The sequence below is a fragment of the Martinezella sp. CNPSo 3957 genome, assembly GCF_057784395.1.
Window position 1 is genome coordinate 111,421 of the sequence record NZ_JBXSOU010000009.1, and the last position, 56,353, is coordinate 167,773.

Genomic DNA, 56,353 nt, shown 5'->3' on the forward strand with positions numbered 1-56,353 from the left:
CCCAGGCTTTACTCCGACTGCAGCAACCTCGCGCGATCTTGCCTCCCTGACGGCCTATAGCTTGCTTGCCAACGCTTATGTCGATCTCGGCACCTACGGCATCTTCACTCCCTATGTCGGTGGCGGTCTCGGCGGCACTTACGTCAAGTGGAGCAATCTGAAGAACACGTCCTGCTCCGACGCCAACCCGGATTCCTGCGACGGAACGGTCTCGCATAACGGCCGCGGCAGCTGGCGCTTTACCTATGCGCTGATGGCCGGTACCTCCATCGATCTGACCTGCAACCTCAAGGCGGATGTCGGTTATCGTTATCGCCACGTTCAGGGCGGCGACATGTTCGGTTACAACGAGAATGGCGGTCCCGGTTACGACAAGGGCCTGAACCTGCACGAAGCCCGCATCGGTGCCCGCTATACGTTCGGAGGCTGCCAGACGGCAAGCTACATGCCGCCGGCCGATATCCCGGTCCAGGCGCCGGTCTACAAGTAAGCCATATCCATTCAAGTTATTGAAAAGCCGTCCGGTTTCTCGCCGGGCGGCTTTTGTTTTTCCTCTATTCCGTTAAGCAATTCTTCGTCGCCTTAAAGCTTCATTAACCATGAATTCCTTATGGTTAATGAAATGAGAATGGCAGCTTTCCCGCTCAGACCCAGACATATGAGATATCAAGGGGAGCTAGCCGGTTCGACATTCGGGCGCGAGCCCGAGGATGGAAGGCGAGGGGTAATGATCCGTTTTGACGCTTTGGCGCTGGCCGCAGCGATGGCAGGCGCATCGACGGGTATTGCGTTTGCGGCCGATGCGACACCGCCGGAAATCAAGATGTCTGAGGTGAGCGTCAAGGATGCCAAGGGATGGTATGTGCGCGGCGATGTCGGTTATGCCGTCAATGCCAGCCGCGCCGACACGAAATTTCGCGCCTATGATCCTGCGGGTGGCGATTACAGTTCGAGCAGCTTTGATTCGACGCGATTCGGCGGGGATTTTTCCGGCGGTCTCGGTGTCGGCTATCAGTTCAACGATCTGTTCCGCGCGGATGTGACGGGCGATTTCTTCAGCGGTGATTTCAATGGCCGCATTTCGAGCGATTCGCCTTGTTCCGGCGCGGCTGGCGGCACGGGATGCTCCACGAGAGCTCGTTCTTCCTTCAGGGCCGGCAGCCTGATGGTTAATGGCTATGTCGATCTCGGGACGCTCGCCGGCTTCACGCCCTATGTCGGTGCCGGCCTCGGCGCCACGCGGGCTTCCTGGAGCAGCGTCAACGCCATCGGCTCCTGTGTCGATGGCACGTCGGGCTGCGGCGGCGCTGCCTCAGTCAGCGCACGCTATCCTGGTGACAGTGACTGGCGCCTGACCTACGCCTTGATGGCGGGTGTGGCTTATGAGGTTGCGCCAAATATCAAGGTCGATCTTGGCTACCGCTTCTCCCATATCGCGGGTGGTGACATGTTCGGTTATTCCGCCGCAGATTCGGCTGCAGGCGCCGGCGGCACGGCAGGCCGCGACGGCGCGTTGTCGCGCCATGAGATTCGCGTGGGCTTGCGGATCACTACTTGGTAAAACCCGAGGCTTACGGCGTCGTCAGTACGTAGGCGATACGCCGAAAGAAATCCACGGTTCGGAAGATGTGTGCGGGTATGCGCTGCCAGGCCGGTGCCTTGGCCGCGCGGTAGTCGCGACGCCAGCCGATCATCGTCGTTCGCTGCAGCCGGCTAAAACCGGCAATATTCGCGCGCGTACTGACGATGGAGATATTCATGTCCCAGCCACGCTCCACGGCCACATCCCAGGGCAGCGACATGACGGCCAGCGATTTCACGATCTTTTCGGCGCCTTTGCGCGTGACAAGATAGCAGGCCGTCGAGCCTTGTGGACCAAAGAGGCAGCGTCCGACGATATCTCCCTTGCTGCTCCGGCCCATGGCACGAAAGCCGTTCCAGCGGTGATTGACGAGCTTGATCAGGTCGGCATTCGGCGCAGCATTCTTCGCGGCCACTGTGCGTGCGAGGAAATCGATATCCAGCGCAACATCATCTTCGATGACCACGGCCATTTGGTCGCCGCTCGCCAAAAACTGTTGCAGCGCCAACAGGTGACTCCGGTAGCAGCCATACTCACCGGGCAGGATGGTGCGGCCATGCCGGCGCTGGAAGCGATCGTGATCTACATCGATCCATTCATCGCGCGGGATGAGGGCACCGTCGACGCCATGAATACGCTCGAATCGAAAACCGAACTCATCGCTCTGCCGCTGAATCTCCGCCAGTCGTTCGGCTGCCCGGTCGATATTGATAAGATAGACCGGCATGGTTTGTGACGGCGTAAAAGAAGTTTCGGCGAGCGCAGTTAGGGACATCGAGCACACTTGATAATTTCCATCGGCGCAAAACGGCGAGCGCCTAGCCATATATGATTGTGCATCAGCATAGAAACTAGCTCTTGTGGCACCAAATTTAGCTTATTTCCATTGCGCGTGACTTGCCTGGCATCAAAATCTCGCACGAAATCGTGAGGGAGCGCCATGAGCAATTTTTATTGTTGCGCTAACGGGCTGCTTCCAATATATCCGGCGGCGGGACACTCCTCCCCAACGAGGAGCTTTCTATCTGAGAGGATAGCATCATGACTAAGCTCGCCAAGCCGGACATCCGTCCGAATAATACCCATTTCTCTTCTGGTCCATGCTCGAAGCGCCCCGGTTGGACGCTTAACGCTCTTTCCGATGCGACTCTTGGCCGTTCGCACCGCGCGAAAGTCGGCAAGGCAAAGCTGAAGCAGGCCATTGATCTTACCCGCGAAATTCTGGAAGTGCCGGCGGATTATCGCATTGGCATCGTTCCGGCTTCCGACACCGGTGCCGTCGAAATGGCGCTCTGGTCGCTCCTCGGCGAACGCGGCGTCGACATGCTCGCCTGGGAAAGCTTCGGCGCGGGCTGGGTTACCGACGTCGTCAAGCAGCTGAAGCTCAAGGACGTCCGCAAGCTCGAAGCCGGCTACGGCGAGCTGCCCGATCTTTCCGCTGTCGATTTCGACCGCGACGTGGTCTTCACCTGGAACGGCACCACGTCGGGCGTCCGGGTTCCGAACGCCGATTTCATCCCGGCCGGCCGCAAGGGCTTGACGATCTGCGACGCCACTTCGGCCGCCTTCGCTCAGAACCTCGATTTTGCCAAGCTCGACGTCGTCACCTTCTCCTGGCAGAAGGTTCTGGGCGGCGAGGGCGCCCATGGCGTCATCATTCTGTCGCCGCGCGCCGTCGAACGCTTGACGACCTATCAGCCTGCCTGGCCGCTGCCGAAGATCTTCCGCATGACCAGCGGCGGCAAGCTGATCGAAGGCATCTTCACCGGCGAGACGATCAACACGCCTTCGATGCTCTGTGTCGAAGATTATATCGATGCTCTCCTCTGGGCGAAGGATCTCGGCGGCCTGAAGGCGCTGATCGGCCGTGCCGATGCCAATGCCAAGGTCATCCACGATTTCATTGCCGCCAACGACTGGATCGCCAATCTCGCCGTCAAGGCGGAGACGGCATCCAACACCTCCGTCTGCCTGAAGATCGTCGACAAGGACGTCGTCGCTCTCGATGCTGATGGTCAGGCGAATTTCGCCAAGGGCCTGGTTGCGCTCCTCGAAAAGGAAGGCGTCGCCTATGACGTCGGCCATTACCGCGACGCGCCGTCGGGCTTGCGCATCTGGGCTGGTGCGACGATCGAAGCTTCCGACATGCAGAAGCTGATGCCCTGGCTCGCCTGGGCTTTCGAAACGCAGAAGGCGACGCTCTCCCAGGCTGCTGCCTGAGGTTTGAAGCGTTTATGGCTCCGCCGGTAAGGCGGAGCCCAGCATCTCGAAATTCTCGTTGTTTTCATGCAATTCCATACGGAAAGCCGTTTTTGTACCTTTCCCGGATTGCGCGTCTTAGCTGACCCTTTTCAGGAGGCCTCCATGGCACCTCGCGTTCTCGTATCCGACGAACTGTCGGAAACCGCTGTCCAGATCTTCCGCGATCGCGGCGTCGAAGTCGATTTCCAGCCGCAACTTGGCAAGGACAAGGACAAGCTGTTCGAAATCATCGGCAATTACGATGGTCTTGCCATCCGTTCCGCCACCAAGGTGACGGAAAAGATCATCGAAGCGGCCAAGAACCTCAAGGTCGTCGGCCGCGCCGGTATCGGGGTCGACAATGTCGATATCCCCGCCGCTTCGCGCCGCGGTATCATCGTCATGAACACGCCGTTCGGCAATTCGATCACGACGGCCGAACACGCCATCGCGCTGATGTTTGCCGTTGCCCGTCAGCTTCCGGCGGCCGATGCCTCGACGCAGGCCGGCAAGTGGGAAAAGTCGAAGTTCATGGGTGTCGAAATCACCGGCAAGACGCTCGGCATCATCGGCGCCGGCAATATCGGCTCCATCGTCATTGCCCGCGCCCTCGGCTTGAAGATGCATGTTCTTGCCTATGACCCATTCCTGTCCAAGGAGCGCGCCGAGGAAATGGGCGTCACCAAGGTCGAGCTCGACGAGCTCTTCGCCGGCGCCGACTTCATCACGCTGCATGTGCCGCTGACCGACAAGACCCGCAACATCATCGACGCCTCTGCGATCGCCAAGATGAAGCAGGGCGTGCGTATCATCAACTGCGCCCGCGGCGGCCTCGTCGATGAAGCGGCCCTTGCCGCCGCCATCAAATCAGGCCATGTCGCCGGCGCTGCCTTCGACGTCTTCGAAGTCGAGCCGGCCAAGGAAAGCCCGCTCTTCGGCCTGCCGAATGTCGTCTGCACGCCGCATCTCGGTGCCTCCACGACGGAAGCGCAGGAAAACGTTGCTCTTCAGGTCGCCGAGCAGATGGCTGATTACCTCGTCAAGGGCGCTGTCTCGAACGCCATCAACATGCCTTCGATCACGGCTGAAGAAGCGCCGATCCTGAAGCCGTTCATCAAGCTTGCCGATGTTCTCGGCGCCTTCGTCGGTCAGGTCACGGACGATCCGATCAAAGAAATCGAGATCCTCTATGACGGCGTCACCGCCAACATGAACACCAAGGCGCTGACGAGCGCGTTGCTTGCCGGCCTGATCCGCAATCAGGTTGCCGACGTCAACATGGTTTCGGCGCCGATCATGATCAAGGAAAAGGGTATCGTGCTGGCCGAAGTGAAGCGCGACAAGACCGGCGTCTATGACGGTTACATCAAGCTGACGGTCACGACAGACAGCATGAGCCGCTCCGTCGCCGGTACCGTCTTCTCGGACGGCAAGCCGCGATTCATCCAGATCAAGGGCATCAACCTCGATGCGGATGTCGGCAACCACATGGTCTATATCGCCAATACCGACGTTCCCGGCATGATCGGCTTCATCGGCACGACGCTCGGCTCTGCCGGCGTCAATATCGCCAACTTCCAGCTCGGCCGTGACAAGCAGGGTGGTGATGCCATCGCGCTTCTCTATGTCGACGGTCCGATCAGTGATGAGGTGCTCGGCAAGCTGACGGCGCATCAGGCGATCCGTCAGGCAAAGCCGCTGGTGTTCAACGTCGATTGAGCCTGCCCGCCCTGAAGAAGGGCGGCAGCTATAGAATTCGCTCCTCCCAAGAGCCCATGCGAAAGCCCGGCGCGACATAAGTTGCGCCGGGTTTTCTTCATGGTTGTGAGGGTTGTGGATAAGCCCGCTCCACAGGCTATCGGGGGCGATGAAACGCGCCTATCTCTATGTCATGGAGGCTTTGCGGAAGAACATCCTCGGGGAAGGAATGGGCACGCCGATCGAATGGCTGGCGAAACCCGTTTCCGTGGCGATCGTGCTCTTTGCGCGAGCCATTACCGCCGTTCGGGCGATCTGGCCCGAAAGCGGCATGCAAACCCGCCGCTGCGTCTATTTCGCCAATCACTCCAGCCATGGCGATTTCATCCTGATCTGGACTGTCCTGCCGCCACGATTGCGCCGCCGCGTACGCCCGGTGGCGGGCGCCGATTATTGGCTGAAATCGCCGCTGAACAGCTTCATCGGCCGGGACGTCTTCAACGCCGTGCTGATCGAACGGGATCGTGAAGCACGTAAGGAAGATCCGGTCACGCAGATGACGCAGGCGCTCGATGCCGGCTCCTCGCTGATCCTGTTTCCAGAGGGTACCCGTAATCTCACCGAGCAGCCGTTGCAGCCCTTCAAGAGCGGGCTTTTCCATCTTGCGCAGGCTCGCCCTGATATCGATCTCGTGCCCGTCTGGATCGACAACCTCAACCGCGTCATGCCCAAGGGCGAGTTCGTACCCATTCCGCTGATCTGCACGGTCACCTTCGGCGAGGCGCTGCATATCGGCGAGACCGAAGAGAAGGCGGAGTTTCTGGCGCGGGCCGAAGCGGCGCTGCTGGCGCTGGCGCCCAAGCGGGCGGGAGACTGAGCATGGAAGCGGCAAGCGCCGATCTGATCCACCTCGTTCTTGGCATTTTCGGCGTCCTGATCGTCGCCTCCGTCATCGGCTACGTGCTGGAGCGGCGGCTGTCGCCTGACGGATCGAATGCTGCGATCGAAAATCTGAATGCGCGCATCAAGGCTTGGTGGGTGATGGTGGTGCTGATCGGCATCGCCTTCATTGCCGGGCGCGCCGGCGTCATCCTGCTCTTCGCCTTCTGCTCCTTTGCGGCGCTGCGCGAATTCATGACTCTGATCAACACGAAGCGGGCGGATCACTGGGCACTTGCCGCCGCCTTCTTCGTGGCCTTGCCGGTGCAATATTACCTGCTCTGGGCCGAGCAATATGGCATCTATTCGATCTTCATCCCCGTTTACGCCTTCCTCTTCATGCCGATCATCGCGGTGCTGCGCGGCGACACGGAGCGGTTTCTGGTGCGGATCGCCGAGGTGCAATGGGCGCTGATGATCTGCGTCTTCTGCGCCTCGCATGTGCCGGCGCTGCTGACGCTGCACATTCCGGGTTATGAAGGCCGCAATGTGCTGCTGATCGCTTTTCTGGTGATCGTCGTGCAGCTCAGCGACGTCCTGCAATATGTCTGGGGCAAGTTGTTCGGGAAAACGAAGATCGCGCCGCGTCTGTCGCCATCGAAGACGGTGGAGGGTTTCGTCGGCGGCGTCATCAGCGCTTCGCTGATCGGGGCGGCGCTCTGGTGGGTGACGCCGTTCACACCGCCGCAGGCCGGTCTGCTCGCCTTCGTCATCACCATCATGGGTTTCTTCGGCGGGCTTGTCATGTCGGCGATCAAGCGGGATCGCGGCGTCAAGGATTGGGGCCATCTCATCGAGGGGCATGGCGGGCTGATCGACCGGCTGGATTCGGTCGTCTTCTCCGCGCCGATCTTCTTCCATCTCGTGCGCTACTGGTGGTCGCTGTCATGAACGGAAAGCTGAAAGCGCTTGCCGGCAGCAGCATCGTGCATGTGCTTTTCGCCTTCCTCGCCATGGGCGGCTGGGCTTTCTTCGCCAACCGCATGCACCCGATGCCGAGGCCACTGATCGCGGGCTTTGTGCAGGGCGTGCTTTCGGGTTGTCTGACACTGTTCCTGAAATCCGTGGTCGAAGTTTTGTCGCGGCGGTTCGGCGGCTCTACGCGCCTTTGGGCGCCGCCGCTGATGGCCTGCCTGGGCTCGGCGACCATCCTGATCGTCATCCACGCGCTGAGCGGCACGCCGGAGATCCTGAAAACCATTGCGGTGCCGCTGCTGGTCTCTTCCAGTTATGCGGCGATCTACAATTATTCGATATCGGGCGGAAGGCCGCGAAATCATGAGGGATAAGGGCATATGACCGGCGAGGGAACAGGCGACAGGCGGCCGCTGGCGAGCCGCAACACGCGGTGGGCACAGGCACTGGCGCGGCGCATGACCGCGCTTTCAGTGACGCCGAACCAGATCTCGCAGGCAAGCATGGTCATGGCAGCACTGGCGGGGGCATCATTCTGGCTCTCCGGGGCCACCGGTAGTGCCGGGATGCGAATGGTCTTGCTGATCTTTGGCGCCTTGTTCTGTCAGCTACGTCTGCTCTGCAATCTGCTTGACGGTATGGTGGCGGTCGAGGGCGGGAAAGGCGAGGCCGATGGACCGTTCTGGAACGAATTTCCGGATCGCATTGCTGATATCCTCATCTTTGCCGGTATCGGCTATGGCATTGCGATGCCGGGCCTTGGTTGGGCCGCCGCCGCCTTTGCTGTGTTGACGGCCTATGTCCGCGAGCTTGGCCGTGCCACGGGCAATCCCAGCGATTTCGGCGGTCCGATGGCCAAGCAGCATCGCATGGCGGTCGCGACGGCAGGGGCTTTGCTTTCGATTATAGAGGCGTTATGGAGCGGCGGCAGCTGGGTCTTGACCATCGCGCTTTGGGTCGTTGCCGTCGGATCGGCGGTGACAGTCCTGCGGCGCAGCCGCAATCTGATCCTGCATTTGAAGGCAAAGGGATGATTCGCGATTTCGCCCACCCCTTGCATGGGTTGGCAATCCTTTCTATATCCGTCCACAATTGAGGCCGGCTGCAAAGAGCGGCTAAACGCCCTGTGTAATGAAAATTCGCCGCTTTTGCATGGCATCCGGCGGCAACAAGCATGATCCCGAAAAGTGTGCAGCGGTTTTTGGATCAGATCATGCGAAATGAAATCGTGAGAGCGTGACGACGTTTCGAAGAAACGTCTCCCGCTCGGCAGCATCGAAGATCGTTCAAGACTGGCGGCAACGACCGTGAATACACTGGATTTTGACAAGAGGCCGGAAGATACCCGTGTCGTCGTCGCCATGTCGGGCGGTGTCGACAGCTCCGTCGTCGCCGGCATTTTGAAGCGGCAGGGCTATGATGTGCTCGGGATCACGCTGCAGCTCTATGACCATGGCGCGGCCGTGCATCGCGCCGGCTCCTGCTGCGCCGGCCAGGATATCGACGATGCACGCCGTGTCTGCGAAACGCTCGGCATCCCGCATTATGTGCTCGACTATGAAAAGCGCTTCCGCGAGACGGTGATCAATCCCTTCGCCGAGAGCTATGTCGCCGGCGAAACGCCGATCCCCTGTGTTGCCTGCAACCAGACAGTCAAGTTCGCCGATCTTCTGCTGACTGCCAAAGAACTCGGCGCCGATGCGCTGGCGACCGGCCATTATATCCGCTCGCGCCCGAATCCATCTGTGGAGCACCCAAATCGCCGCGCCCTCTATCGCCCGGCCGATGCCGATCGCGACCAGAGCTATTTCCTCTTTGCCACGACGCAGGAGCAGATCGACTATCTGCGTTTTCCACTCGGCGGCATGCCCAAGGCCGAGACGCGCGCGCTTGCCGAAGAGATGGGCCTCGTCGTCGCCAAGAAGGCCGACAGCCAGGACATTTGTTTCGTGCCGCAGGGCAAATATTCCGACGTGATTGCCAAGCTGAAGCCGAATGCGGCGCTTGCCGGCGAGATCGTGCACCTCGACGGCCGCGTGCTCGGCCAGCACGAGGGTATCCTGCATTACACGATCGGCCAGCGCCGGGGTATCGGTGTTGCCACAGGCGAGCCGCTTTACGTCGTCTATCTCGACGCCCGCTCGCGCCGTGTCATCGTCGGCCCGAAGGAAGCGCTGGAAACGCACCGCGTCTATCTGCGCGACGTGAACTGGCTGGGCGACGAGTCGCTCCTGCAGGCCGCTTCCGGTGAAGGCTTTGCCTGTTTCGCCAAGGTGCGGTCCACCCGCGCACCGTCCCCGGCTGTGCTGCATGCCGATGCCAGCGGCATCTATGTCGACCTCACCGTCGGCGAGGCCGGTGTGGCTCCCGGGCAGGCCTGCGCGCTCTATTCGGCACCCGGTGATGACGCCCGCGTCTACGGCGGCGGCTTCATCGAACGTTCGGAACGTGAGCCGATGGCGGAGGCGTCTTTGAAGGCGCTGCTGGCAGGCCCGGTGGCTGCCTGAGGGCAGGCGGCGTCGGCGTCAAGAGAAAGCACTGATTTTTCCAAATCATCCGCTTGACACCAAGCCGAACCGCACCTTATAAGCCGCTCAACCGACGAGCTAGCGCTTTCGAGCGACAGTTCGTTTGACCTTTGCATTTGATGTTCAACATCAAATGCGGCGTGGCGGAGTAGCTCAGTAGGTCAGAGCAGAGGAATCATAATCCTTGTGTCGGGGGTTCAAATCCCTCCTCCGCTACCAAAACTTCCAAAGTGTTGAAAGTTCTCGTAATCGCAAGCTCTTAGCGACCTGCGTAAGCGTGCTTGTTCCTATGGACGTGCAAGCTGAACCACTTCGGCACTTGAGAGGACCTGATTCAGGAGCCAGCTGCTCCAATCCCTTTGGGGCCGTCGAGCCGGGTTACGTCGTCATCCAAGGTTCGCACCGCTGTTGCCAGGGTCGCCAGTGCCGACATCATGAGGGCATGGTCCTGGCCTTCTTGGGATTGCGATTGGGACAGAGCAAGAGCGCGATCATGCAGCTGTTGGCCGATTGTGTCGAGCCGATCAATGGTTTCCTGGTTCATAGCCATCTCCTTCACAGGCCAATTCGGCAGAGGTGCCATATGCCAATGCATGGTGCGGCTTATTTGTTCCGGGCGAACCTTATCGACGCGCGGTAACTGCGGCTGGTATACCGCCCAGCTTTGACTGGGAGCCATTTCGGATATTCATCCGGACGCCCATAGGTGTTGTGGGCGAGAGTGCCCTCACACAAACTCGACACCTATGCTGTTGATTTTGCGCCAGCGCACTGCGCAAGCCAACAATCTTTCGTCCGAAAGTTGCAGATTGAAGGCGTTGGGTGCGGCGAGAGGATTTTCGATTTGGATCATGGCGCCGGTATCGGACAGGTTTCGGACGAGGCAATCGAAGACCGAGTGGCCGTCGTTAAATATGATCTTGGCGCCGAGAAACGTACGTTTTCGGGTCGCTACCCGGCCTTCGGGTGAGAATGCCGTCATGGGATTGGCTCCTTGACTTTTGTTTTTGCTAAAATGGCATGTTCTAATATCGAAGATATTAATGAGAATCCGCAAATTGAACGGTTTCTACTTATTGGCGGAGAGGCAACCTAAGCATCGGATGAATGCCGGCCGGTCGGAGCTTGACGCAGCCGGAATGCACTGGCACTTCCCCACTCCCGAGAGGCCATCCTCCGGCACGCTTTCCGTTGAAAATATCTCGGCAGAGCCGGATGGACGACGTCGCCAGCGAACAACCCGCCGTCATTTGCGTTGTATTTTCAAATGGCCCATGGAAATCCACGCGACATATCTTGCAAGACGAAACCTGCTCTGGCACCGTGCTGCCGTAGGGGATCGGGATTTTCAATGAGACTGTTTTTGGCGGCGGCCACCATGCTGGTGGGCGCCAGTTCCGCGGTGGCGGCAGACGACGCCGTGAACAATGCGTTCCGGGTCTGCAAGATGATCGACAATACCGGCTTGTTTACAGCGCCGTGCCAGGTGTCCAGCCGCAGGTACGCCGTCATGGCGACAATAGATCTGCCGAGCGCCGATGCCAGAAAGGCCTGCGCGCAGATTACCGGCGTGGCTTCGTCAAAGGGGTTCCATTTCCCTGGAGGAGAATGGACTGTGCAAATCAAGTCACCGACAAGCGGCGACAAATCCATCGCATTTTGCAAGCTGCCGAAATAGAGCAATTTCAGGAAAACTGCGTAGCGGCTTTCCGTCCGGAACTGCAAAAAAGAGATGGAGCGTTCTTGCGATTCAAGGAGAACTCGAGGGCTCTAACGTGGTCAGGCCGAGGCGTTCAGCTCTTCTTCGGCAAAGGTAAGCTGCAGTTCCATCTGCACCGCATGCATGAAGAGGCCTGCTTGCCGCGAGATTTCGCCGTCTTCCATTCCCTGTTCGCGCAAGGCGTTGGCAAAGATTGCCATTTCCGAACGCCAGAAGCGGTTTGCCGCTTCGCCATTGAGCTGCTGAAGGGCTGCGGCACACCGCCTGACATCACTGGTACGCCTGTCGGCCGGGAATGGTAGAAGCGACATATTCTCTCCGTCATTGGCAGGGCGAATCGCCTGCCTCTGTTGGCAAGATCGCCGGCACTCGTTCACAAAAAGTGAATAATGTCAGAGAGATCCCGCATGCCGCGGGAAGGGCGGGATGATTTCACTGCATGACGGATATGCCAGCCTCCCGTGCAGCCTTGATCAAGGCCTCCCTTACGGCTTCGGCGGAGACGGCACCAAGCATCGCTTCGAGGCAGATCCGCACTGCCGCGACATATTCCTCGCCATTTTCCACCGGCCAATACTCCAGCAGCAACTCCGCCGCCTGATGCACTGAATTGACACGGCGGGTTCCGCCGTTCTCTCCCATGACAAGCGTGATAGCCGGAAATGGGCGTAAAGTGTTTCGTTTCAAAACGTATTACCTCCGAAACATTCATGCTTCGGTAAGACTGCAAGAAGCGTTCCGGACCGTAAGTCTTGCCCGATGCCATCGTAGCTGAGGTCGTTTCTTGCCGACAGACGGCCACATTGCGCTCCTGTACTGCGGCCGAGATCGCTTCCGTGTCGCATCTGAATGACGGCGCCATTCTCGTAAAGCAAGACAAGGCCGGGACCGCTTCCCGGATATGCAGCCGCCCCGCTCTCCAATGCCTTCGCCTTTGGGTTGCCATCAAAGCCCCGCGAAAACCGCGAGGATCTGACAGCGGTTTGAGAATGGTTTGAGCCTCGCGAGAGCTCTAATCCAATACGTTCGCTTCCACGCAGGCTGCGATGAACATCTTCCTGGCTTTGTCGCTCAACAGGGGATCGATATCGGCTTGGAGGCAGAGGCTTCGGGCGGAATCATATTTTTCGCCTCTGATGGTAGGCCAACGGAAAAGAAGGTGATTATGGGCTTCCCTGGGGCTTCGGACGGCCTCCGGCATTCCATAGCCGATGCGCAAATAGACTGGCTCGTGCCAGCGGCCATCGCCGGCACTAAAAATACTGGTCATTTCGATGATGCTCCGACATTGCCTCCCCAAACTCCTGCAAGAGCAAAAAGTTTCGCAATATCCGGAAAATTGATCTTCAGATTGTAAGCGGGAAAGCGGCCCCAGCATGCGGCGATCGTGGGAAAAAACGAGCATCCGGGACAGTCCCTCGATTGCTCACATCCAGTCCCGCCGGCTGACTTGGTGAACTATTCCACGACGAGATATGCAGCGTGTCCGCGCACGAAGAATGAGAACGGCACTATGCTTTTATTGAACGACCGGCATTTCCAGAGGGACGCCAGCCTCGGATGCCGCGGCGACAAAGCTGTTGCGGGCCTCCACTGGTTGTCCCTGACCTCTTTCGACGTCGGCACAGACTTGCAATGCCATCATGAACGCCTTGCCCTCCGCGACGGGCCATGCGTTCAGCAGCATATCCAGTGCTTCTTTCGTGTTCGCGACCGTATAGACTTTTCCGGTACGCTTGCAGATGACCATGATGGGATTATTCCAGTCTTTATTATTCATGGCACGGGGCTCCGATCCGACGCGGCCGCAATTAACGCTACGGTGCGTGAAATCTCAAGTTAATTTCAAGACCATATCTGGAGCAGTCCGGAATTGTTTCAATCGTCGGGAAATCAATTCGAGTGCCGACGTGATCAACTTTCGAACCGCAACTTTCGATAGGGTGTTTTTCACAGAAAATCATCGTACGGAGATTACATGCACGGGGCAATGCGGTCATAAAAGACTTGTCGCGCGGCATGACCGGGAGAGGATGATGGGAAGCTTTGCGGAGATCAGGGAGCGCGCCGAGAAGCGCAAGGGCGGCGCCGATGGACTGAGGGCGCTGATGCCCAGAATGCCGAACCATGACGTGCTGCGGACGCAGCCCGACGATCGGATATTGTCGGAAATGACGCGCTACATCTTCTATGCGGGTTTCGTGCGCAACGTCATCGATTCGAAATGGACGGGCTTCGAAGCCGCTTTCTCCGGCTTTGATCCCGCCTTCCTCAATCTCGCACCGGACGACTACTGGCATGATCTGACCTCCGATGTCCGGGTCATCCGCAATGGCGCCAAAATCATGTCGGTCAGGGCCAATGCGCAGTTCGTCCGCCGGCTTGCCGACGAGCATGGCAGCGCCGGCCGCTTCTTTGCCGATTGGCCGCTGGAGGATCAGATCGGCCTGCTGGCTCTTCTGGACAAGCAGGGCAACCGGCTCGGCGGTATGACCGGACAATATCTGCTGCGCGCAATCGGTCGCGACAGCTTCGTCATGAGCCATGACGTTCTCGTCTGTCTGCGGCTTGCGGGCGTGCCCATTTCGGAAAGCAAGCCCACCAAGAAGGATTTGCGGCTGATCCAGGATCAGTTCAATGCCTGGCACGTGGAGACGGGGCTACCGCTCACCTATCTCTCGCGCATTTGCGCCTTCTCTGTCGGTATGCCAGGGGAGGAGGACGAGGCCTGATTGATCTCATCCATCGAATGATATTGGATCGCCTCGGGATACAGGAGGAGCAGAATGACGACCGACAGCAGACCCTTGGCCATCAGCGCGCCGGAGCCGCGCTCGCTCGAGCTCATCTTCACCAAGGATGCCCTGACGCTCCTTCATTCGAAATATCGCATCGTAGAAGCGGATCCTGACGATGTCGCGGGATTAGGGGATGATGTGCTCGGCGAGGCGCGCTATATCATTGGCCAGCCGCCCTTGTCGAAGGAGACGCTCGACCGCATGCCGCAGCTGCGCTGCATTCTGAATGTCGAGAGCAACCTCATCAACAATATGCCCTATGAGGTGCTCTTTGAACGCGGCATCCACGTCGTCACCACAGGTCTCGTCTTCGCCGAACCGGTTGCCGAAATCGGTCTTGGGTTTGCGCTAAGCCTGGCGCGCGGCATCGCCGATGCCGATCTTGATTTCCGGGAGGGCAGGGAGCTTTGGGGCGGCGATGGCAATGCCAGCGCCCGGCTGCTTTCGGGCAGCGATATCGGTATTGTCGGCTTCGGCGATCTCGGCAAGGCGCTGAACCGGGTTCTGTCCGGCTTCCGTGCCAATATCAGGGTGTTCGATCCATGGATGCCGCCATCGATCCTGAGAGAGCATGGCGTGCAGCCCACCGGGCTGGACGAGGTGCTGTCCGCCAGCGATTTCGTCTTCGTTGTTGCCTCCGTCACAAGCGAGAACAAGGGCTTTCTCGGCGCTGAGGCTTTTGCGAGGATGCGCAAGGGTGCAGCCTTCATTCTGCTTAGCCGGGCCGATGTCGTCGATTTCGATGCGCTCATGGCGGCGGTAGCCTCCGGCCATATCGTGGCGGCGAGCGACGTCTATCCTGAGGAGCCGCTCGGCCTTGATCACCCCGTGCGCAAGCTCAAGGGCTTTCTGCGCTCGGCCCATCGTGCCGGCGCGCTCGACGGCGCCTTCAAGAAAATGGGCGACATGGTGCTGGAGGATATGGATCTGATGGATCGCGGCCTGCCGCCGATGCGCTGCAAGCGTGCTGAGCGGGAGACGGTGTCGCGCATGCGTTCGAAGCCGGTGACGCGCAACTGACGGTGGTCGCACGAGGCACGAAACCGCAGGTGCATTTCCGAGTCGACTCATCTATCTCTCCCTCATAGCGTGCAGATGGGGATATCGATGGCAAACCGGGAAATTGACATAGCATCCGTGGCGAACAAGGGTCGCGTTACGGCATTCATCGGCATCATCGCCGTGATAGCCGTGCTGATGCTCGTCTTCAGTTCGTGGTACACGATTGATCAGGGCGAGCGCGGCGTCATCCTGCGCACGGGCGCAATGGTCGGCACGGCGGAACCGGGCTTGCATTTCAAGTTGCCCTGGATCGAGACCGTCGTCAAAATCCCCGTGACTCAGCAGGTCACCTATTGGACCTGCCAGAACGGCTCGAACTGTCAGGCCAACGAGCATCAACAGATGCAGGCCTATTCGCAGGATCAGCAGCCAGCAGACATGCGCGTCACCATCTCCTGGCATGTGCCGGCAGATGCCGTGGAACATGTCTATTCGGAGTTCGGTTCGCTCGGCAATCTGGAATCGCGCCTGATCGCACGGCGAGCTCCCCAGGATGTCAAGACCGTATTCGGCAAATTCACCGCCGCCTCCGTCATCCAGAACCGGGCGCAATTCAACACCGACGTCCAGGCGGCGATCGAGGCGGGCATTCAGGGTCCGGTGCAGATCGACAGCGTGCAGGTCGAGAATATCGATTTTTCGGATGCATATGAAAACAGCATCGAGCAGCGCATGCTGGCGGAAGTCGAGGTGCAGAAGCTGCGGCAGAATGCGGAGCGCGAGAAGGTGCAAGCGCAGATCACGGTTACGCAGGCCCAGGCCGCAGCGGACGCCCGTCGCGCCGATGCGCAGGCGCAGGCCGATGCCGTGAAGCTGCAGGCAGAAGCCGAGGCCGAAGCGATCCAGCTCCGCGGAGACGCCGAAGCGAAGGCAATCAAAGCCCGGGGCGATGCATTGCGCGACAATCCGAACCTGATTTTCCTCACCCAGGCGGAAAAGTGGAATGGTCAATTGCCAACTACCATGCTGCCGAACGCTTCGGTGCCGATGCTTAATCTCGATCAGCGCCAGAGCCCCGCCACGTCGGCGGAGCATGAATAGCATCGATTGCGCGGGATCAGGGAGCCGAGCTAGAGCAGTTCCAGCAAAAGTGCGAAGCGGTTTTGCGTCCGGAACTGCGTAAAAACAAGAAGATAGAGCGTTTTCGCGATTCGAAGAAAAGCGGAAATGCTCTAGCGGCGGTCGAGCCGGTTGGCTAGGCGATCGCCCAGCCATTGCATGCCGCAGACCAGAACGATCAGTACGATGACCACGGCGATCATGACGCCGGTTTCGAAGCGCTGGTAGCCGTAGCGGATCGCAAGGTCGCCGAGGCCGCCGCCGCCGATAGTGCCCGCCATCGCGGAAGCCCCGATCAGAGTCACCAGCGTCACCGTGAAGCCGGCGACGATACCGGGCATGGCTTCTGGCACCAGCACTTCGCGGATGATCGTCCAGCGATTGCCGCCCATGGCGCGCACCGCATCGATCAAGCCGCGATCGACTTCACGCAGCGAGACCTCGGCGATACGGGCATAATAAGGGATCGCGGCGATGGTCAGCGGCACGATCGCCGCCGTCGTGCCGAGCGCCGTGCCGACGATCAGCCGGGTCAGCGGGATGAGGGCAATCAGCAGGATGACGAAAGGCACGGCGCGGAAGCCATTGACGAGCGCGGCAAGGACGTTGTTGATCGCAGGCTGCTCGGCAATGCCGCCGCGACCGGTGACGACGAGGGCGAGGCCGAGCGGCAGGCCGATGACCAGGGAGAGGAGGCCGGACGCAGCCGTCATCCAAATCGTCTCCCAGAAGGAGCGCCAAAGCAGGCCGAGGATCACATCAGTTGTCATAGCCTAAAACCTCCACCCGGGCGGAGCGGGCTTTCAGAAAATCGCTGACCTGCGCCGGCAGATCCGGATTGCGCGTCGGGACGGCGACGAAGAAACGGGCAACGGGTTGGTTCTGGATGTGGTCGATGCCACCGTGAACCAGGCGAAAAGAGCGCGGCAGGGCAGCCGAGAGTTCTGCAAACAGTGCCCCTTGCGCGGCCGGACCGGCAAGATCGACGCTGAGGATCGCTTCGACGCCTGACGTCGGCGACAGGCGGGCGGCGATGTGCTCGGGAAGCTGCGGGCGGATGCCGCCGAGCAGGCTTGCCGTGATCTCCGTTTCGGGGTTGGCGAAGACTGTCCACACGGAGCCTTCCTCGACGATCCGTCCGGCATCGATGACCGCGACGCGGTCTGCGATCGAGCGCACCACTTCCATCTCGTGGGTGATGAGCAGGATCGTCAGGCCGAGCTTGCGATTGATATCCTTCAGCAGTGCGAGGATCGACCGCGTCGTTTCCGGATCGAGCGCCGATGTTGCTTCGTCCGAAAGCAGCAGCGCCGGGCGGGCAGCTAGTGCGCGGGCAATACCGACGCGCTGTTTCTGGCCGCCGGAGAGGGCGGCGGGATAGGCTTTTGCCTTATCGGCAAGGCCGACAAGATCAAGCAGCTCGCGCGCCCGCTGCAGCCGTTCGGCCTTGGCCACCCCCTCGATCTTCAGCGGCAGAGCGATATTCTCTTCGACGGTCTTTGCGGACAACAGATTAAAATGTTGGAAGACCATGCCGATGCGGCGGCGCAGCGGCTGCAGTTCCTTTTCCGAGAGGCGTGCGATGTCGCGGCCTTCGATATGGATCTCGCCGCTATCGGCGCGCTCCAGCCCGTTCAGGCAACGGATCAGCGTCGATTTGCCGGCGCCGCTGCGGCCGATGATGCCGACGATCTCGCCACGGCGCGCGGTCAGCGAAATTCCATCAAGCGCAGGCGTCGTGCCGAACCGGCGGCGGACATCGACCAGGCGGACGATTTCGTCGCCCACCGCTCGTTCGAGCGGCGCCTGTCCGTCGATTGATGTGGCTGGGATGAAGGAATTCATGTCTGCTTCCCAATCTTCTTTTTGCGTTCGGCGCGGGTTGAGCGTGGCTTTAAACATCAAAGGCGGCCCGGGCAAGATACCCCGGCCGCCTCGCCGCTCAGCGCGGTCCTGACATCAATAGGCGCTGATGCCCGTTCCCTTGTAAACCTTGTCGAACTCTGCCTTGACGGCGTCATTCTGGTAGGCGGCCACCAGGGTCTTCACCCAGGCCTCGTTCTCGCTGCCCTGCTTGACGGCGATGAAGTTGCGATAAGGATTGCCGTCGATCGGCTCCTGTGCAATGCGTTGCTTCGGCGTCAGGCCGCTTTTCAATGCCCAATCGGTGTTGACGACTGCGGCATCGAGGTCGTCGATCGAGCGGCCGACGATGCCGGCGTCCAGTTCCTTGATCTCGACGTTCTTGGGGTTTTCAACGATGTCGGCGGTCGTGGCGAGAATGCCGGTGCCATCCTTGAGCTTGATCACGCCTTCGTTCTGCAGCACGCGCAGTGCACGGCCCTCGTTGGACGGATCGTTCGGTACGCCGATGACCGCACCCTTCGGAAGCTCTGCCACGGTCTTGTATTTCTTGGTGTAGAGGCCGATCGGCCAGACGCCGGTATAGCCGACGCTGACGATGTGGTAGCCGTGCTGCTTGATCTGGTTGTCGAGGTAAGGCTTGTGCTGGAAAGCGTTGGCATCGATTTCGCCGCGCTCGAGGGCCTCGTTCGGCTGGGTGTAGTCGTTGAAGACGACCGTCTCGACCTTCAATCCTTTCTTGGCGGCTTCAGCAGTCACGACACGCCAGACATCTTCGTCTTCACCGCTGATGATGCCGACCTTGACCGTCTTGTCTGCCGCGAAAGATGGCGTGGAAGTCGCCGTCCAGCCGAAAACGGCGACAGCGGAGGCGAGGATGGCAGCAAGGCCGGCGCGGCGGGAAAGGCGCAGCGCGTCGAAACCTCTAGAAAGCTTTTCAGTCATGGGAAATCCTGTTCCTGATGATCGAGATCAATATCTCGTTGACGGCTTAATCATCTCAGGCGCGTGTTCGCATCGCCAAGCAGGATCATGCGTTGTGCGCCGCACTTCTGAAAAACTCTTTTCAGTGCGGCGCAAAGCGCAAACTAATTTTCTATAAATATTGTAGATTATTTATGCGGCAAATGAGATTTTGCCTGAAAAATATGCAGATTAACGATGGATCGGGTCCTTCCAGAGGACTTCTTCCGGTTTTTCCACCGGTTCGATATCCAGATTGACGACGACCGGTTCCTGCCCGGAGCGAACGAGAACACATTCCAGCGTTTCATCGCGGCTGGCATTGATTTCCTGATGCGGCACGTAAGGCGGCACAAAGATGAAGTCTCCGGGGCCGGCTTCGGCGACGAATTCGAGGTTGTCACCCCAGCGCATCCGGGCCTTGCCCTTGACGACGTAGATGATGCTTTCGAGATCGCCGTGATGGTGAGCGCCGGTCTTGGCATTGGCATGGATCGTCACGGTTCCTGCCCAGATCTTTTCAGCGCCGGCGCGCGCATGATTGATCGCGGTCGCGCGGTTCATGCCGGGCGTTTGTGCGGTATTCGGATCCAGCGCATTGCCGGGAATGATCTTGATGCCGTGTTCGCGCCAATCGATGGGCTGAGGGTCGTGATCGTGCCCGTCGCGATGCTGATGTTCATGATCGCCGCACATGGGGTCCCCTTTGCTCTTGGGAGAGAGATTCGCGCGCCTTTCGTCGGCGCGCAGCAATTTCATACTACGCGAAGTCATTCAAAAATAAAGAGAATTGCAGAAAATTCTTAAAGAGGCTTTTCAAGTCGAGATTAATCTATAGACTTGATCAAGTTAAATGACCGGTGGGAACATTTCGTGTGTCCCGCGTTGCGCCGGTCACGAGATGGTTTGCCGCGCCACGCCCCGTTCTTCCGGCGCGCCAAGCCGACGAAGCAGCGCTTGGGTCTCGGAGGAGAGACCATCCATTTTCATACATGCGCCGGACTTCCAATTGAAAGGAGACAGACATGTCGAATGCCTTGCCGCCCCTTCATGAGGGTCATGCACCCATCACCCTGCAGCAGCTCTTTCGCGAAGCGCTCTATGCCTTCGAGGAATGGGACAGCGAAGTAACCGAACCGATCGTGACGTTCGAAGGACGCATCCATCCCATCAGCGTCGTGTTCGAAGCCATGCGCGAGTGCACAGATATCGTGCCCAACAATATCGTTTCGGCTGTGACCGAGCGGCTGACCAAGCCCTGGGAGGGCGAAGGTCCGCTTGACACGATGACCTTTTCAACGGCTGCCCGCGTGATGGGCGTTCTGGTTCGTAAAAGGCTGCTCGCCGTGAACAACGGCCTCAACGTTGCCGCCCTCGCTGCAGACGCTCAGACGACGGAAAAATCTGACCGCTGAAAAGCGAAAGACCGTTTAAGGAAGGCCCGCCGGCACGCCCGCGGGCCTTCTGCATTTTCAGCGGCCGCCGACATCGAATTCCGGATCGACAGGGATCTGCATCGCCGTGACCAGATGGTTCGTTTGTCCGGCAAGGCCGATGACCGCCAGTAGTTCGGCGTGCTGGGCATCGGTCATCCCTTTCGCCTTCGCGGCGGCGGTGTGGGAATGGATGCAATAGCTGCAGCCATTGGCGGTGGAGACGGCAATGTAGATCATCTCGCGCACCAGCGGATCGAGCGTGCCCTCCGTCATCATCACCGCTTTCAGCCCTTCCCAGGTGCGCTTCAGCAGTGCCGGGTCGTTCGCCAGACCGCGCCAGAAATTATTGACGAAATCGGATTTTCTCACCGCGCGAATATCGTCGAACACCGCCTTCACGGCCGGGATCGCCTCTGCCTCCGCATCATCGAGCAATTTAACCGTTGCCATTCCCTACATCTCCTTCAGCAAATCCATTTGGATCAGACAATAGCGCATTTTGTGGCGCTGGCGGGAGCATGGAGCGCGAATTCATGCTGTCTTTTCGATTGCAAAAATCATGCATATGTGAAAAAACTATTCACATAAGAAAAGTAAGGCTCTCTGCAGAAACGACGACAGGTTTAGGAGGAGAGGCGCTTTGAGGACGCATCCGCCTATCCGCATCGGCAGGCGATTGCTGAAAATCGAATGTGCAGCTCGCATATTGGCGAGCATAATGCGGCGCTCTGGGAGGAGTTCGACCTTGGCTGAAGGGGTCGAGAGGTCGCGATGGATTTAGAAGGAGTTTTCCAATGACGCGCATCACCAATCTTCGCGTTTTCGATTTGCGCTTCCCGACGTCGCAGAGCCTCGATGGTTCGGATGCGATGAATCCGGATCCGGATTATTCGGCAGCCTATGTCATCCTCGACACCGATAAGCCGGGCCTTGCCGGCCACGGCCTGACCTTCACCATCGGCCGTGGCAATGACATCTGCTGCATGGCGATCGAGGCGATGCGGCATTTGGTGGTCGGCACGGAGCTTGCGACGGTTCTGGAAAACCCCGGCAAATACTGGCGTCATCTGACCAGCGACAGCCAGCTGCGCTGGATCGGCCCGGAGAAGGGCGCGATGCATCTGGCAACCGGCGCTGTCGTCAACGCCGTCTGGGATCTGCTCGCGAAGGAAGCCGGCAAGCCGGTTTGGCGGCTGGTGGCTGAGATGGATGCCGAGCAGATCGCCGATATCGTCGACTATCGTTACCTGACCGATGTGCTGACCCGCGATGAGGCCGTCGCCATCCTGAAGAAGGCGGAGGCCGGCAAGGTCGCCCGCATCGCCACGCTCGAGCGCGAGGGCTATGCCTGCTACACGACATCGGCCGGCTGGCTCGGCTATGACGACGCCAAGCTGCGCCGCCTGTGCCAGGAGGCGATCGACGCCGGCTTCAACCATGTGAAGATGAAGGTCGGCCGCGATCTCGAGGACGATATCCGCCGCCTGACCATTGCCCGCGAGGTGATCGGCCCCGATCGTTACCTCATGATCGACGCCAATCAGGTCTGGGAGGTCAATCAGGCGATCGACTGGGTGAAAAAGCTCGCCTTCGCCAAGCCCTTCTTCATCGAAGAACCCACAAGCCCTGACGATGTTGCCGGACACCGCAAGATCCGCCAGGCCATCGGCCCGGTGAAGGTCGCCACCGGCGAGATGTGCCAGAACCGCATCATGTTCAAGCAGTTCATCGCCGAGGGCGCGATCGACATCGTGCAGATCGATTCCTGCCGCATGGGTGGCCTCAACGAAGTGCTGGCGGTTTTGCTGATCGCCGCCAAATATGGGTTGCCGGTCTGGCCGCATGCCGGCGGTGTCGGCCTTTGCGAATATGTGCAGCATCTGTCGATGATCGACTATATCGCCGTATCCGGCACCAAGGATGGTCGCGTGATCGAGTATGTCGATCACCTGCACGAGCATTTCATCGACCCCTGCATCATTCGCGATGCCGCCTATATGCCGCCGAGCCTGCCGGGCTTCTCGATCGAGATGAAGCCGGAATCGATCGCGGAATATACGTTCAAGGGTTGATCACCTGCCACAATTTCCTTCTCCCCGAGGGGAGAAGGGGGATGTGTCGGGTCCTACCCGTCCCGCTTAAGCCACTCTTCAATGACCGGTGCATCGGCATCGTCAAACTCGTGGCCGCCCGGCACTGTTGCCAGTTCGACCTTTGCGCCGCCTTCGCGCAAGCGGTCCGTCAGCGGTTGGGCATATGGCCCGTAAAGATCCTTCTCGCCGGCGACCACCAGCACATCGGCATCCGACATATCAGCCGCCGGAGGATTTTCGAGTACGGCCATGGAGCGCAGCAGCACAGCCCGGCGGATGAGATGCGGGTGCAGCGACAGCATGGCGTTCAGCAAGTTGGCGCCGTTCGAATAGCCGATATAGACGATGCGATCGGGATCCAGCCCGTAGGCATGGATCGCGCCATCGATGAAGGCGGCGAAGGCTTCTGCCTCGCTGGCGATATCCGCCTGATCGAAGCTCATCGGCCCATTGCGGCGGAACCAGCGCGGCGCACCTTCTTCCAGCGCACGGCCACGCACGCTGAGCAAGGTCGCATTGGGATCGATCTCGTGACCAAGCGGCAGCATTGTCGTTTCGTTGGCGCCGGAACCGTGCAGCAGAATGAAGACATTGCCGTTCGGCTCATCGGGCGTGAAGAAGCGATGGATGAAGGGCAGGTCGCGATAGATGACGCGCGGTTCGCCGGGCATGGAGAACTGCGGCAGGATCACGTTCAGCTCGGCCAAAAGCTTCGGACTGTCGCCGGGAGCGAAGAGGCGCGTGCCAAGTGTTGCTTCATCCTCGTCGATCAACATGCCAGGCGCATCCGTAGCGAGTTCGAACAGGATCTGGCCAGGTTCGCGGACATAGAGCGAGCGGAAATATTTGCGGTCATGCATCGTCGTCGGCCCGGAATCGATCGCCTGCAGGGCGGTGTGGACCGACTGCAATTCCGCATCGTCGGCGGCGCGAAAGGCGACATGATCGACCGTACCCGTACCCGGGGCGCTCGCCCAGAAGCCGCGGGCATCGCGGATGTCGAGGATATCGCCAGGCTCAGAGACGAGTCGGCTGATCGCCCCGCTGGTAGTAAGCGGGCGGTAGTCGAAATGGTCGACCAAAATGGCCTGCGTCTCCTCGGGCGTTTCGCTGAATAGCGTCGCGCCGCGGATACGGCGGATCGCGTGCTCCTGCGGAATGGCATCGCTCACCCACGGCGCCGTTGCCTGGAGGGCATTGGTCCCGACAAGCTTGACGATGACGCCATCCGGATCCTTCAGCCGAAGCACAGGCTCACCGAATTCGTCGGAGGGGCCTTCGGGCTTGAGGCCGGCACTCAATGCGCGCGTCAGCCAGAAACCAATGCTTGCCGGATCGATGGCGAGAGAGATTTCGCCGATCTGGCCGACGCCGGCGCGGCCGGGCGAACCGCCTTCCCAGACAAGGAAAGTAATCAGCGAGCCGGGCGAGCCCTTAGCGTCGCCATAGAGGAGATGAAGCTGGGTAACGTCTTCAAATCCGCCGGTGCGCTTGACGAGGCGCAGGCCGAGGAAGCCGACGTAGAAATCGACATTCGCCTGGACCTTGCGGGTGATCAGCGTGATGTGATGGATGCCGGCGACCATGGGATGCTCCAGACTGTTACTTCGTTCTGGTCGCTATTTAGGTCGAGGTCATTGTTCAATGCAATGCGCCGCCCGTGAAGGCACTGTTCACAAAAGTCGCTATTGCCGGAGTGGGCGGGAGGCAAGCATCAGTGCTCGCCGAGGCTGTCTTCCGGCGATCTGCGGCGGTGGCCGCTGATCTCGGAGCCGGCAGTGCGCGAGAAGCTGGCGTTCCAGATGACCGCGAGAAGCGCAATGGCCGTCACAACGATGAAGGCGACGGAAAAGTCGACCATCTCGGGCTTGCCATGGCCGAGGAACTGCGTCGAGCCATGTAGGGCAAGGGCTGCGACGCAGATGCCGAGGGACAGCATCAGCTGTTGGAAGGTCGAGTAAAAGCTGGTCGCAATACTCATGCGGTCGCGCTCGATCTCGTCATAGGCAATCGTGTTGTAGGCCGTGAACTGGAACGACATGAAGAAGCCGCAGAAGAACAGGATCACGAAGATGACGGGCAGCGGCCAATCCGGCTTGAAAAGCGCGCACATGCCATAGCCGAGCGTGCCGATCAGGCCGAAGATGATGAGGGCGGTGCGGAAGCCGAGTGTCCGGAGAATGCGGACCTGCAGCGGCTTCATGGCCATCGAGCCGAGTGCCGTCGCAATGGCGATCTGGCCGGCGGCAGCGGCCGAAAGACCAAAACCGAGCTGCAGCATCAGCGGGATCAGGAAGGGATGGGCGCCCTGGCTGATGCGCGTCAGCGAACCGGCGATGACCGAAGTGCGGAACGTCGGCACCCTCATCAAAGAGAAATCCATGATCGGCGAGGGGTGCTGGCGCGCATGGCGCAGATAGGCGATGCCGAAGAGCAGACCGACGGAGATGAGGAAAACCGCGAGATAGCCTTCGCCCTCGCGGCTCGACATTTCGAAGCCGAAGAGCAGCGATCCCAACGAAATGCCCGAGAGGATAAAGCCTGAGAGATCGAAACGGCCGGTGCGCGGGCCTTTCACTTCCTCGATGAACATGGTCACCAGGATGAAGCCGATGATGCCGATCGGCACGTTGATGTAGAAGATCCAGCGCCAGTCGAGGTAGGTCACGAACAAGCCGCCGACCGGTGGGCCGAGAATGGGGCCGACCAGCGCCGGGATCAACAGCCAGGACATGGCATTGACCATGTCCTTGCGGGCGACGCTGCGCATCAGCACGAGGCGACCAACGGGCAGCATCATAGCGCCGCCGAGACCCTGAAGGAGACGCGCGATCACGAGGAAGAACAGGTTCGGCGCCTGCGCGCAGAGAAGCGAGCCGACAACGAAGACCGCGATGGCGGATCGGAAGACGGTGCGCGACCCGAAGCGATCGGCGATGGCGCCGCTGGCGGGAATGAAGATTGCGAGGCTGAGAAGGTATGAAGTCAGCGAGATACTCATGGCCGGTGCGCTGACGCCGAAGTCTCTCGCCATGGTCGGAAGGGCTGTTGCGAGCACGGTCGCGTCGAGCTGTTCCATGAACATCGCGCTTGCTACGATAAGCGCTACTACACGAAAATTCGGTGCGGCCCGCCGGGTCGGGGCGGCCTGGAATATCTGATCCGACATTGTCGGGGATCGCTCTCGATGGTGCGGTGGGGTCGTAAGACAGAACCGCAAGTCTGGTCATGGCGCGAAGGCCTATTTGAACGGCGGTTTGTATACTCCTGCTTGCACGCGATTGCTATATCAGAAATCGCAAATCCCATTCATGGGATGAAAAAAATGACGCACATGCAGGGGCAAACGGCATCAAATAAACGTGAGGTGAATGAATGGGCGCGATATCGCGCCGAAATGCTCACGCTTGGTTTTTTCGCGTAAGATAATGTGCTCGTTTGAGCCGGATGCCAAAGGCGAAAAGACCGGTGCCAATTGGGGGTGGCACCGGTCCGAGTCGTCGTTTTCAGCAGGCACCGAGGCGATCAGTAGCCTTCGGCAAGCCCTGAGCCGGCACGGCTGTCCACGGCGCCGTTATAGCGGGCGCCACCGCCCTTGGCGATGTCGCTGAGGCTCTTGCCCCCGACAAGGATGCCGGCCGCCTGGCCCCAGATCGGCCAGCTGTTGTCCACCTGAACCGTGTAGCCCATGCCGGTCAGAAGCTTGATCGTATCGGGCGAGAGCGCGCGCGGCTCCATGTAGACCTTATCCGGCAGCCATTGGTGATGGATGCGCGGCGCGTCGATCGCCTCCTGAATGTTCATGCCGAAATCGATGACGTTGATGATCGCTTCCAGCGTGATGGTGATGATGCGCGAGCCGCCGGGGCTGCCGATTACCATGAAGGGCTTGCCATCCTTGGTGACGATCGTCGGGCTCATGGAGGAGAGCGGCGTCTTCTTCGGCTGGATGGCGTTGGCCTCGCCCTGCACCAGGCCGTAAAGGTTGGGCACGCCGGGCTTAGAGGTGAAATCATCCATCTCGTTGTTCAAGAGGATGCCAGTGCCAGGCGCAACGACGCCGGCACCGAAGGAGCCGTTCAGCGTATAGGTGACGGCGACGGCATTGCCGTCATTGTCGATGATCGAATAATGCGTCGTCTCGTGGCTTTCGCCGAGGCCCTTCGGCATCAGCTCCTTGGAAACGCCAGCCTTGTAGGGCGAGATGCCATCGCGGATCTTCTGGGCATAGGCCTTGTCCAGTAGCTTGCTGACGGGGTTGTCGACAAAGTCCGGGTCGCCGAGCGCCGAATTGCGGTCGACATAGGCGTAGCGCATGGCTTCGACCATGTAGTGGACGGTGTCGGCCGAGGCGTAGCGGGTATAGGAGAGCGGATAGCCTTCCAGCACATTGAGGATTTCGCAGATGATGGCGCCGCCGGAGGAGGGCGGCGGCGAGGAGATGATCTCATAGCCGCGATAATTGCACTTCACGGGCTCGAGCTCGCGGACTTTGTATTGTTCGAAATCCTGGTTTGCGAGAATGCCGCCCTTGTCCTGGCTTGCCTTGACGATAGCGTTGGCGACCGGCCCCTTGTAGAAGCCATCTGGCCCCTGATCGGAAATGCCGGATAGGGCGTTGGCGAGATCCGGCTGCACCAGCTTGTCGCCCGTGGCAAAGGGCTTGCCGTCTGACTTGGTGAAGATTGCGGCGGTGGCCGGATCGCGAGAAAGCCACTTCTTGCCCTCGTTCAGTTCGGCGGCATCGGCCTGGTTCAGCGTGAAGCCTTCCTTGGCGTAGCGTATGGCCGGCGCGATTAGATCTTGGCGGGATTTCGTGCCGTATTTCTCGCGGGCCGTCTCGAAGCCCATGACTGAGCCCGGAACGCCGACGGCGAGATAGCCGTCCGTGCTGGCGCCTTTGACGATATTGCCCTTGTCGTCGAGATACATGCCTTTGGTCGCCGCCAGGGGCGCGCGCTCGCGGAAGTCGAGGAAGGTCGTCTTGCCGTCGCGCATGCGGATGGTCATGAAGCCGCCGCCGCCGATATTGCCGGCGGTCGGGTAGACCACGGCCAGCGCATAGCCGACTGCAACGGCGGCATCGACGGCATTGCCGCCATTCTTCAGCACTTCGACGCCGACATCGGTGGCGAGATGTTGAGCGGTGACCACCATGCCATGTTCCGCCTCGACCGGTGGCGGCGCGGCAGCTCTGGCGGTGACGGAAAAGAGAGCAAATGTGACCAGGGTTACCGACGAAATCGCCCGCTGGCGGAAGTGGCGCATGATGAATATGCCTCCCATTGTTATCTTGATGGAAAATCGCCAACGAATGACATGGCGTCGTGCGCGAAAATGGCGATATCCGCCGTCACAATTTTTTAATGGAGCGATCCCGCCGCGGCCGAAAGCCGGCGCACTATGTCTTCCATGCACTACTACGGATAATTTCGGTCCGCTTGCCGCGCGGAAAATCGCTTCGCACTTGCAATATTTCTTTTATTAGTTGAATCTATTTTAGATTGTTGCTTGTCGAGGCGAGTATTGCGTGGAGGGTGATCATGGCCGTGACGAAGCTCGAGCAATGGAAGAGCGAGCGCAGGATCAAGACCAGGCCATTCATCGTTGGCGAAAGGACGCATGTCGTGGAAATCGAATGCGACCATTGCAGCCGACGTTTTCTTCGATGGGCATCGACGGCAGCCGCCTATTGGCGCTGTGACGATTGCACCGCAATTATTTAAGCTACCCGTTCCGGGGGTTACGCGATCAGGATAGCGCGGAAGTCGTTGACGTTCGTTCCCGTGGGGCCGGGGACGAAGAGATCTCCGATCGCGTTGAAGGCCGTCCACGCATCGTTGTTTGCCAGCATCTCAGCCGGAACCATTCCAGCCTTGCGCAGCCGTGCCACGGTGCTCGCATCTGCAAAGGCGCCGGCATTGTCCTCGCTGCCGTCGATGCCATCGGTATCAGCGGCCATAGCGTGAATGCCGGCATGGCCGTCGATATCGATGGCCAGCGATAGCAGGAACTCCGAGTTTCGCCCGCCCTTGCCCTTGCCTTTCAAGGTCACCGTGGTTTCGCCGCCTGACAGTAGTACGATCGGCTTGATGAAGGGCCGGTTGCGATGAAGCACCTCGCGGGCAATCGCGGCGTGGACATGCGCAGCTTCGCGGGCCTCGCCCTCGATGGCATCGGAGAGGATGGCCGCTTCGATGCCGGTGGAACGCGCTACCTCGGCGGCAGCTTCCAGGGAGACACCGGCAGAGGCGATGACATGCACTTCATTGCCGGCAAAACGAGGATCGTCCGGGCGGGGCGCATCCGCCTCAAATTTCTCGATATGGGCGAGAACGGCCGGTGGTAGTTCGATGCGATAGAGGCGGATGAGATCGAGCGCTTCGGCGCGCGTCCCGAGGCCGGGTACGGTCGGGCCGGAGGCCACAAGTGCAGGGTCGTCGCCGGGAATGTCCGAGACGACGAGCGAGACGACCTTGGCCGGATGGGCTGCAGCAGCCAGCCGGCCACCCTTGATGGTCGACAAATACTTGCGAATGACATTCATCGCCGAGATCGGCGCGCCGGAGGCGAGCAGCGCTTTGTTGACCGCGATTTCGTCCGCAAGGCTCAGGCCATCCGCTGGCGAGGGAAGCAGCGCCGAGCCGCCGCCTGATATCAGTGCGATCACCAGATCGTCCTCCGTCAGGCCCTCGACAAGTTTCAGAAGCCGACGGGAAGCGACGAGGCCTGCTTCGTCCGGCACGGGATGGGCGGCTTCGATGATCTCGATCCGGCGGCAGGGGGCGGAAAATCCGTATCGCGTCACGACAAGGCCTTCCAGTGGGCCATCCCAGCATTGCTCCAGCGCGGCCGCCATCTGGGCAGATCCTTTGCCGGCGCCGACGACGATCGTGCGACCCTTCGGTTTGGCAGGCAGATGCGCGCGAATGCCGGTTAACGGATCGGCTGCGCGAACCGCGGCATCGAACAGCGAGGTCAGGAAGGCGCGGGGATCGGTAACGGTCATATCGAATTGCCTGTCTGCTAGAGCGTTTGTACGCAATTCCGGACGGAAAACCGCCACGCACTTTTCCTGAAATTGCTTCTCAGAGCCTGTAACCATTTGGTGGCTTAACTGGCTGGAAGACGCAAGGGCCACGAACTGCAATTGTGTCCTGCGCGATGAATCCCTATGTAGAAGGAAAGGGTTTCCCGCTTTTATTTCAAGGATTTTCGACATGGCCGAACTGAAAGTGAAGACGAGGCAGACGGGCGCGACCGCTACGGTCGGCCGCACCGGCTTTCCGCATGTGACGTCGGTGACCGGCGGTGAGATCGACATCGTCACTTCGCCGTCGCAGGCGGGTTTCAATCCGCTTGATCTGCTCTATTCGTCGCTCTCGGCCTGCCTGGTCTTGAGCGCCCGCATGGCGGCCAGCAGCCTCGGCGTGCTCGACAAGCTCACGGAAGTGACTGCTGTCGTGACAGGGGAAAAGGCAACCGAAGGCCTTTCGCGCGTGGAGAAATTCAACATCGCTTTCACCATCAAGGGCAATTTCGGCGACGAGATCCGGAATGCCATCGCGCATGCCGCCGAGGATGAGATCTGCACCGTGAGCAACACGATCCGCGGCAATCCGCAGTTCGAGACGACGATTTCGGGGTGAGATTTGGTCTATCCCGCCCCTTGCGGGCGGGAACGCAAAATCAGCATTTAGCCGCAAGGTTAAGTGCTAGATTTTGCAAGGGCGGGGGTAGGCAGGGACGCACCGGCTTTCCCAATGCTATAGCGGCAAGTAACGGACCCCCGCTCTTGCAATTTCAATGGCTTAGAAATTGCGCTACAATTCTGAATATGTATGATCTTCGGTGTCGCAATTCCTAAACCAATGAAATTGCTTTCTCGCCCGCCAAGGGCGAGATGGCCCGGTATCTGCTATTGCTCCTCATTTCAGCGGAAACTCAAATCCCTCAAGATAAGGCCCAAGCTCCGGATCGATATCAACCTTCACGGCATTGCTGTAGATCGCCGTTGCGATCATGATGCCGGCGAAAGCGACGAGGTTAGCAAGCGTCGGCTCATCGTAGCGGGCCTTCAATCGATCCCAAATCCCCTCCGGAATGGCGTTGGAATCCCTGACGATCGCCTTGCCGAATTCGATCAAGAGAGCCTCGTCTTCAGTCGGCACAATCGTTTCCGGCGTCAGGCCGGCATTGATCAGCGCACGCCGGAAGAAGCCGACCGGGATGATCGAGCGGCATTCGATTGCGATAGCTTGGCAAAGCAGCCAGACGGCGCGATCGTCAAGCGCCGGGCGCAGTTCTTCGCGCAGGGGAAACCATTCCGCATAGATGCGATGCGCCACCGGCGAGTGCAGCAATGTCCGCTTCATATTCGTCATGCGGCCGCGCAATTGTATTTCGCGATCGTGTTCGGCTCGCACGGCCTCGGAAGCAGTCTCGTAATCGATCGGCGTGATATGGCTCATGTCATCTCTCTTACTGCGCTGCCGCAGCCGGCTTCGTGAAGAAGCGGTTTTCCGGGCGCGGCAGGCCGAGGTGTTTGCGCAATGTCGTGCCTTCGTAATCGCGGCGGAAGATGCCGCGGCGCTGGAGTTCGGGAACGACGCGGGTGGTCACGTCAAGCAGGCCTTGCGGCAGGAAGGGGAAGACGACGTTGAAACCGTCGGAGCCTTCCTCATGCAGCCATTGCTCCATCTCGTCAGCGATGCTCTCAGGCGTGCCGACAAAGGCGAGGCCGGCATAGCCGCCGAGGCGCTGGGCAAGCTGGCGCACGGTCAGCTTCTCCGATTCGGCAAGCGCGATGACGCGTTCGCGGCCGCTCTTGCTGGCATTGGTCTCCGGAATCTCCGGCAGCGGGCCATCGGGATCAAACTTGGAAGCGTCATGCCCTAACGCGATCGAGAGCGATGCAATAGCGCTGTCATAATGAACGAGGCTATCGAGCTTTGCCCGCTTGGCCTTTGCTTCCTCAATCGTGTCGCCGACGACGATGAAGGCGGCGGGCAGGATCTTCAGATGATCCGGATTGCGACCGATCGCCTTCATCCGCCCCTTGATATCGGCAAAGATCGACTTGCCGTCTGCGAGGTTGCGCGGAGCTGCGAAGACGGCCTCGGCCGTTTCTGCGGCAAGCTGGCGGCCGGCATCCGATTGCCCGGCTTGGACGATGACGGGCCAGCCTTGCGGCGGTCGCGCGATGTTAAGGGGTCCGCGGACGCTCAGTTCCTCGCCCTTGTGCCCGAGAACATGCATCCGCTCGGGATCGAAGAAGATGCCGCTTTCGGGATCGCGGAGAAAGGCATCGTCGGCGAAGCTGTCCCAGAGGCCAGTGACGACATCATAGAATTCGCGGGCGCGATGATAGCGCTCGCCATGTTCCATATGTTCTTCGAGGCCGAAATTAAGCGCGGCATCGGGATTGGACGTAGTGACGATGTTCCAGCCGGCACGACCGCCGCTGATGTGATCGAGGGAGGCGAAGCGGCGGACGATGTGATAGGGCAGATCAAAGGTGGTGGAGGCAGTGGCGACGAGGCCGATCCTGTCAGTCACGGCGGCGAGCGCCGAAAGTAGGGTGAAGGGCTCGAAGGAGGTCACAGTGTGGCTGCGCTTCAAAGCTTCGATCGGCATGTTGAGAACCGCCAGGTGATCGGCCATGAAGAAGGCGTCGAACTTCGCCTTTTCCAGTTCCTGCGCGAAGCTCTTGATATGCTGGAAATTGAAGTTGGCGTCCGGATAGGCGCCGGGATAACGCCAGGCGCCGGTATGCAGGCTGACGGGACGCATGAAGGCCCCGAGCTTCAATTGCTTCTGTTCGGTCATGGGCTCTCTCTCGAAAATCGCCAGGCTGTCGTGAAGTAGCAACGGCATTGCCCGTAAGGTAATGCACTACGACGTAGGCGTGCCGGTCGCGCATTCAAAGAGCCGATTTCATTTATTTGATCGCTTTCGCGGAATATTCATCCGGCCGGGCTTTCAGCCACGTTCTATCCGGCAAAAACCTTCACAAGCCAATCTATGAAGACGCGGACCCGCGGCGAAAGCTGGCGGCTGCGCGGATAGAGCATCGAGACGGGTGTTCGGGTCGGTGGATAATCCTCAAGGACATGCAGCAGCTCGCCCGATCGTAAGGCTTCCTCTGCGTGGTAGCGCGGGACCTGGATCAGGCCGAGGCCGAGTTTGGCCGCCGCGAAGTAACTCTCAGCCGCATTGACCGAGATGGTGGCCGGCAGGGTAATTTCGCGCACGGCGCCATCGATCTGGAATTCCAGCGGCAGCAATCCGCCCGTTGCGGAAGAGCGGAAGCCGATCATCCGATGCCCGTCGAGCTTCTCCGGATGGGCGGGCATGCCGAACCGTTCGACATAGGCGGGCGCCGCAAGCGTCACCTCTTCCAGCATCGCGACGCGGCGGCCAATCATGTCGCTATCCTGCAGCGTGCCGACGCGCAGCACGCAGTCGATCCCTTCTCGGATCAGATCGACGAACCGGTCGCCCTCGGTGATCTGCAGTTCGATATCGGGATAGGTTTCGAGGAAGGAAGGAAGATTCGGCAGGACGAAGTGCCGCGCAAGCGTGCCGTGCACATCAACTCGTAGCACGCCCTTTGGCTTTGCCCCGGCAAAGGCGCCTTCGGCATCCTCAATATCGGAGAGGATGCGCAGGCAGCGCTGGTAATAGGCTTCGCCGTCGAGTGTCGGGCTCACATGCCGCGTCGTGCGCTGCAGCAGGCGCACGCCAAGGCGGGTCTCGAGCTGCTTAATTGCGTCCGTCACCGTCGAGCGGGGCAGGCCGGTGTCTTCGGACGCGAGCGTGAAGCTGCGCCGTTCCACGACCCGACAAAACACCCGCATGGCATCGAATCTGTCCATATTATTTGTTCGCTGATTTCGGATAGTGATGCCAATTAATGGTCGATTATCCGCCTCATGAAAAGAGGCATCTTCTCCTCATCGAAAGGCGCTACGGCGCAAAGCAACGAAGGATGAGGAAAATGAGCAGCAATTCCAACAAAGTAGCAATCGTTACCGGCGCATCCCGCGGCATCGGCGCCGCGATCGCCGAGCGTCTGGCCGAAGACGGCCTCACTGTTGTCATCAACTATTCCGGTAGCGAAGCAGCCGCCGAGGAACTCGCTCGCAAGATCGAGGAAAAGGGCGGCAAGGCGCTGACCGCGAAAGCCGATGTCTCTGATGTGGATGCCGTGCGCCGCATGTTCGATGCGGCAGAAACTGCCTTCGGCGGTGTCGATGTCCTCGTCAACAATGCCGGCATCATGCAGCTGGCGAAGATTGCCGATGCCGACGACGCGCATTTCGACCGCCATATCGCCATCAACCTCAAGGGCACGTTCAATACGCTGCGCGAAGCCGGCAGGCGCCTGCGTGATGGCGGGCGTATCGTCAATTTCTCGACCAGCATTGTCGGTCTGAAGCTCGAAACCTACGGCGTCTATGCCGCAACGAAGGCGGCGGTCGAGCTTCTGACGGGCATCATGGCGAAGGAGCTGCGCGGCCGCTCGATAACGGTCAATGCCGTCGCACCCGGCCCGACGGCCACCGATCTCTTTTTGAACGGCAAGAGCGACGAACTCATCGATCGTATGGCCAAGATGAACCCGCTGGAGCGCCTGGGCACGCCACAGGATATCGCCGCCGCCGTCTCCTTCCTCGTCGGCCCGGACGGCGGCTGGATCAACGGCCAAACGCTGCGCGCCAATGGCGGCATGATCTGAGCAACTTGGCGGCAGGGCAATTCCTGCCGCTCTCCAATTCATCGTCAATAACAGCCAATCCTCTGAAGGAGCAAGATCATGAGCAAGCAAGTCATCGTAATCACTGGCGCATCGAGCGGCTTCGGGGCTCTGACGGCACGCGCGCTCGCCAAGGCAGGCCATACGGTCTATGCCGGCATCCGCGAAACCAATGGGCGTAATGCGGCGCAGGTCGAGGCAGCGGCGGCTTTCGCCAAGGAGAACGGCGTCGATCTCAGAACCGTCGAACTTGATGTCGCCTCGGATGCTTCCATCGAAGCCGGCATTGCCGCCGTCATCGCCGAGCAGGGCCGCATCGACACCATCATCCACAATGCCGGCCACATGTCCTTCGGCCCGGCAGAAGCCTTCACGCCCGAACAGTTCGCCGAACTCTACGACATCAACGTGCTCAGCACCCAGCGCGTCAATCGAGCCGTGCTGCCTCACATGCGCAAAGAAGGGAAGGGGCTGGTGGTCTGGGTTTCCTCGTCCAGCACACGTGGCGGCACGCCGCCCTATCTCTCGCCTTACTTCGCTGCCAAGGCGGCCATGGACTCGCTTGCCGTGTCCTATGCGTCTGAATTGACACGCTGGGGCATCGAGACCGCCATCATCGTTCCCGGCGCCTTTACGAAAGGCACCAACCATTTTGCCCATTCCGGCTCGCCGGCCGACAAGGCTCGTGCCGCCGAATACGACGATGGTCCTTATGCAGGTGTTCCCGATCAGGCACTGAAGGGGCTCGCCTCGCTGGAGCCGGCCGACGCAGATGCAGCCTCGGTTGCGACCGCGATCGTCGATGTGATCGACATGCCGTTTGGCACACGCCCGTTCCGCACCCATATAGACCCCTCGGAAGATGGTGCGGAAATCGTCAATGGCGTTGCCGATCGGGTGAGGGCAGAACTCTTCCGGCGCATCGGCTTGGAGGATTTGCTGAGACCTGTCGTCAAAGGCTGAGACCGCATTGCCATCTTCCAGCGTCAAATCGCCGCTTCTGTGCCACAGGAGCGGCGATGACTGACGTGCATCGAAACTATTTTGTGCAGGACGGCATTCCAAGCCTTAGAGTTTCGTACTAAAGCGAATCCTTCAGAGGGTCGGGAGATATCCATGGACGCGAAGGACATTGGCGAAATTGCCAGCTGGCTCATGCAGGCCGGCCTTAAGGGAATGACGGAAGTCGATATCCTCTCGGGTTTCTGCGAGCAGTGCCGTCAGCATGGTCTCAACATCGATCGGGCCATGGCGCTGATGGATACGCTGCACCCGGTCTATGAAGGACGCGCCTTCCGTTGGGACGGCAATCAGATCATCGAGCGCGAGTTCGAATATGGCCCGACGCAACAGGGGATCGCCTCTGAAAACTGGCAGCGTTCCGCCTTCTATCACATGCTGACAACGGGCGGAGACGAGGTACGCCGGCGCATCGGCTTCGGCGACCCGACCGATTTCTACGGGCTCGATACGCTGCTGGCCGACGGTCACACGGACTACATCGCCATGATCCACCGTTTCGAAGAGGGCGGCACGATCGGCGAGATGGATTGCTTCTATTCCAATTTTGCCACCGCGCATGAGGTCGGTTTTCCGGAGGAAGATCTGCGCGTGCTGCGCAAGCTGACGCCCGCGCTGGCTTTGGCGATCAAATGTACCGGCATGAGCCGCATCGCCCGCACCATTGCCGAGGTCTATCTCGGCGAGGATGCCGCCCGGCATGTGCTCGAGGGCAAGATTACCCGCGGCAAGACCGAGCGGATTTCGGCCGCACTCTGGTTTTCCGATCTCGCAAATTACACGCGCATTTCCGATACGGCCGAGCCGGATGAAATCATTCCTATGCTGAATGCCTATGCCGACGCGGTCATCTCCTCGATCCATGAGGCGGGCGGCAATGTGCTGAAGCTGATCGGCGATGGCACGCTGGCGATTTTCAAGGCTCGTAATTCCGCCGACGCCTGCGCTGCCGCCCTGATGGCGGAATCGCTGCTGCGCCAGCGGCTGCGCGACCTCAACTCGCAGCGGCAGATCGAAGGCCGGCCGGTCACCGACGTTTATCTCGGCCTGCATATCGGCGATGTCTTCTATGGCAATATCGGCAGTATGGACCGGCTGGATTTCACGGTGATCGGCCCGGCCGTCAATGAGGTCAGCCGCATCGCTTCGATGTGCCGGTCGGCCGACCGCAACGTCCTGATGTCGTCGAATTTCGTCGAGGCGCTGTCAGGCCAGCAGAGCAACGATCTCGTTTCCGTCGGCCGTTATGCGCTGCGTGGCGTCAACCGGCCGCAGGAATTGTTCACGCTGCTCTCTTCGGCGGCCTGACCCGTCTGCGGTGACTGCTTTCAGCGACGGCCGGCCGCAAACATCGGGCCGCCCTTGCTGGCCGGAAAGCCATAGCCATTGATCATGACGAGATCGATATCGCTGGCGCGCGCGGCAATGCCTTCCGAAAGCAGCGCCTCGCCGTCGTCAACCATGGCTTTCAGCAGGCGGCTGACGATCTCTTCTGGGGTGAAGCTCTTCGGCACAATGGCTCTTTCGGCGCGCGCGGCTTCGATCATGGCCGTGACCTCGGGATCAACAGTCCGTTTGCCGTCGGGATAGGCATACCAGCCGCGGCCCGTCTTCTGGCCAAAACGGCCGGCTTCGCAGAGCCGGTCGGCGATGACGACGTAGCGCTCCGAGGGATCGCGTGTCGCGGCCTGCCGCTTGCGGCGCGCCCAGGCGATTTCCAAACCCGCCATGTCGAACACGGCAAAAGGCCCCATCGGAAAGCCGTAGGCCTCCAGTGCTGCGTCGATTTCCTGTGGCGAAGCGCCATCCTCGACCATGTATTCCGCTTCGCGGCGATAGGCGGAAAAGATGCGGTTGCCGATGAAGCCTTCGGTGACGCCGGAGACGATGGGCAGCTTGCCTAGCCGTTTTGCCAGGGCAATGGCTGTCGCCAGCACATCCGGCGCCGTCTGCTTGCAATTCACCACCTCCAGGAGCCGCATGATATTGGCGGGCGAGAAGAAGTGCAGCCCGACGACACGCTCTGGCCGTTGTGTTGCGGCGGCGATCACGTCGGGGTCGAGATAGCTCGTATTGGTGGCAAGAATCGCGTCGGCGCGAATGATCGTATCGAGGCGCTGGAACAGCTCGGTCTTGACTGTGAGATCGTCGAAAACGGCTTCGATGACGAGATCGGCCTGCACCAGCTGCTGCATGTCGGCGGTGACGGTCAGCCGGCCCAAGCGATCTTCTCGCCCCGCCGCATCGAGGCGGCCGGACTGCACGGCCTTGTCGAGGAGGCCGATGATGCGCTCGCGTCCCTTTTCCGCGACCTCGGCACTCTGCTCGACGCCGATGACCCGGTAGCCGCCATTGAGGGCGGAGACGGCAATGCCCGATCCCATCAGGCCGGTGCCGACGATGCCGATGGTTTCGATCTTGCGCGGAGCGACGGTCTCCAATCCCTCGACCTTGCCCGCGGCGCGCTCGGCGAAGAAGACATGACGCAGGGCTGCGGCTTCTTCGCTGTCGCGGAGGGCAATAAATGTGCGGCGTTCCTCGGCCAGTCCCTCTGATAAAGAGAGGGTCGCCGCCAGGCGCACGAGGCGGATGGCTTCGGCCGGTGCACGTTGGCCGCGTGCCTTGCGCAATGCGTCCGATACCGCCTTGTCGATCGCATCTGTTGCTTCCGGAGGAACCGTCAGCGATCCCGTGCGGCGCAACGATGCGGCGTTGGTCGTCTTGGCGTCGGCGATAGCTTCGGCGATTAGCTCGCCCTTGGCCACGCCATCGACGATGCCGAGCTTCAACGCTTCGGCGGTGGATACGATGCGGCCATTGGCGATCATATCGATGGCGGCGGCGATGCCTGTCACACGCGGCAGGCGCTGCGTGCCGCCGGCACCCGGCACGATGCCGAGCTTGACTTCAGGAAGGCCGAGCTTCGCTGCGGGTGTGGCAAGGCGGCGATGGCAGGCGAGCGCCACTTCCAGCCCGCCGCCGAGCGCCACGCCATTGATCGCGGCGACAACGGGTTTCGTAGAGGATTCGATGCGGGAGATGACATCAGGTAGATGCGGCTCGATCGGCGGCTTGCCGAATTCCTTGATGTCGGCGCCGCCGATGAAGCTATTTCCCGCACCGGTCAGTACGATGCCGGCGACATCCACACTCCTTTCGGCATGATCGAACGCAGCCATCAGGCCGGCCCTGACATCGGCGGAGAGTGCATTGACAGGCGCGTTGTCTATGGTGACGACAAGGATCCCTTCGGTCAGCGCCGCCGAGATGGTGTCCGAAAAGCACAATGCCGACATGATGTTCCCTGCCTGTCTGGTGTTATTCCGGGATGACTGCGGTCGCCTGGATCTCGATCTTGGCGCGATCCTCGACGAGCGCGACGACCTGCACGGCGGCCATGGCCGGGAAGTGCCGGCCGATGATCTCGCGATAGGCCTGACCGATTCCTTTCAGATTACTGAGATATTCCTGCTTATCGGTGAAATACCAGGTCATCGATGTGATGTGCTTCGGCTCGGCGCCACCCTCGGCAAGAATGGCGACGACATTCTTCAATGTCTGGCGCACCTGCTCGACGAAATCGTCGCTTTCGAATTCGCATGCGGCATTCCAGCCGACCTGGCCGCCGACGAACACCATACGGCCCGTCGCCGCCATGCCATTGGCATAGCCGATCGGCTTGGCCCAGCCCTCAGGTTGCAGGATGGTGTGCATCGGTCGTCTCCAAATGAGAGGTCAGTGCGGCGCGGAGGTCATCCGGCCATTCAATGGATCTATGCGTATCGAGCGAGGTGGCGACGACGCGGTGTTTGGCCGTCCACAGCACATAGCCGTTTGCCGAAACCTGATGTTCGAGATCGAGCGAGGAGCGGCCGACACCATGGACGGCAAGGGCGAATTCGAGATCGTCACCTTGCAGGCCCGGCTTCATGAAGGTCAGGTCGAGCCGCACCGTGGGGACACCGATGCGGCGGTCGTCGATCAATTTTCGCCAGGAAAAGCCGATCGAGGCGAAATAGTCTTCCAGCACTCCGACGAGTATGTTCAGGTACGAGGGGAAATAGGCGATCCCGGAGGGATCGCAATCTCCGAAGCGCAGGGGTCTGGTGGTTCTAAACGCCACGGCCGCCTCAGTTCGAAAAGGCGGCGATGCCGGTAATGGCGCGGCCGAGGATGAGGGCGTGGATGTCGTGCGTGCCCTCATAGGTATTGACCACCTCAAGGTTGACGAGATGACGCGCGATGCCAAACTCATCCGAGATGCCGTTACCACCAAGCATGTCGCGGGCAGCGCGGGCGATATCCAGCGCCTTGCCGCAGCTGTTGCGCTTGAGGATGGAGGTGAGCTCGACCGGCGGATGGCCTTCTTCCTTCATGCGGCCGAGGCGCAGGCAACCCTGCAGGCCGAGCGTGATCTCGGTCACCATGTCGGCAAGCTTCTTCTGGATCAGCTGGTTGGCGGCAAGGGGACGGCCGAACTGCTTGCGGTCGAGCACATACTGGCGTGCCCTGGCATAGCAATCCTCCGCCGCGCCGAGCGCACCCCAGGCGATGCCGAAGCGTGCGGAGTTGAGGCAGGTGAAGGGGCCCTTGAGGCCGGATACGTTCGGCATCAGGTTTTCTTCCGGCACGAAGACATTCTCCATCACGACTTCGCCGGTGATAGATGCGCGCAGGCCCACCTTGCCGTGGATGGCGGGTGCGGAAAGGCCCTTCCAGCCCTTCTCAAGAATGAAGCCGCGGATGAGGCCGTCCTCGGTCTTTGCCCAGACGACGAAAACATCGGCGATCGGCGCGTTCGAGATCCAGGTCTTGGCGCCGGTCAGGCTGTAGCCGCCATCGACTTTCTTTGCGCGGGTCACCATCGAGCCGGGATCGGAGCCGTGGTTCGGCTCGGTGAGGCCGAAGCAGCCGATCCATTCGCCGGCAGCGAGTTTCGGCAGGTACTTCTGCTTCTGCGCTTCCGAGCCAAAGGTTTCAATCGGCACCATGACGAGCGAGGACTGCACGCTCATCATCGAGCGATAACCGCTGTCGACGCGTTCGACTTCGCGGGCAATCAGGCCGTAGGCGACGTAGCTCAGGCCAGCACCGCCATATTCCGGCGAGATCGTCGGGCCGAGCAGGCCGAGTTCACCCATTTCGCGGAAGATCGCCGGATCGGTTTTTTCGTGGCGGAAGGCTTCGAGGACGCGGGGCGCGAGCTTTTCCTGCGCATAGGAATGGGCGGTATCCAGCACCATTCGTTCGTCGTCGCTCAGCTGTTCCGTCAGCCGGAACGGGTCGGCCCAGTCGAAAATCTCGCGGCTCATGCTGGTATCTCCCATTAGAGCGTTTCAGTGTTTCCAGTTAGCACTGAACCGCTCAAGTTTTTTGTTCACGCAATTCCGGGCGGAAAACCGCTTCGCACTTTTCCTGGAATTGCTCTAGGTCTTCAAAAGTTCGCGCGCGACGATGAGTTTCTGAACTTCCGTCGCACCTTCATAGATGCGAAGCGCGCGGATCTCCCGATAGAGTTTTTCCGTTATCTCGCCCGATTTCACGCCGCGCCCGCCAAAGAGCTGGACGGCGCGGTCGATGACACTCTGCGCGGTTTCCGTCGCCGTCATCTTCGCCATGGCCGCCTCGCGCGTCGTCGGCAATCGCTGCACGTCGCGACGCCAGGCTGCCCGGTAGGTGAGCAATGCCGCCGCGTCGATGCCGGTCGCCATATCGCCGAGGGCGGCCTGCGTCAACTGAAGGTCGGCCAGCGCCGCGCCGAACATCGGACGTGACCGCGCATGGGCAAGCGATTCATCAAGCGCGCGGCGGGCGAAACCCAGGCCGGCAGCGGCGACCGAGGCGCGGAAGATATCGAGCGTGCGCATGGCGATCTTGAAGCCTTCGCCGGGCGCGCCGAGGCGGCGGGAAGCGGGAATGCGGCAGTTCTCAAAACAGATCGTTGCCAGTGGATGCGGTGCGATCACCTCGATGCGCTCAGCAATCGAAAAACCGGGATCATCGGCAAAGACGATGAAGGCAGAGATGCCGCGCGTGCCCGGCGCTTCGCCGGTGCGCGCGAAGACGGTGTAGACGTCGGCAATACCGCCATTGGAAATCCATGTCTTCTCACCGTCGAGAACATAGTGATCGTCGTCGAGGCGTGCAGCACAGCTCATGGCCGCCACATCGGAGCCGGCGTCCTTTTCCGATAGCGCGAAGGCGGCGAGCCAGTCACCCGAGCGCACCCTGGGCAGAACGGCCGAGCGCAATTCGGGCGAGCCGGAAAGGCCGATGGCGCCCGTGCCGAGCCCTTGCATGGCAAAGGCAAAATCGGCAAGGCCGTCATGCCAGGCGAGCGTTTCGCGGGCAAGGCAGACCATGCGGGAATCGATCAGCGGTTCGCTGTCGGAAGACCCAGTGGCGGCGGTCAACAGCCCGGCTTCGCCCAGCGCCTTGACCAGCTTCCGGCACGCACCATCGACATCGGCGTGATCGATCGAAGCCATGACGCCGGACTTTGCGAAAGCATCCACTTCCGCAGCGTAGCGATGATGACGCTCCTCGAAGAAAGGCCAATCCAGATGATCGCGGGTCGGGCCGGCGAGGCCGCTTGCCGTAGACATCATCTCAATCCCCCTGGAATTCCGGCCGGCGCTTGGCCGCGAAGGCTTCAAAGGCGCGGCGGAAATCCTGCGTTGCCATGCAGATCGCCTGCGCCTGCGCTTCGGATTCGATCATTTCGTCAATGCCCATCGCCCATTCCTGGTTCAGCATGGTCTTGGTCATGCCATGGGCGAACCATGGGCCGTCGGCCAGCGAGCGGGCGAGCTTGACCGCTTCCTGCTCCAGATCGGCGCTGGCGTGAAGACCGTTATAGAAGCCCCAGGCCTGTCCTTCCGCTGCCGTCATCGATCGGCCGGTGAAGAGGAGTTCGGCGGCGCGGCCCTGGCCGATGATGCGGGGAAGGATGCCGCAGGCGCCCATATCGGCACCGGCAAGGCCGACACGGGTGAAGAGGAAGGCAGTCTTGGCTTCCGGCGTTGCCAGCCGCAGATCGGAGGCCATCGCGAGGATAGCGCCGGCGCCGGCGCAGATGCCGTCGACTGCCGCAATGATCGGCTGCGGACATTTGCGCATCGCCTTGACGAGATCGCCGGTCATGCGGGTGAAGGCCAAAAGCTCGGGCATTGCCATGCGGGTCAGCGGCTCGATGATCTCGAAGACATCGCCACCGGAAGAGAAATTGCCGCCGGCGCCGGTCAGCACGATGGCGCGGATATCGGATGCATAGACGAGATCGCGGAAGAGATCGCGCAGTTCGGCATAGCTATCGAAGGTCAGCGGATTCTTACGTTCGGGACGGTTGAGGCGGATGGTGGCGACACGGCCGTCTTCGCTGACGTCCCAAAGGAAGTGCTCCGGCTTGTAGTCCTTGAAGGGCTTCAGATGCCCCTTCATCGTCATATCCCGATCGCTCATCCCTCAAATCTCCCCACCGGCAACCGCAATTGCCTGTCCATTGATCGATGCTGCGGCCGGCGAGGCCAGCCATAGCACGGTATCGGCGATCTCTTGCGGCTTGACGAGCCGTCCCTGCGGATTGGACTTCGTCAACTCGGCAAGCGCCTGTTCGGCCGTCCGACCGGTCTTGGCGACGATCGTCTCGATCGAGCGCTGGATGATCGGCGTATCGGTGAAGCCGGGGCAGACGGCGTTGACGGTGATACCGGTTTTCGCCAGTTCCAGCGCCAGCGAGCGGGTGAGGCCGACGACGCCATGCTTGGCGGCGACGTAAGCCGAAACGTAAGCGTAGCCCTTCAGGCCGGCCGTCGAGGCGATGTTGATGATGTGTGCGCCGTGGCCACGAGCCTTTAGGTCGGGAAGGACTGCCTGCGTCACAACGAAGACACCTGTGAGGTCGACGGAGAGGACGTGGTTCCAAGCCTCCAAGGTCGTCTTCTCGAAGGGCGCGCTCGGCGCCTCACCGGCATTGTTGATGAGGATATCGACAGGACCGAATTTTTCGCGTGCCTTGCCAAGGCCTTGGGTCACGGCGTCGGGGCTGGTGACATCGAAGCCATCGACGACAAAAGCGTGCACGCCGATTTCGGCGGCAACCGATTCCAGCGGCTCGCGGCGGCGACCGGCGAGACTGACGCGCGCGCCCTCCACGGCAAGCGCCTTGGCGATCGCCGCACCTATGCCGCTGCCGGCCCCGGTGACGAGGGCGTGACGGCCGGCGAGTTTGCCCGAAGTCGTCATATCATCCTCATTTCGCCGGTACGGTGGTGGTCGCACGGGCGAGGTTGGTTTCATATTGCGTCTTGCCGGAAAGATATTGCTTCGGCCAGGGAATGGAAGTCAGGCCGATCTTGGCGGCTTCATGCAGTGACCAGGCCGGATCGGCCAGATGCGGGCGGGCGATGGCACAGAGATCAGCACGGCCGGCGGCGATGATCGAATTGGCGTGATCGGCCTCGGAAATCGCGCCAACGGCAATTGTGGGGATGCCAATCTCGTTGCGGATCTTGTCGGAGAAGGGCGTCTGGAACAGGCGGCCGTAAACCGGCTTTTCCTGTTTCGAGACCTGGCCGGAGGAGCAGTCGATCAGATCGGCGCCGGCTTCCTTGAACATGCGCGCGAAGATCGCCGCATCTTCCGGTGTGTTACCGCCGTCAGTCCAGTCATGGCAGGAGAGGCGGATCGAGATCGGCTTGTCCGCCGGCCAGATGGCGCGGATTGCCTGGAAGATTTCAAGGGGGTAGCGGGCGCGGTTTTCATGGCTGCCGCCATACTCGTCATCGCGCAGATTGGTCAGCGGCGACAGGAAGCTCGACAGCAGATAGCCATGGGCGCAATGCAGTTCCAGCCAGTCGGCACCGGTCTCGATCGCAAGCTCGGTCGAGCGGATGAAGTCGGCCCTGACGCGGTCCATATCGACGCGATCCATGGCCTTCGGCACCTGACTGTTCTTGAGATAGGGAACAGCCGAAGCGGAGATCAACGGCCAGTCGCCTCCGGGGAGTGGCTGGTCGATGCCTTCCCAGGCAAGTTTCGTCGCGCCCTTGCGGCCGGCATGGCCGAGCTGGATGCCGACCTTCGCGGCGCTATTCGTGTGAACGAAATCGACAAGGCGTTTCCATTGCGTCGCCTGCTCCTCATTCCAGAGGCCGAGGCAGCCGGGCGTGATGCGGGCATCGGGCGTGACGCAGGTCATTTCCGCGAAGATCAGCCCTGCGCCACCAAGGGCGCGCGAACCGAGATGGACGATATGGAAATCGTTCATCACGCCATTTTCAGCCGAGTACATCGCCATCGGAGACATAACGATGCGGTTGATAAGTTGGACATCCCGGAGGCGATAGGGCGTGAACATCGGCGGCAGGCAGCGGTCGTTACCGACGGCGAGGCCGGATTTTTCGGCGAACCAGCGCTCATAGCCTTCAAGCCAGGTCTTGTCGCGCAGCCGCAGATTTTCGTGGCTGATGCGCTGAGAGCGGGTCAGCATCGAATACATGAATTGCGGCGGTTCGAGCGTGTCGGCATAGCGACGGCCGACGACTTCGAACCATTCCATCGCATTGCGGGCAGCATTCTGGATGCGGGCGACGTCGACGCGGCGGATTTCTTCGTAGGTCTCGAGGACTGCCGGGATTTTGTCCTTCTCGTGCCCGTGGATCTGGAACTGGTGGGTGAGCTCGATGGCGTCGTCGATGGCAAGCTTCGTGCCGGAGCCGATGGCGAAATGCGCGGTGTGGGCGGCGTCACCCATCAGCACGACATGCGAATTGCCGTTGAAATGGCTCCACTTGCCGCAGATCAGGCGGTTGAAGTTCAACCATGCCGAGCCGCGGATGTGGCGGGCATTGGTCATCAGCGAAGCGCCTTCGAGCACTTCGGAAAACAGGTTTTCGCAGAAGGCGATGGAGCCGTCCTGATCCATCCTGTCGAGGCCATGGGCAAGATAGGCCTCTTCCGTCGTCTCGACGATGAAGGTCGAGGTCTTGTCGTCGAACTTGTAGATATGCGCCTGGAACCAGCCGTGATCGGTGCGGCGGAAATCGAAGGTGAAGGCGTCGAAAAGCTTGTTGGTGCCGAGCCAGATATAGCGGTTCGGCCGTGTGATCATATCCGGCTGGAAGACCTCCGGATAATGGTTGCGAATGCGCGAATTGAGGCCGTCCGAGCCGATGACCAGATCGGCATCGGGATAGTCGAGATCGGAATTGACGTCCGTTTCGAAGATAAGCTCCACGCCGAGCGCCTCGCAGCGGCGCTGCAGGATGTTCAAAAGCTTCTTGCGGCCGATACCGACGAAACCGTGGCCCGAGGTGCGCTGGCGCGTGCCCTTGAAGAGGACTTCGATATCGTCCCAATGGTTGAAGGCGTCCTCGATTTCGGCGGCACTTTCCGGGTCCCATTCCCGCATCGAAACCATGGTCGCATCGGAGAAGACGACGCCCCAGCCGAAGGTATCATAGGGGCGATTGCGCTCGACGACGCGGATGGAGTGCTCCGGATGGAGCTTCTTCATCAGAAGCGCGAAGTAAAGCCCTGCGGGGCCGCCGCCGATACAGACGATGCGCATCGCTTTCCCTCCTCGTCCAGCCGGAGCCGATCTCAAAATCATTTAAACTTAAAATATCTTGTCGATGCCGTTCGTCAAGGCTTTTCCTGCCTGAATCTGCGGAGGGCTGATGGTCACGACACCGTGAAAATTGAGAATTTTCCTTCTAAATCAATGGGAATTCAAAAATAGTTTATGCTTAAACTTTCTTGCTTGAACATTGCAGGCTTCAGTGCGATCTTTTTTAGCAACGCCACATGCGTCGCGAGGAAACGGCTGTCGTGGCGATTGATCGATAAGATGCGGGAGCAAGGCGATGCTGGGACCGACTGGTCATACCGATACATTCACGCGAGACAATCTGCCGCCTTTCGACGAATGGCCCGAGCTGCGGATGGCGGGTTTCGACTATCCGGAATGGCTGAATGCTGGCTTCGAGCTGAGTGACCGAATGGTGGAGAAGGGTTTCGCCGATCATGTGGCCCTCATCGGCAACGGCCGCCGCCGCACCTACAAGGAGCTGGCGGACTGGACCAACCGCATCGCACACGCGCTCATCGAGAATTTCGGCGTCAAGCCGGGCAATCGTGTCCTCATCCGTTCCGGCAACAACCCCGCCATGATCGCCTGCTGGCTGGCGGTGACGAAGGTCGGCGCCGTTGCCGTCAATACCATGCCGATGCTGCGGGCCGGCGAGCTTTCGAAGATTATCGACAAGGCGGAAATCTCGTTTGCGCTTTGCGATACGAGACTGCTCGAAGAACTCGTCACTGCAGCCAAGGATAGCCGCTTCCTGAAGCAGGTGGTGGGCTTCGACGGCACCGCCAACCATGATGCCGAGCTTGACCGCATCGCGCTCAACAAGCCGGTGCGCTTTGAAGCGGTCAAAACCGGGCGGGATGACGTGGCGCTGCTCGGCTTCACCTCGGGTTCGACGGGTGTGCCGAAGGCGACGATGCATTTCCATCGCGATATTCTGATCATCGCCGACGGCTATGCCAAGGAAGTCCTGCAGGTGACGCCGGATGACGTCTTTATCGGCTCGCCGCCGATCGCCTTCACCTTCGGGCTCGGCGGTTTGGTCGTCTTCCCCTTGCGCTTCGGCGCGTCGACGGCGCTGCTGGAAAACGCTTCGCCGAAGAACATGGTCGAGATTATCCAGGAGTACGGCGCGACCATCAGCTTCACCGCACCGACGGCCTATCGCGCCATGCTGGCGGCGATGGAGGAGGGGGCGGATCTTTCCTCGCTTCGCATCGCGGTTTCTGCCGGCGAGACGTTGCCGGGGCCGATCTTCGAAGAGTGGACATGTAAGACCGGCAAGCCGATCCTCGACGGCATCGGCTCGACCGAGATGCTGCATATCTTCATCTCCAATCATCTCTCCGATGCCAGGCCGAACTGCACGGGCAGGCCGCTGAAGGGCTATGAGGCCCGTGTCGTCGATGAAGAAATGAACGAGGTTCCGCGCGGCACCATCGGCAAGCTCGTCGTTCGCGGGCCGATCGGCTGCCGTTATCTCGCCGATTGCAGGCAAGCCGATTATGTACGAGATGGCTGGAATGTAACCGGCGACAGCTTCATTCAGGACGAGGAGGGCTATTTCCACTTCGCCGCTCGCTCTGACGACATCATTCTTTCCGCCGGCTACAATATTGCCGGGCCGGAAGTCGAAGCTGCGCTTCTTTCGCATGCCGATGTGCTTGAATGCGCTGTGATCGGCAAGCCGGACGAGGAACGGGGCCATATCGTGCAGGCCCATGTGGTGCTGGCGCCCGGTATTACCGGCTCGGATCTGCTGGTCAAGGCGCTGCAGGATCATGTGAAGGCCGTCATCGCGCCTTATAAATATCCGCGTTCCATCGTCTTCGTCGAAGCCTTGCCGAAGACGGAATCCGGCAAGATTCAGCGCTTCCGGCTGCGTAACTGAGGATACCGTCAGGCGACATCTCGCTTCACTTACCCGGATCTTTCGGGCTCCACAGCACGGTTTCGGCGTCCTTTTCGTAAGCCATGCCCTTGGGATAGCTGATAGCCTCGAACTGCAGGCCCCAGGGTGCCTGGAAATAGAGGATCGACTGGCCTGCCGCCGGACCGTCTGTAATTGGCAGCGGTCCTAACCGCGTCGCGACGTTCCTGCTGTCCAAATAAGCCTTTGCTGCGTCGATGTCGTCCACATAGAGCGAGATGTGAAACGCACCGATATCGCTATTCTTCTGCTTGAGGTCCCGCTGGTCGGGCGCTGAATATTCGAACAGTTCGATGTTCGATCCGAAACCACATCGCACCTGGGTTATCTGTTTTATTTTAGCCTTGGGATCGACGCCGAGCAGATCGGTCATGAAAGTGCCCTTGTCGTCCGCGAATGGGCCGAACGACATGATGACCTCGCAGCCGAGTACGTTTTCGAAGAAATCGACCGCCTGCTTCATATCCGGCACCGTCAGTCCCGTATGGTCGTGACCGCGAAGACCGGGCAAGCCCGTGGTCTTTGTTGCTGCTGAAACAGGATCCTTCATGGGGTCTTCCCTTTCCATATGCCGATGTTGTCGCGGTCTCGCTGGCACCTGCGGCTCAAGCGCAAACTTTGCGCCCTGATCGGGCGACCTTCATGCATCGGACGCTTCCATCAGGTTTTCGCGACCGAGCCAATGCGGGTCGACTTCCGGCAGGGGAATGGCGTCGAGCAGCATGCGGGTGTAGGCGGAGGCGGGTGCGGTGAAGACGCGCTCGCAATCGCCTTCCTCCTCGACGCGGCCGTGGCGCATGACATAGACCCGGTCGCAGATGGCGCGGATGACCGAGAGGTCGTGGCTGATGAAGGCCATGGAGAGGCCGAGATCGCGCGAAAGCTCCTTCAGCAGATTCAAAACCTGCGCCTGCGTCGACACGTCAAGGCCGGAGACGATCTCGTCGGCGAGCACGAAATCCGGCTTCAGCAAAGCCGCACGCGCGATGCCGATGCGCTGGCGCTGGCCGCCCGAGAGTTCATGCGGATTGCGCTCGAGGCATGCCTGAGGGAGCGTCACCCGTTCAAGGATTTCGGCAACCTGCCGCTCGGCCTCTTTTCTGTCCGAAGCAAGTTTGTGCAGAAGCAGCGGTTCGACGAGGATGCGGCGGATCGTGTGGCGCGGGTTGAGTGAGGCCATCGGGTCCTGAAAGATCATCTGCATGCGCCGACGCAGCGGCCGCATGTCTGTAGCCGGCAGACGCGTGATATCTCTGCCATCGAAATGGATGCTGCCTGCCGTCACATCGACCAGCCGCAGCAGGGCGCGGCCGAGGGTCGTCTTGCCCGAGCCGCTTTCGCCGACAATGCCGACGGTTTCGCCGCGGCGGATATCGATATCGACGCCGTGCAGCACCTTGATGCCGTGGCCCGGCGGCCCGAAAAGATGCGGCTTGGCGCCGTAGGTCACCTCGATGCCCTTAGCGGATAGGAGATTATCGGAAACGCTCATCGGCCGCCCTCCGAAATGCCGATTTCGCGGCGTAACTGCTCGAAGACTGCTTGCGGGACCGGCGTCAGCCCGGCATCCGGCCGGTCGTAGCGCGGCCCGGCTGCTATCAAAGATCTCGTGTAGATATGCTGGGGATGCGCAAGCACGTCGCTTGTACGTCCCTCCTCGATAACCTTGCCTGCGTACAGCAGCGTGACGCTGTCGCAGATCTGGGCGACGACGCCGAGATCGTGGGTGACGAAGATGACGGCGGTGCCATGCGCTTCCTGCAGGCCGCGGATCAGCCGCAGGATCTGCTTCTGCACGGTGACGTCGAGCGCGGTAGTGGGCTCGTCTGCGACGACCAATTTCGGCTCCAGCGCGAAGGCGGCGGCAATCAGGATGCGCTGGCGCATGCCGCCGGACAGTTCATGGGGATAGGCGCGCAGCACGCGCTCGGGATCGCGGATATGCACTTCTTCCAGCAGCTTCAGCGCGCGCCGCCGTGCATCGCCCGATGACATGCCCCGCTTCAACCGCAGGCCATCGGTCAGCTGCGCCTCGATGCGGCGGCCGGGATTGAGTGCGGTTTGCGGGTCCTGCGGGATCAGCGAGATTTCGCTGCCCATGATGTCTCGCAATTCCCTGGCAGGGAGGGTGAGGAGGTTGCGGTTGTCGAACAGGATCGATCCATTCGTGATGCGGACGCTGCGTGGCAGGATGCCGAGCAGAGCCTTGGCGATGGTCGATTTTCCGGCGCCACTTTCGCCGACCAGCCCGCGCACTTCGCCGCGTTCCAATGTCAGGGAAACATCGCGCAGGATCGGTGTGCCGCCGTCGCGGTCGGATACGGCGTTGAGGCCGGTAATGGAGAGGAGTGGAGATGTCATCGGCGCATGACCGGATCGAGGGCGCGGCGCAGGCCATCGCCGAGTTGATTGAAGGCAAGCACCGTTGCGAACAGCGCAATCAGCGGTACGACCAGCACCCACCAGCCCTGATAGATCATCTGCCGTCCCTCCGCGATCATGCCGCCCCAGGTCGGCGTGTCGGAGGCGACCGACAGGCCGACGAAGGACAGGATGGCCTCGACGATGACGGCAATACCCATTTCCAGGCTGACAAGGGCGATCAGCACCGGCGTCACGTTGGGCAGGATTTCGCTGAAAAGGATTCGCACCCGCGAAAAGCCGATCGTGTGGGCGGCGGTCACATAATCCATCCGCGCCTGCGCCTGTGTTTCCGAGCGCACGACGCGGCAGAAGCGTGTCCAGTCGATGATGACGATGGCCGCGATGACCGAATGCACGCCGGAGCCGAAGACTGCAACCAATAGGATCGACAAAAGCACTGGCGGGAAGGCCATCCAGATATCGACAAGGCGGGAGATCACCTTGTCGATCCAGCCGCCATACCAGCCGGCGAGAAGGCCGAGCAGCGTGCCGATCAAGGCTGCGAGGCCGGCTGCGACGAAGGCAACCGTCAGCGCGATGCGCGTACCGAAGATGGCGCGGGAGAGCACGTCGCGGCCGAGATCGTCCGTGCCGAGCAGGAAGCCGGGATCGGAGCCTTCGATCCATGCCGGCGGCAAAGTACCGGACATCAGATCCTGCTCCAGCGGGTCCTTCGGCGCGATATAGGGCGCGAAGATTGCAAGGATGAGGAGGATGAGAATGAAGCCGCCGCCGAAGATCACCTTCGGCTCGGCGAGCAATGCGCGCAGGCGTTTCGCCATTCTGGAGGGCGAGCGTCGCATGGCGGGCGAGGTGACGTCAGCCATGGGCGAGCCTCGGATTGAAGGCCGCGACCAGAAGGTCGACTGCCAGATTGACGAGAATGAAGATGGCGCCGAAGACCAGGACAAGCCCCTGGATCAGCGGCAGGTCGCGGTTGATCACGGCATCGATCGCCATGTTGCCGATGCCGGGATAGGCGAAGATGCGCTCGACGATGACTGTGCCGCCGATCAGGAAGGTGAATTGCACGCCGGTCAGCGCGATCGTCGGGCCGACGGCATTGCGTAGCGCCTCCTGCAATACCAGTCGCAGCTCGGACATTCCTTTCAATTTGGCGAGCAGGATATAGTCCTGCACCATGGCCTCGGAGAGTGCGGCCTTGAGCACGCGGGCGATGATGGCGGCGAGCGGCAGGCCGAGCGCCAGGACCGGCATGACCATATGCGCGCAGATATCGGCGAAGATCGCAAAGCGAAGCGTCAGCAGGCTTTCGAGGAGATAGAAGGGGGTCGCGAATTGTGCGTCGATGCTCGGATCGATACGGCCGGAGAGCGGAAAAAGCGGAAAGAGGACGCCGAGCACGAGGACCAGCGCAAGTGCCCAGACGAAATCCGGAACGGCAAGAAAAAGGCCATTGAAGCTGTCGATCAAAGGCTCGAAAACCGTGCGGCGGGCGAGCGTGCCGACGATCGCGACCGCGCCGCCGAGAAGAACCGCTAGGACTAGCGCGGCGAAAGCGAGTTCTAGCGTTGCGGGGAGGCGCTCCACAAGCAGGGACAATACATCGCGCTTCAGGGAAATCGATGTGCCGAAGTCGCCTATCAGAACCGATTTCAGCCAGAGCCAGAATTGCGTGGTCAGGCTCGCATCGAGCCCGTAATGGGCGCGCAGTGCTGCGATATCGGCAGGGCTTGCACCCGGCGAGATCATCATCGCGATCGGATCGCCCGGCACGACGCGCAGCAGGACGAAGACGATCACCGCCACTCCGAAGAGGGTGATCGCGGCCATGATGAGGCGGTTCAATATGGAGACTGCTATCATGCGTTATGAGTTCCGATCGCACGGCTATGGCGATGGGGGCTCTAAGCCCCTCATCTGCCCTGTCGGGCACCTTCTCCCCGTTTTGACGGGGAGAAGGGGAAAGAGGCACCTGCAGCCTACCCCTAACGACTTATTTCGGCGAGGATACAAAGGTCGTTCCCTCTCCCCGCTTGCGGGGAGAGGGTTAGGGTGAGGGGGCAACGCCACAACAGCGATATCAACCCTTCGACACCAGCGTCGGCTGCAGGGCGCCGGAGACGTTTGGCGTGATCTTGAGGCTCGATTTGTAGACGATCGGCTGGGCATATTGCAGCAGCGGGATCACATAGCCCTGTTCGGCGATGTATTTGATCGCCGCCTTCCAGCCGGCAATGCGCTTTGCCTCGTCCTTTTCGCCCCAGAGCGGCCCCAGCATGTCGTCGACATCCTTGGTCTTCCAGGCGGAGTGCGGCGAGGGGCCGAACATGGCAAAGCCGGTCGAGGTCGTCGGATCGCCGATGGCGTTGCCCCAGTTGTAGAAGGCGGCCGGCCCGAGCTGATGGGCGGCGCGCAGCTCGTAGTGCTTGGCAATTTCGTAGACTTCGATTTCAGCCTCGATGCCGACCTTGCGCCACATGCCGACGATCGCCTGGATCATCTCGTAATCCTTCGGCTTGAAACCGCGGGTCGTCTTGATGGTGAATTTCACCGGCTTTTCCGGCGAATAGCCACTGGCCGCCAGGAGCTTCTTGGCCTGTTCCGGATCGTAAGGGGTTTTGACTGACGCGTCGTAGGCCTCATATTCCGGCGCTTCCAGCGTCGACAGGGCGTTGCCGTAGCCGCGCAGGAGCCGCTTGATGATCGCTTCCTTGTCGATCGCCATGTTGGCGGCGAGACGGACATTCTTGTCGAGCATCGGATCAACATTGCTGATGAAGATCATGCCGATGTCGGAGATCGGGGTGGCGACGCCAGCAAGACCGGACTTCTTCTTCAGCCGGTCGAAATCCTCATAGGGTATTTCCAGCGTCACGTCGGACGAGCCGGACTCGATTTCGGCCACGCGGCTCGTCGTATCCGGCACGAACTTGAAGATGACAGTGTCGAAGGCGGGCTTGCCGCCGAAATAGTTCGGGTTTGCCTTCAGGCGCAGATAGGAATTGCCCTCATAGGCATCGACCATATAGGGGCCGGTGCCGATCGGCTTCTTTTCGAAGCCCTGTGCGCCTACCTTGGTGTAATAATCCCTCGGCAGGACGTAGCCGGTGAGGAATGCCATCCATTTGAAGAAAGTCGGCTCGAAGCGGACGACATCGCCGGTGATGCGGTTGCCTTCCACTTGGTAATTATTGGCGGTCGACCAGATGAACTGGATCGGGTTGCCCGTGTCCTGCTTGGCGGCGCGCTCCAGCGACCAGACGACATCGTCCGGAGTGAACTTGGAGCCGTCGTGCCAGGTGACGCCTTCGCGAACGTCCATCCAGACCTTGGTCTTGTCGTCGTTCCAACCCCAGGCCGTCAGCAGGCCCGGCTGGAATTTCAGGTCCGGTCCCTGGCCGATGAACTGGTCGAAGACGGAGCGATAGATTGCCTGGATCGTCGGGTTGACGGCGGATGGGCCGGTCGTCGGATCGAAAGAGGGCAAATTGACGTTGAAGGCGATGGTCAGTGTGCCGGCTTCGGCTGCTTCCACCGGCGTTTTGCCGGCTAGAATCCCAGTCATGAATGCTGCTGCGCCGAGGCTCAGGGCCTCGCGCCGAGTAAGCGTTGTCATGGTCACTCCGTTCCCCTGTTAAGCGACAGAAAAGCATGACGCCCAACTGCCGCTGGCGATTTATTGTCGGAATGTTTTAATCTTAAAATACATATTTTGGAGCGGCAAGAGCTTTCTCTGGTGCTTGTAAAGAATCCGATGCTTTTTTGGCATCCATATTAAATGCGTACGCATATATCTGCGCTGCAACCCAGGGAGCGAAGGTTCCGATGTGGAAGAAGGAAGGCAATGGCTTACCGCTTCGAACTTACTCCATCCAGCTGGATTTCATATTTGTTCGTTGACAGCTTAAGGAAGTTCAAAATATGATTTTGCAAATGATTTAAAACAAGCCCACAAGGGCAAAGGGGTAACGTCATGGCCGAGCGATCGTTTACGCGCGAGGTCGAGGATCTGAAGCTCGGGGAAGGCGACATCTTCCGCGGCGAGGGTATTCTCGCGATCACCAAGGCACTTCTGCAATCCGGCGTCTCCTACGTCGGCGGCTATCAGGGTTCGCCGATTTCCCATCTCATGGATGTATTGGCCGACGCCAAGGATGTGATGCAGGATCTGGGTGTCCACTTCGAAACATCGGCTTCGGAGGCGGCGGCCGCCGCCATGCTGTCTGCCTCCGTCATGTATCCGGTGCGCGGCGCCGTCACCTGGAAATCGACGGCTGGTACCAATGTAGCCTCCGATGCGCTTTCCAACCTGTCTTCCGGCGGTGTCACCGGCGGCGCACTCATCATCATCGGTGAGGATTACGGCGAGGGCTCTTCCATCATGCAGGAGCGCAGCCATGCCTATGCGATGAAATCGCAGATGTGGCTGCTCAACCCGCGCCCGAACCTGCCGTCGATCGTGCAGGCGGTGGAAGAGGGGTTCGAGCTTTCGGAAGTATCGAACACGCCCGTCATGCTGCAGGTCGGCATCCGTAGCTGTCATGTGCATGGTCAGTTCGTCGCCAAGGACAACAAGCGGCCGGCCTATACGCTGAAGCAGGCGCTTGAAAATCCGGTCCGCGACGTCAATCGCATCGTGCTGCCGCCGGCATCCTTCCTGCACGAGAAGGAGAAGCTGGAGAAGCGATGGCCCGCCGCCGTCGATTTCATCAGGAAGCGCCAGCTCAACGAGTATTTCGGACCCTCCGAGGGCGATGTCGGCATCATCCTGCTCGGCGGCATGTATAATGGCGTGCTGCGTGCGCTGCAGCAGCTCGGACTTGCCGATGTCTACGGCAATTCCGCCGTGCCGCTTTACGTCCTCAACGTCGCCTATCCGCTTGTGGATGACCAGATCGCCGAATTCTGCGCCGGCAAGAAGGCCGTGCTGATGGTGGAGGAGGGGGCGCCTGAGTATATCGAGCAGTCCCTCAATACCATCCTGCGCCGCCGCGATATCCAGACCAAGGTCGCGGGCAAAGACGTGCTGCCGATGGGCGGCGAATATACAGCACCCGTATTGATGAAGGGCATCAAGAATTTTCTGGAGATCCATCAGCGCGTGCTGCTCGGCAACCAGCCACCGCTGCCGGATCCGACGCCTGTTCTCAACGATCCCAAGATCAAGGCGTTGGCCGAAGTCGTGCCACCGCGCCCGCCCGGCTTCTGCATCGGCTGTCCCGAGCGGCCGATCTTCGCCGCCATGAAGATGGTGGAGAGCGAACTCGGCCAGCATCACATATCAGGCGATATTGGCTGTCACCTCTTCTCCATCCTACCGCCCTTCAATATCGGCAGCACGACCATGGGCTACGGGCTCGGGCCGGCAGCGGCCTCGGCCTTCAATGTCGCGGCTGACAAGCGCGTGATTTCGGTCATGGGCGATGGCGGCTTCTGGCACAATGGCCTTGCGACCTCTGTCGGTAATGCCGTCTTCAACAAGCAGGATGGCGTCATCCTCGTCGTCGACAACTATTATTCGGCGGCGACCGGCGGGCAGGACATACCGTCGTCGCGTGCCCTCAACCCACGCCGCAAGACCAACAATTCGATCGTCAATGCCGTCAAGGGCATAGGCGCGACCTGGGTGCGCCAGATCGACCGGACTTATGACGTCGCCAAGATGCGCGACACGCTGCGCGAGGCTCTAACCTCGAAGGAGGCGGGGCCGAAGATCATCGTCGCTTCCTCGGAATGCATGCTCAACAAGCAGCGTCGCGTGAAGCCGCAATT

At 60.4% G+C, this 56,353-nt stretch carries 55 protein-coding genes and 1 tRNA gene (2 of these 56 running past the window's edge); 22 read left to right on the top strand and 34 right to left on the bottom strand.

Going from position 1 to position 56,353, the window contains the following annotated elements:
- Window positions 1–490 carry the 3' portion of an outer membrane protein gene (locus tag AC13QE_RS20955; protein ID WP_488485092.1) on the top strand. The gene continues 362 nt to the left of window position 1, outside the view, so 490 of the gene's 852 nt are visible here — the last part of the coding sequence; the start codon falls outside the window, past its left edge; the stop codon is at window positions 488–490.
- A 237-nt stretch (window positions 491–727) separates the two neighbouring features.
- Window positions 728–1,561, top strand: a complete 834-nt coding sequence (locus AC13QE_RS20960; RefSeq protein WP_488485093.1) for an outer membrane protein — start codon at window positions 728–730, stop codon at window positions 1,559–1,561.
- 10 nt (window positions 1,562–1,571) lie between these two features.
- Here the strand turns inward: AC13QE_RS20960 and AC13QE_RS20965 are convergent, their stop codons facing one another.
- Window positions 1,572–2,408 (bottom strand): glycosyltransferase family 25 protein, encoded by an 837-nt coding sequence (locus tag AC13QE_RS20965; RefSeq protein ID WP_488485094.1) that lies wholly within the window; start codon window positions 2,406–2,408, stop codon window positions 1,572–1,574.
- A gap of 215 nt (window positions 2,409–2,623) precedes the next feature.
- On the opposite strand from AC13QE_RS20965, the gene AC13QE_RS20970 reads away from it, so the two are divergent.
- The 8 genes from AC13QE_RS20970 to AC13QE_RS21005 all read left to right on the top strand — a co-directional run bounded on the left by AC13QE_RS20970 (window position 2,624) and on the right by AC13QE_RS21005 (window position 10,122).
- Window positions 2,624–3,802: a phosphoserine transaminase gene (locus AC13QE_RS20970; protein WP_488485095.1), complete on the top strand. Its 1,179-nt coding sequence runs from the start codon at window positions 2,624–2,626 to the stop codon at window positions 3,800–3,802.
- A gap of 144 nt (window positions 3,803–3,946) precedes the next feature.
- Entirely contained in the window at window positions 3,947–5,542 is a 1,596-nt protein-coding gene (gene serA, locus AC13QE_RS20975) for a phosphoglycerate dehydrogenase (RefSeq protein ID WP_132717448.1), read from the top strand.
- A 208-nt stretch (window positions 5,543–5,750) separates the two neighbouring features.
- Window positions 5,751–6,398: a lysophospholipid acyltransferase family protein gene (locus tag AC13QE_RS20980; RefSeq protein WP_112335291.1), complete on the top strand. Its 648-nt coding sequence runs from the start codon at window positions 5,751–5,753 to the stop codon at window positions 6,396–6,398.
- Window positions 6,399–6,400: 2 nt separating this feature from the next.
- A complete protein-coding gene (locus AC13QE_RS20985; RefSeq protein ID WP_132717447.1) occupies window positions 6,401–7,351 on the top strand; it encodes a phosphatidate cytidylyltransferase in 951 nt (316 codons plus the stop codon).
- Entirely contained in the window at window positions 7,348–7,749 is a 402-nt protein-coding gene (locus AC13QE_RS20990) for a hypothetical protein (RefSeq protein ID WP_488485096.1), read from the top strand. Before AC13QE_RS20985 ends, AC13QE_RS20990 begins: the two co-directional genes overlap by 4 nt.
- Window positions 7,750–7,755: 6 nt before the next feature.
- Window positions 7,756–8,409, top strand: a complete 654-nt coding sequence (locus tag AC13QE_RS20995) for a CDP-alcohol phosphatidyltransferase family protein (RefSeq protein ID WP_488485097.1) — start codon at window positions 7,756–7,758, stop codon at window positions 8,407–8,409.
- Between the two features lie 273 nt (window positions 8,410–8,682).
- A complete protein-coding gene (gene mnmA / locus AC13QE_RS21000) occupies window positions 8,683–9,882 on the top strand; it encodes a tRNA 2-thiouridine(34) synthase MnmA (protein ID WP_132717444.1) in 1,200 nt (399 codons plus the stop codon).
- Window positions 9,883–10,045: 163 nt separating this feature from the next.
- Window positions 10,046–10,122 (top strand) — tRNA-Met (locus AC13QE_RS21005).
- Window positions 10,123–10,237: 115 nt separating this feature from the next.
- On the opposite strand, the gene AC13QE_RS21010 is transcribed toward AC13QE_RS21005, so the two are convergent.
- The 7 genes from AC13QE_RS21010 to AC13QE_RS21040 all read right to left on the bottom strand — a co-directional run bounded on the left by AC13QE_RS21010 (window position 10,238) and on the right by AC13QE_RS21040 (window position 13,403).
- Window positions 10,238–10,447, bottom strand: a complete 210-nt coding sequence (locus AC13QE_RS21010; RefSeq protein ID WP_488485098.1) for a hypothetical protein — start codon at window positions 10,445–10,447, stop codon at window positions 10,238–10,240.
- 183 nt (window positions 10,448–10,630) lie between these two features.
- Entirely contained in the window at window positions 10,631–10,885 is a 255-nt protein-coding gene (locus tag AC13QE_RS21015; protein WP_488485099.1) for a PilZ domain-containing protein, read from the bottom strand.
- A 281-nt stretch (window positions 10,886–11,166) separates the two neighbouring features.
- Window positions 11,167–11,628 (bottom strand): hypothetical protein, encoded by a 462-nt coding sequence (locus AC13QE_RS21020; RefSeq protein ID WP_488485100.1) that lies wholly within the window; start codon window positions 11,626–11,628, stop codon window positions 11,167–11,169.
- 54 nt (window positions 11,629–11,682) lie between these two features.
- Complete coding sequence (locus tag AC13QE_RS21025) at window positions 11,683–11,934, bottom strand: DUF6074 family protein (RefSeq protein ID WP_488485101.1); 252 nt, start codon at window positions 11,932–11,934, stop codon at window positions 11,683–11,685.
- A gap of 121 nt (window positions 11,935–12,055) precedes the next feature.
- Window positions 12,056–12,310 carry a DUF982 domain-containing protein gene (locus AC13QE_RS21030; RefSeq protein WP_488485102.1) on the bottom strand — a complete coding sequence of 85 codons (255 nt, stop codon included), beginning with the start codon at window positions 12,308–12,310 and terminating at the stop codon, window positions 12,056–12,058.
- A 325-nt stretch (window positions 12,311–12,635) separates the two neighbouring features.
- Window positions 12,636–13,028 carry a DUF982 domain-containing protein gene (locus AC13QE_RS21035; protein ID WP_488485103.1) on the bottom strand — a complete coding sequence of 131 codons (393 nt, stop codon included), beginning with the start codon at window positions 13,026–13,028 and terminating at the stop codon, window positions 12,636–12,638.
- 114 nt (window positions 13,029–13,142) lie between these two features.
- Window positions 13,143–13,403, bottom strand: coding sequence for a DUF982 domain-containing protein (locus AC13QE_RS21040; protein WP_132717437.1), 261 nt, complete (start codon window positions 13,401–13,403; stop codon window positions 13,143–13,145).
- A gap of 256 nt (window positions 13,404–13,659) precedes the next feature.
- On the opposite strand from AC13QE_RS21040, the gene AC13QE_RS21045 reads away from it, so the two are divergent.
- From AC13QE_RS21045 to AC13QE_RS21055, 3 genes are all read left to right on the top strand, one after another.
- Complete coding sequence (locus AC13QE_RS21045) at window positions 13,660–14,355, top strand: DNA-3-methyladenine glycosylase I (RefSeq protein ID WP_488485104.1); 696 nt, start codon at window positions 13,660–13,662, stop codon at window positions 14,353–14,355.
- Window positions 14,356–14,409: 54 nt separating this feature from the next.
- Window positions 14,410–15,441 carry a hydroxyacid dehydrogenase gene (locus tag AC13QE_RS21050; protein WP_488485105.1) on the top strand — a complete coding sequence of 344 codons (1,032 nt, stop codon included), beginning with the start codon at window positions 14,410–14,412 and terminating at the stop codon, window positions 15,439–15,441.
- 87 nt (window positions 15,442–15,528) lie between these two features.
- A complete protein-coding gene (locus AC13QE_RS21055) occupies window positions 15,529–16,524 on the top strand; it encodes a prohibitin family protein (protein WP_112335007.1) in 996 nt (331 codons plus the stop codon).
- A gap of 131 nt (window positions 16,525–16,655) precedes the next feature.
- Here the strand turns inward: AC13QE_RS21055 and AC13QE_RS21060 are convergent, their stop codons facing one another.
- The 4 genes from AC13QE_RS21060 to AC13QE_RS21075 form a co-directional block, all read right to left on the bottom strand.
- On the bottom strand, window positions 16,656–17,312 hold the full coding sequence (locus tag AC13QE_RS21060; RefSeq protein ID WP_488485106.1) for a methionine ABC transporter permease: 657 nt from the start codon (window positions 17,310–17,312) through the stop codon (window positions 16,656–16,658).
- The gene (locus AC13QE_RS21065) at window positions 17,302–18,387 is read right to left on the bottom strand and encodes a methionine ABC transporter ATP-binding protein (protein ID WP_488485107.1); all 1,086 of its coding nucleotides are present in this window, start codon (window positions 18,385–18,387) and stop codon (window positions 17,302–17,304) included. The genes AC13QE_RS21060 and AC13QE_RS21065 overlap by 11 nt, the downstream gene beginning before the upstream one ends.
- A gap of 114 nt (window positions 18,388–18,501) precedes the next feature.
- Entirely contained in the window at window positions 18,502–19,350 is an 849-nt protein-coding gene (locus tag AC13QE_RS21070) for a MetQ/NlpA family ABC transporter substrate-binding protein (RefSeq protein ID WP_488485108.1), read from the bottom strand.
- A 210-nt stretch (window positions 19,351–19,560) separates the two neighbouring features.
- Complete coding sequence (locus tag AC13QE_RS21075; protein WP_488485109.1) at window positions 19,561–20,064, bottom strand: cupin domain-containing protein; 504 nt, start codon at window positions 20,062–20,064, stop codon at window positions 19,561–19,563.
- Between the two features lie 329 nt (window positions 20,065–20,393).
- Here AC13QE_RS21075 and AC13QE_RS21080 point away from each other — a divergent pair, with 329 nt between their 5' ends.
- Window positions 20,394–20,783: a BRA0787 family protein gene (locus AC13QE_RS21080; RefSeq protein WP_112335002.1), complete on the top strand. Its 390-nt coding sequence runs from the start codon at window positions 20,394–20,396 to the stop codon at window positions 20,781–20,783.
- A 57-nt stretch (window positions 20,784–20,840) separates the two neighbouring features.
- Here the strand turns inward: AC13QE_RS21080 and AC13QE_RS21085 are convergent, their stop codons facing one another.
- A complete protein-coding gene (locus AC13QE_RS21085; RefSeq protein ID WP_488485110.1) occupies window positions 20,841–21,254 on the bottom strand; it encodes a carboxymuconolactone decarboxylase family protein in 414 nt (137 codons plus the stop codon).
- Window positions 21,255–21,598: 344 nt separating this feature from the next.
- On the opposite strand from AC13QE_RS21085, the gene AC13QE_RS21090 reads away from it, so the two are divergent.
- Window positions 21,599–22,876, top strand: coding sequence for an L-fuconate dehydratase (locus tag AC13QE_RS21090; RefSeq protein WP_488485111.1), 1,278 nt, complete (start codon window positions 21,599–21,601; stop codon window positions 22,874–22,876).
- 53 nt (window positions 22,877–22,929) lie between these two features.
- Here the strand turns inward: AC13QE_RS21090 and AC13QE_RS21095 are convergent, their stop codons facing one another.
- The 3 genes from AC13QE_RS21095 to ggt form a co-directional block, all read right to left on the bottom strand.
- A complete protein-coding gene (locus AC13QE_RS21095) occupies window positions 22,930–24,483 on the bottom strand; it encodes a VOC family protein (RefSeq protein ID WP_488485112.1) in 1,554 nt (517 codons plus the stop codon).
- A 128-nt stretch (window positions 24,484–24,611) separates the two neighbouring features.
- A complete protein-coding gene (locus AC13QE_RS21100; RefSeq protein ID WP_488485113.1) occupies window positions 24,612–26,066 on the bottom strand; it encodes an MFS transporter in 1,455 nt (484 codons plus the stop codon).
- A 356-nt stretch (window positions 26,067–26,422) separates the two neighbouring features.
- On the bottom strand, window positions 26,423–28,165 hold the full coding sequence (gene ggt / locus AC13QE_RS21105; RefSeq protein ID WP_488485114.1) for a gamma-glutamyltransferase: 1,743 nt from the start codon (window positions 28,163–28,165) through the stop codon (window positions 26,423–26,425).
- A gap of 275 nt (window positions 28,166–28,440) precedes the next feature.
- Here ggt and AC13QE_RS21110 point away from each other — a divergent pair, with 275 nt between their 5' ends.
- Window positions 28,441–28,623 (top strand): hypothetical protein, encoded by a 183-nt coding sequence (locus AC13QE_RS21110; protein WP_112334997.1) that lies wholly within the window; start codon window positions 28,441–28,443, stop codon window positions 28,621–28,623.
- Between the two features lie 17 nt (window positions 28,624–28,640).
- On the opposite strand, the gene AC13QE_RS21115 is transcribed toward AC13QE_RS21110, so the two are convergent.
- Window positions 28,641–29,906, bottom strand: a complete 1,266-nt coding sequence (locus AC13QE_RS21115) for a glycerate kinase type-2 family protein (protein WP_488485115.1) — start codon at window positions 29,904–29,906, stop codon at window positions 28,641–28,643.
- A gap of 211 nt (window positions 29,907–30,117) precedes the next feature.
- Between AC13QE_RS21115 and AC13QE_RS21120 the strand changes: the two genes are divergently transcribed.
- Window positions 30,118–30,546 carry an OsmC family protein gene (locus tag AC13QE_RS21120; protein WP_488485116.1) on the top strand — a complete coding sequence of 143 codons (429 nt, stop codon included), beginning with the start codon at window positions 30,118–30,120 and terminating at the stop codon, window positions 30,544–30,546.
- A 279-nt stretch (window positions 30,547–30,825) separates the two neighbouring features.
- Here AC13QE_RS21120 and AC13QE_RS21125 read toward each other — a convergent pair whose 3' ends face one another.
- The 3 genes from AC13QE_RS21125 to AC13QE_RS21135 form a co-directional block, all read right to left on the bottom strand.
- Window positions 30,826–31,368 carry a carboxymuconolactone decarboxylase family protein gene (locus AC13QE_RS21125; RefSeq protein WP_488485117.1) on the bottom strand — a complete coding sequence of 181 codons (543 nt, stop codon included), beginning with the start codon at window positions 31,366–31,368 and terminating at the stop codon, window positions 30,826–30,828.
- Window positions 31,369–31,378: 10 nt separating this feature from the next.
- On the bottom strand, window positions 31,379–32,725 hold the full coding sequence (locus AC13QE_RS21130) for an LLM class flavin-dependent oxidoreductase (protein ID WP_488485118.1): 1,347 nt from the start codon (window positions 32,723–32,725) through the stop codon (window positions 31,379–31,381).
- 164 nt (window positions 32,726–32,889) lie between these two features.
- The gene (locus AC13QE_RS21135; protein ID WP_488485119.1) at window positions 32,890–33,774 is read right to left on the bottom strand and encodes a LysR family transcriptional regulator; all 885 of its coding nucleotides are present in this window, start codon (window positions 33,772–33,774) and stop codon (window positions 32,890–32,892) included.
- Window positions 33,775–33,896: 122 nt separating this feature from the next.
- On the opposite strand from AC13QE_RS21135, the gene AC13QE_RS21140 reads away from it, so the two are divergent.
- The 3 genes from AC13QE_RS21140 (at window position 33,897) to AC13QE_RS21150 (ending at window position 36,983) form a co-directional block, all read left to right on the top strand.
- Complete coding sequence (locus tag AC13QE_RS21140; protein ID WP_488485120.1) at window positions 33,897–34,637, top strand: SDR family oxidoreductase; 741 nt, start codon at window positions 33,897–33,899, stop codon at window positions 34,635–34,637.
- A 78-nt stretch (window positions 34,638–34,715) separates the two neighbouring features.
- Complete coding sequence (locus AC13QE_RS21145) at window positions 34,716–35,618, top strand: SDR family oxidoreductase (protein ID WP_488485121.1); 903 nt, start codon at window positions 34,716–34,718, stop codon at window positions 35,616–35,618.
- A 153-nt stretch (window positions 35,619–35,771) separates the two neighbouring features.
- Entirely contained in the window at window positions 35,772–36,983 is a 1,212-nt protein-coding gene (locus AC13QE_RS21150; RefSeq protein ID WP_112334990.1) for an adenylate/guanylate cyclase domain-containing protein, read from the top strand.
- A 20-nt stretch (window positions 36,984–37,003) separates the two neighbouring features.
- Here AC13QE_RS21150 and AC13QE_RS21155 read toward each other — a convergent pair whose 3' ends face one another.
- The 8 genes from AC13QE_RS21155 to AC13QE_RS21190 all read right to left on the bottom strand — a co-directional run bounded on the left by AC13QE_RS21155 (window position 37,004) and on the right by AC13QE_RS21190 (window position 46,245).
- Window positions 37,004–38,971 (bottom strand): 3-hydroxyacyl-CoA dehydrogenase NAD-binding domain-containing protein, encoded by a 1,968-nt coding sequence (locus AC13QE_RS21155; RefSeq protein WP_488485122.1) that lies wholly within the window; start codon window positions 38,969–38,971, stop codon window positions 37,004–37,006.
- Window positions 38,972–38,993: 22 nt separating this feature from the next.
- A complete protein-coding gene (locus AC13QE_RS21160; RefSeq protein WP_132717415.1) occupies window positions 38,994–39,389 on the bottom strand; it encodes a RidA family protein in 396 nt (131 codons plus the stop codon).
- Window positions 39,367–39,798, bottom strand: coding sequence for an acyl-CoA thioesterase (locus AC13QE_RS21165; protein WP_488485123.1), 432 nt, complete (start codon window positions 39,796–39,798; stop codon window positions 39,367–39,369). Before AC13QE_RS21165 ends, AC13QE_RS21160 begins: the two co-directional genes overlap by 23 nt.
- 7 nt (window positions 39,799–39,805) lie before the next feature.
- Window positions 39,806–40,987 (bottom strand): acyl-CoA dehydrogenase, encoded by a 1,182-nt coding sequence (locus AC13QE_RS21170; protein WP_488485124.1) that lies wholly within the window; start codon window positions 40,985–40,987, stop codon window positions 39,806–39,808.
- Between the two features lie 114 nt (window positions 40,988–41,101).
- Window positions 41,102–42,283: an acyl-CoA dehydrogenase family protein gene (locus AC13QE_RS21175; protein WP_488485125.1), complete on the bottom strand. Its 1,182-nt coding sequence runs from the start codon at window positions 42,281–42,283 to the stop codon at window positions 41,102–41,104.
- A 1-nt stretch (window position 42,284) separates the two neighbouring features.
- Window positions 42,285–43,136 carry an enoyl-CoA hydratase family protein gene (locus AC13QE_RS21180; protein WP_488485126.1) on the bottom strand — a complete coding sequence of 284 codons (852 nt, stop codon included), beginning with the start codon at window positions 43,134–43,136 and terminating at the stop codon, window positions 42,285–42,287.
- Window positions 43,137–43,139: 3 nt separating this feature from the next.
- Entirely contained in the window at window positions 43,140–43,919 is a 780-nt protein-coding gene (locus AC13QE_RS21185; protein WP_488485127.1) for an SDR family NAD(P)-dependent oxidoreductase, read from the bottom strand.
- A gap of 7 nt (window positions 43,920–43,926) precedes the next feature.
- A complete protein-coding gene (locus tag AC13QE_RS21190; RefSeq protein WP_488485128.1) occupies window positions 43,927–46,245 on the bottom strand; it encodes a bifunctional salicylyl-CoA 5-hydroxylase/oxidoreductase in 2,319 nt (772 codons plus the stop codon).
- Between the two features lie 295 nt (window positions 46,246–46,540).
- On the opposite strand from AC13QE_RS21190, the gene AC13QE_RS21195 reads away from it, so the two are divergent.
- Entirely contained in the window at window positions 46,541–48,154 is a 1,614-nt protein-coding gene (locus tag AC13QE_RS21195; RefSeq protein WP_488485129.1) for an AMP-binding protein, read from the top strand.
- A 25-nt stretch (window positions 48,155–48,179) separates the two neighbouring features.
- On the opposite strand, the gene AC13QE_RS21200 is transcribed toward AC13QE_RS21195, so the two are convergent.
- From AC13QE_RS21200 to AC13QE_RS21225, 6 genes are all read right to left on the bottom strand, one after another.
- Complete coding sequence (locus tag AC13QE_RS21200; RefSeq protein ID WP_488485130.1) at window positions 48,180–48,743, bottom strand: VOC family protein; 564 nt, start codon at window positions 48,741–48,743, stop codon at window positions 48,180–48,182.
- Between the two features lie 90 nt (window positions 48,744–48,833).
- Window positions 48,834–49,685, bottom strand: coding sequence for an ATP-binding cassette domain-containing protein (locus AC13QE_RS21205; RefSeq protein ID WP_488485131.1), 852 nt, complete (start codon window positions 49,683–49,685; stop codon window positions 48,834–48,836).
- Complete coding sequence (locus tag AC13QE_RS21210) at window positions 49,682–50,554, bottom strand: ABC transporter ATP-binding protein (protein ID WP_488485132.1); 873 nt, start codon at window positions 50,552–50,554, stop codon at window positions 49,682–49,684. Before AC13QE_RS21210 ends, AC13QE_RS21205 begins: the two co-directional genes overlap by 4 nt.
- Window positions 50,551–51,444 (bottom strand): ABC transporter permease, encoded by an 894-nt coding sequence (locus tag AC13QE_RS21215; protein ID WP_488485133.1) that lies wholly within the window; start codon window positions 51,442–51,444, stop codon window positions 50,551–50,553. Before AC13QE_RS21215 ends, AC13QE_RS21210 begins: the two co-directional genes overlap by 4 nt.
- Window positions 51,437–52,444 (bottom strand): ABC transporter permease, encoded by a 1,008-nt coding sequence (locus AC13QE_RS21220; protein WP_488485134.1) that lies wholly within the window; start codon window positions 52,442–52,444, stop codon window positions 51,437–51,439. The genes AC13QE_RS21215 and AC13QE_RS21220 overlap by 8 nt, the downstream gene beginning before the upstream one ends.
- 217 nt (window positions 52,445–52,661) lie before the next feature.
- Window positions 52,662–54,197 (bottom strand): ABC transporter substrate-binding protein, encoded by a 1,536-nt coding sequence (locus AC13QE_RS21225; protein ID WP_488485135.1) that lies wholly within the window; start codon window positions 54,195–54,197, stop codon window positions 52,662–52,664.
- Window positions 54,198–54,554: 357 nt separating this feature from the next.
- Here AC13QE_RS21225 and AC13QE_RS21230 point away from each other — a divergent pair, with 357 nt between their 5' ends.
- Window positions 54,555–56,353: the 5' portion of a thiamine pyrophosphate-dependent enzyme gene (locus AC13QE_RS21230; protein ID WP_488485136.1), read on the top strand. 355 nt of this gene lie beyond the right edge of the window; only the first 1,799 of its 2,154 coding nucleotides appear in the window; it begins with the start codon at window positions 54,555–54,557; the stop codon falls past the right edge of the window.

Coding starts and splice junctions, on each gene's coding strand:
- AC13QE_RS20960 (WP_488485093.1), top strand. CDS start 728: ATGATCCGTTTTGACGCTTTGGCGCTGGCCGCAGCGATGGCAGGCGCA.
- AC13QE_RS20965 (WP_488485094.1), bottom strand. CDS start 2,408: ATGGCTAGGCGCTCGCCGTTTTGCGCCGATGGAAATTATCAAGTGTGC.
- AC13QE_RS20970 (WP_488485095.1), top strand. CDS start 2,624: ATGACTAAGCTCGCCAAGCCGGACATCCGTCCGAATAATACCCATTTC.
- serA (WP_132717448.1), top strand. CDS start 3,947: ATGGCACCTCGCGTTCTCGTATCCGACGAACTGTCGGAAACCGCTGTC.
- AC13QE_RS20980 (WP_112335291.1), top strand. CDS start 5,751: ATGGGCACGCCGATCGAATGGCTGGCGAAACCCGTTTCCGTGGCGATC.
- AC13QE_RS20985 (WP_132717447.1), top strand. CDS start 6,401: ATGGAAGCGGCAAGCGCCGATCTGATCCACCTCGTTCTTGGCATTTTC.
- AC13QE_RS20990 (WP_488485096.1), top strand. CDS start 7,348: ATGAACGGAAAGCTGAAAGCGCTTGCCGGCAGCAGCATCGTGCATGTG.
- AC13QE_RS20995 (WP_488485097.1), top strand. CDS start 7,756: ATGACCGGCGAGGGAACAGGCGACAGGCGGCCGCTGGCGAGCCGCAAC.
- AC13QE_RS21010 (WP_488485098.1), bottom strand. CDS start 10,447: ATGAACCAGGAAACCATTGATCGGCTCGACACAATCGGCCAACAGCTG.
- AC13QE_RS21015 (WP_488485099.1), bottom strand. CDS start 10,885: ATGACGGCATTCTCACCCGAAGGCCGGGTAGCGACCCGAAAACGTACG.
- AC13QE_RS21025 (WP_488485101.1), bottom strand. CDS start 11,934: ATGTCGCTTCTACCATTCCCGGCCGACAGGCGTACCAGTGATGTCAGG.
- AC13QE_RS21035 (WP_488485103.1), bottom strand. CDS start 13,028: ATGCTCGTTTTTTCCCACGATCGCCGCATGCTGGGGCCGCTTTCCCGC.
- AC13QE_RS21040 (WP_132717437.1), bottom strand. CDS start 13,403: ATGAATAATAAAGACTGGAATAATCCCATCATGGTCATCTGCAAGCGT.
- AC13QE_RS21045 (WP_488485104.1), top strand. CDS start 13,660: ATGGGAAGCTTTGCGGAGATCAGGGAGCGCGCCGAGAAGCGCAAGGGC.
- AC13QE_RS21050 (WP_488485105.1), top strand. CDS start 14,410: ATGACGACCGACAGCAGACCCTTGGCCATCAGCGCGCCGGAGCCGCGC.
- AC13QE_RS21055 (WP_112335007.1), top strand. CDS start 15,529: ATGGCAAACCGGGAAATTGACATAGCATCCGTGGCGAACAAGGGTCGC.
- AC13QE_RS21060 (WP_488485106.1), bottom strand. CDS start 17,312: ATGACAACTGATGTGATCCTCGGCCTGCTTTGGCGCTCCTTCTGGGAG.
- AC13QE_RS21065 (WP_488485107.1), bottom strand. CDS start 18,387: ATGAATTCCTTCATCCCAGCCACATCAATCGACGGACAGGCGCCGCTC.
- AC13QE_RS21070 (WP_488485108.1), bottom strand. CDS start 19,350: ATGACTGAAAAGCTTTCTAGAGGTTTCGACGCGCTGCGCCTTTCCCGC.
- AC13QE_RS21075 (WP_488485109.1), bottom strand. CDS start 20,064: ATGTGCGGCGATCATGAACATCAGCATCGCGACGGGCACGATCACGAC.
- AC13QE_RS21080 (WP_112335002.1), top strand. CDS start 20,394: ATGTCGAATGCCTTGCCGCCCCTTCATGAGGGTCATGCACCCATCACC.
- AC13QE_RS21085 (WP_488485110.1), bottom strand. CDS start 21,254: ATGGCAACGGTTAAATTGCTCGATGATGCGGAGGCAGAGGCGATCCCG.
- AC13QE_RS21090 (WP_488485111.1), top strand. CDS start 21,599: ATGACGCGCATCACCAATCTTCGCGTTTTCGATTTGCGCTTCCCGACG.
- AC13QE_RS21095 (WP_488485112.1), bottom strand. CDS start 24,483: ATGGTCGCCGGCATCCATCACATCACGCTGATCACCCGCAAGGTCCAG.
- AC13QE_RS21100 (WP_488485113.1), bottom strand. CDS start 26,066: ATGTCGGATCAGATATTCCAGGCCGCCCCGACCCGGCGGGCCGCACCG.
- ggt (WP_488485114.1), bottom strand. CDS start 28,165: ATGCGCCACTTCCGCCAGCGGGCGATTTCGTCGGTAACCCTGGTCACA.
- AC13QE_RS21110 (WP_112334997.1), top strand. CDS start 28,441: ATGGCCGTGACGAAGCTCGAGCAATGGAAGAGCGAGCGCAGGATCAAG.
- AC13QE_RS21115 (WP_488485115.1), bottom strand. CDS start 29,906: ATGACCGTTACCGATCCCCGCGCCTTCCTGACCTCGCTGTTCGATGCC.
- AC13QE_RS21120 (WP_488485116.1), top strand. CDS start 30,118: ATGGCCGAACTGAAAGTGAAGACGAGGCAGACGGGCGCGACCGCTACG.
- AC13QE_RS21125 (WP_488485117.1), bottom strand. CDS start 31,368: ATGAGCCATATCACGCCGATCGATTACGAGACTGCTTCCGAGGCCGTG.
- AC13QE_RS21130 (WP_488485118.1), bottom strand. CDS start 32,725: ATGACCGAACAGAAGCAATTGAAGCTCGGGGCCTTCATGCGTCCCGTC.
- AC13QE_RS21135 (WP_488485119.1), bottom strand. CDS start 33,774: ATGGACAGATTCGATGCCATGCGGGTGTTTTGTCGGGTCGTGGAACGG.
- AC13QE_RS21140 (WP_488485120.1), top strand. CDS start 33,897: ATGAGCAGCAATTCCAACAAAGTAGCAATCGTTACCGGCGCATCCCGC.
- AC13QE_RS21145 (WP_488485121.1), top strand. CDS start 34,716: ATGAGCAAGCAAGTCATCGTAATCACTGGCGCATCGAGCGGCTTCGGG.
- AC13QE_RS21150 (WP_112334990.1), top strand. CDS start 35,772: ATGGACGCGAAGGACATTGGCGAAATTGCCAGCTGGCTCATGCAGGCC.
- AC13QE_RS21155 (WP_488485122.1), bottom strand. CDS start 38,971: ATGTCGGCATTGTGCTTTTCGGACACCATCTCGGCGGCGCTGACCGAA.
- AC13QE_RS21160 (WP_132717415.1), bottom strand. CDS start 39,389: ATGCACACCATCCTGCAACCTGAGGGCTGGGCCAAGCCGATCGGCTAT.
- AC13QE_RS21170 (WP_488485124.1), bottom strand. CDS start 40,987: ATGAGCCGCGAGATTTTCGACTGGGCCGACCCGTTCCGGCTGACGGAA.
- AC13QE_RS21175 (WP_488485125.1), bottom strand. CDS start 42,283: ATGATGTCTACGGCAAGCGGCCTCGCCGGCCCGACCCGCGATCATCTG.
- AC13QE_RS21180 (WP_488485126.1), bottom strand. CDS start 43,136: ATGAGCGATCGGGATATGACGATGAAGGGGCATCTGAAGCCCTTCAAG.
- AC13QE_RS21185 (WP_488485127.1), bottom strand. CDS start 43,919: ATGACGACTTCGGGCAAACTCGCCGGCCGTCACGCCCTCGTCACCGGG.
- AC13QE_RS21190 (WP_488485128.1), bottom strand. CDS start 46,245: ATGCGCATCGTCTGTATCGGCGGCGGCCCCGCAGGGCTTTACTTCGCG.
- AC13QE_RS21195 (WP_488485129.1), top strand. CDS start 46,541: ATGCTGGGACCGACTGGTCATACCGATACATTCACGCGAGACAATCTG.
- AC13QE_RS21200 (WP_488485130.1), bottom strand. CDS start 48,743: ATGAAGGATCCTGTTTCAGCAGCAACAAAGACCACGGGCTTGCCCGGT.
- AC13QE_RS21205 (WP_488485131.1), bottom strand. CDS start 49,685: ATGAGCGTTTCCGATAATCTCCTATCCGCTAAGGGCATCGAGGTGACC.
- AC13QE_RS21210 (WP_488485132.1), bottom strand. CDS start 50,554: ATGACATCTCCACTCCTCTCCATTACCGGCCTCAACGCCGTATCCGAC.
- AC13QE_RS21215 (WP_488485133.1), bottom strand. CDS start 51,444: ATGGCTGACGTCACCTCGCCCGCCATGCGACGCTCGCCCTCCAGAATG.
- AC13QE_RS21220 (WP_488485134.1), bottom strand. CDS start 52,444: ATGATAGCAGTCTCCATATTGAACCGCCTCATCATGGCCGCGATCACC.
- AC13QE_RS21225 (WP_488485135.1), bottom strand. CDS start 54,197: ATGACAACGCTTACTCGGCGCGAGGCCCTGAGCCTCGGCGCAGCAGCA.